Source organism: Paenibacillus sp. O199 (genome assembly GCF_001636635.1).
Lineage (GTDB): Bacteria > Bacillota > Bacilli > Paenibacillales > Paenibacillaceae > Paenibacillus > Paenibacillus marchantiae.
In genome coordinates this window covers 280,331-338,001 of the sequence record NZ_LGRP01000003.1, presented here as the reverse complement: position 1 = coordinate 338,001, position 57,671 = coordinate 280,331, and the positions used below count along the sequence as shown (strand labels likewise).

General features: G+C 37.5%; 34 protein-coding genes and 1 pseudogene (1 of these 35 cut by a window edge). 8 read left to right on the top strand and 27 right to left on the bottom strand.

Annotated features, from left to right (window positions below; translation table 11 throughout):
* The 3 genes from A6049_RS06515 to A6049_RS06505 form a co-directional block, all read left to right on the top strand.
* A protein-coding gene (locus A6049_RS06515; RefSeq protein ID WP_063563973.1) for a helix-turn-helix domain-containing protein crosses the window boundary here: on the top strand, positions 1 to 336 show its final stretch. 2,010 nt of this gene lie to the left of the window's left edge; only the last 336 of its 2,346 coding nucleotides appear in the window; its start codon lies off the left edge, out of view; its stop codon occupies positions 334 to 336.
* Between the two features lie 23 nt (positions 337 to 359).
* The gene (locus tag A6049_RS06510; RefSeq protein ID WP_063563853.1) at positions 360 to 2,009 is read left to right on the top strand and encodes an extracellular solute-binding protein; all 1,650 of its coding nucleotides are present in this window, start codon (positions 360 to 362) and stop codon (positions 2,007 to 2,009) included.
* A gap of 195 nt (positions 2,010 to 2,204) precedes the next feature.
* The gene (locus A6049_RS06505) at positions 2,205 to 4,871 is read left to right on the top strand and encodes a discoidin domain-containing protein (RefSeq protein ID WP_063563852.1); all 2,667 of its coding nucleotides are present in this window, start codon (positions 2,205 to 2,207) and stop codon (positions 4,869 to 4,871) included.
* Between the two features lie 533 nt (positions 4,872 to 5,404).
* Here the strand turns inward: A6049_RS06505 and xerS are convergent.
* The 9 genes from xerS to A6049_RS06460 all read right to left on the bottom strand — a co-directional run bounded on the left by xerS (position 5,405) and on the right by A6049_RS06460 (position 21,394).
* Positions 5,405 to 6,478: a tyrosine recombinase XerS gene (gene xerS, locus A6049_RS06500; RefSeq protein ID WP_095205993.1), complete on the bottom strand. Its 1,074-nt coding sequence runs from the start codon at positions 6,476 to 6,478 to the stop codon at positions 5,405 to 5,407.
* Positions 6,479 to 6,709: 231 nt separating this feature from the next.
* Positions 6,710 to 8,485, bottom strand: coding sequence for a DUF4209 domain-containing protein (locus A6049_RS06495; RefSeq protein WP_063563851.1), 1,776 nt, complete (start codon positions 8,483 to 8,485; stop codon positions 6,710 to 6,712).
* 376 nt (positions 8,486 to 8,861) lie between these two features.
* A complete protein-coding gene (locus A6049_RS06490) occupies positions 8,862 to 9,737 on the bottom strand; it encodes a hypothetical protein (RefSeq protein WP_063563850.1) in 876 nt (291 codons plus the stop codon).
* A gap of 526 nt (positions 9,738 to 10,263) precedes the next feature.
* Positions 10,264 to 11,178 (bottom strand): hypothetical protein, encoded by a 915-nt coding sequence (locus tag A6049_RS06485; protein ID WP_063563849.1) that lies wholly within the window; start codon positions 11,176 to 11,178, stop codon positions 10,264 to 10,266.
* A gap of 592 nt (positions 11,179 to 11,770) precedes the next feature.
* Complete coding sequence (locus A6049_RS06480; RefSeq protein WP_063563848.1) at positions 11,771 to 12,829, bottom strand: hypothetical protein; 1,059 nt, start codon at positions 12,827 to 12,829, stop codon at positions 11,771 to 11,773.
* Positions 12,830 to 12,858: 29 nt separating this feature from the next.
* Positions 12,859 to 16,398 carry a hypothetical protein gene (locus tag A6049_RS06475; protein ID WP_063563847.1) on the bottom strand — a complete coding sequence of 1,180 codons (3,540 nt, stop codon included), beginning with the start codon at positions 16,396 to 16,398 and terminating at the stop codon, positions 12,859 to 12,861.
* Between the two features lie 125 nt (positions 16,399 to 16,523).
* Positions 16,524 to 20,306: a hypothetical protein gene (locus A6049_RS06470; RefSeq protein ID WP_063563846.1), complete on the bottom strand. Its 3,783-nt coding sequence runs from the start codon at positions 20,304 to 20,306 to the stop codon at positions 16,524 to 16,526.
* A 21-nt stretch (positions 20,307 to 20,327) separates the two neighbouring features.
* The gene (locus A6049_RS06465; protein ID WP_063563845.1) at positions 20,328 to 21,023 is read right to left on the bottom strand and encodes a hypothetical protein; all 696 of its coding nucleotides are present in this window, start codon (positions 21,021 to 21,023) and stop codon (positions 20,328 to 20,330) included.
* A gap of 8 nt (positions 21,024 to 21,031) precedes the next feature.
* The gene (locus A6049_RS06460; RefSeq protein ID WP_063563844.1) at positions 21,032 to 21,394 is read right to left on the bottom strand and encodes a helix-turn-helix domain-containing protein; all 363 of its coding nucleotides are present in this window, start codon (positions 21,392 to 21,394) and stop codon (positions 21,032 to 21,034) included.
* Between the two features lie 141 nt (positions 21,395 to 21,535).
* Between A6049_RS06460 and A6049_RS06455 the strand changes: the two genes are divergently transcribed.
* Positions 21,536 to 22,534 carry a DGQHR domain-containing protein gene (locus A6049_RS06455; protein ID WP_063563843.1) on the top strand — a complete coding sequence of 333 codons (999 nt, stop codon included), beginning with the start codon at positions 21,536 to 21,538 and terminating at the stop codon, positions 22,532 to 22,534.
* Positions 22,535 to 22,536: 2 nt separating this feature from the next.
* On the opposite strand, the gene A6049_RS06450 is transcribed toward A6049_RS06455, so the two are convergent.
* The 4 genes from A6049_RS06450 to A6049_RS06435 are packed head-to-tail and all read right to left on the bottom strand — an operon-like array spanning position 22,537 to position 27,801.
* Complete coding sequence (locus A6049_RS06450) at positions 22,537 to 24,144, bottom strand: hypothetical protein (protein WP_063563842.1); 1,608 nt, start codon at positions 24,142 to 24,144, stop codon at positions 22,537 to 22,539.
* A 33-nt stretch (positions 24,145 to 24,177) separates the two neighbouring features.
* On the bottom strand, positions 24,178 to 25,161 hold the full coding sequence (locus tag A6049_RS06445) for an ATP-binding protein (protein WP_063563841.1): 984 nt from the start codon (positions 25,159 to 25,161) through the stop codon (positions 24,178 to 24,180).
* Positions 25,162 to 25,175: 14 nt separating this feature from the next.
* Positions 25,176 to 27,149, bottom strand: coding sequence for a hypothetical protein (locus tag A6049_RS06440; RefSeq protein ID WP_063563840.1), 1,974 nt, complete (start codon positions 27,147 to 27,149; stop codon positions 25,176 to 25,178).
* Positions 27,124 to 27,801 carry a hypothetical protein gene (locus A6049_RS06435; RefSeq protein WP_063563839.1) on the bottom strand — a complete coding sequence of 226 codons (678 nt, stop codon included), beginning with the start codon at positions 27,799 to 27,801 and terminating at the stop codon, positions 27,124 to 27,126. The genes A6049_RS06440 and A6049_RS06435 overlap by 26 nt, the downstream gene beginning before the upstream one ends.
* 475 nt (positions 27,802 to 28,276) lie before the next feature.
* Here A6049_RS06435 and A6049_RS06430 point away from each other — a divergent pair, with 475 nt between their 5' ends.
* Together A6049_RS06430 and A6049_RS06425 are read left to right on the top strand one after the other, a co-directional pair.
* Positions 28,277 to 32,440, top strand: coding sequence for a hypothetical protein (locus A6049_RS06430; RefSeq protein WP_063563838.1), 4,164 nt, complete (start codon positions 28,277 to 28,279; stop codon positions 32,438 to 32,440).
* 27 nt (positions 32,441 to 32,467) lie between these two features.
* Complete coding sequence (locus A6049_RS06425) at positions 32,468 to 36,190, top strand: hypothetical protein (protein WP_063563837.1); 3,723 nt, start codon at positions 32,468 to 32,470, stop codon at positions 36,188 to 36,190.
* Between the two features lie 1,406 nt (positions 36,191 to 37,596).
* On the opposite strand, the pseudogene A6049_RS33930 reads toward A6049_RS06425, so the two are convergent.
* From A6049_RS33930 to A6049_RS06410, 4 genes and pseudogenes are all read right to left on the bottom strand, one after another.
* Positions 37,597 to 37,779: pseudogene (locus A6049_RS33930) on the bottom strand (fructose-bisphosphatase class III); the annotation flags it as partial.
* A gap of 50 nt (positions 37,780 to 37,829) precedes the next feature.
* Entirely contained in the window at positions 37,830 to 38,165 is a 336-nt protein-coding gene (locus A6049_RS06420; RefSeq protein ID WP_063563836.1) for a hypothetical protein, read from the bottom strand.
* 15 nt (positions 38,166 to 38,180) lie between these two features.
* Positions 38,181 to 38,531 (bottom strand): hypothetical protein, encoded by a 351-nt coding sequence (locus A6049_RS06415; RefSeq protein WP_063563835.1) that lies wholly within the window; start codon positions 38,529 to 38,531, stop codon positions 38,181 to 38,183.
* A 622-nt stretch (positions 38,532 to 39,153) separates the two neighbouring features.
* Entirely contained in the window at positions 39,154 to 39,756 is a 603-nt protein-coding gene (locus A6049_RS06410; RefSeq protein ID WP_063563834.1) for a hypothetical protein, read from the bottom strand.
* Positions 39,757 to 41,658: 1,902 nt separating this feature from the next.
* On the opposite strand from A6049_RS06410, the gene A6049_RS06400 reads away from it, so the two are divergent.
* Positions 41,659 to 41,988 carry a HEAT repeat domain-containing protein gene (locus tag A6049_RS06400; protein WP_063563832.1) on the top strand — a complete coding sequence of 110 codons (330 nt, stop codon included), beginning with the start codon at positions 41,659 to 41,661 and terminating at the stop codon, positions 41,986 to 41,988.
* 348 nt (positions 41,989 to 42,336) lie between these two features.
* Here the strand turns inward: A6049_RS06400 and A6049_RS06395 are convergent, their stop codons facing one another.
* The 9 genes from A6049_RS06395 to A6049_RS06355 form a co-directional block, all read right to left on the bottom strand.
* On the bottom strand, positions 42,337 to 45,147 hold the full coding sequence (locus tag A6049_RS06395; RefSeq protein WP_063563831.1) for an amidohydrolase family protein: 2,811 nt from the start codon (positions 45,145 to 45,147) through the stop codon (positions 42,337 to 42,339).
* Positions 45,140 to 48,130, bottom strand: coding sequence for a hypothetical protein (locus A6049_RS06390; RefSeq protein ID WP_063563830.1), 2,991 nt, complete (start codon positions 48,128 to 48,130; stop codon positions 45,140 to 45,142). The genes A6049_RS06395 and A6049_RS06390 overlap by 8 nt, the downstream gene beginning before the upstream one ends.
* Positions 48,131 to 48,311: 181 nt before the next feature.
* The gene (locus tag A6049_RS06385) at positions 48,312 to 48,854 is read right to left on the bottom strand and encodes an SIR2 family protein (RefSeq protein ID WP_063563829.1); all 543 of its coding nucleotides are present in this window, start codon (positions 48,852 to 48,854) and stop codon (positions 48,312 to 48,314) included.
* A gap of 228 nt (positions 48,855 to 49,082) precedes the next feature.
* Positions 49,083 to 49,688 (bottom strand): hypothetical protein, encoded by a 606-nt coding sequence (locus tag A6049_RS06380; RefSeq protein WP_145921906.1) that lies wholly within the window; start codon positions 49,686 to 49,688, stop codon positions 49,083 to 49,085.
* 87 nt (positions 49,689 to 49,775) lie between these two features.
* Positions 49,776 to 50,033, bottom strand: coding sequence for a hypothetical protein (locus A6049_RS06375; protein ID WP_063563827.1), 258 nt, complete (start codon positions 50,031 to 50,033; stop codon positions 49,776 to 49,778).
* A 771-nt stretch (positions 50,034 to 50,804) separates the two neighbouring features.
* Entirely contained in the window at positions 50,805 to 51,905 is a 1,101-nt protein-coding gene (locus A6049_RS06370; protein WP_063563826.1) for an SAVED domain-containing protein, read from the bottom strand.
* On the bottom strand, positions 51,906 to 52,577 hold the full coding sequence (locus A6049_RS06365; protein WP_063563825.1) for a hypothetical protein: 672 nt from the start codon (positions 52,575 to 52,577) through the stop codon (positions 51,906 to 51,908).
* Positions 52,577 to 53,812, bottom strand: a complete 1,236-nt coding sequence (locus A6049_RS06360; RefSeq protein WP_063563824.1) for a nucleotidyltransferase domain-containing protein — start codon at positions 53,810 to 53,812, stop codon at positions 52,577 to 52,579. Before A6049_RS06360 ends, A6049_RS06365 begins: the two co-directional genes overlap by 1 nt.
* A gap of 1,013 nt (positions 53,813 to 54,825) precedes the next feature.
* Positions 54,826 to 55,026, bottom strand: coding sequence for a hypothetical protein (locus A6049_RS06355; RefSeq protein WP_063563823.1), 201 nt, complete (start codon positions 55,024 to 55,026; stop codon positions 54,826 to 54,828).
* Between the two features lie 685 nt (positions 55,027 to 55,711).
* Between A6049_RS06355 and A6049_RS06350 the strand changes: the two genes are divergently transcribed.
* On the top strand, positions 55,712 to 56,488 hold the full coding sequence (locus A6049_RS06350; RefSeq protein ID WP_063563822.1) for a hypothetical protein: 777 nt from the start codon (positions 55,712 to 55,714) through the stop codon (positions 56,486 to 56,488).
* Between the two features lie 615 nt (positions 56,489 to 57,103).
* Here A6049_RS06350 and A6049_RS34350 read toward each other — a convergent pair.
* Positions 57,104 to 57,235, bottom strand: coding sequence for a hypothetical protein (locus A6049_RS34350; protein WP_275078608.1), 132 nt, complete (start codon positions 57,233 to 57,235; stop codon positions 57,104 to 57,106).
* Positions 57,236 to 57,671: the final 436 nt, after the last annotated feature.

Below are 57,671 nucleotides of genomic sequence, written 5' to 3'. Positions count from 1 at the left end.
GAACGTGAGGATTCCCTGCGTCATCTCAGTACCCAAGTCACACAGTATATTGAGAGTAACTATACAGACGCGAATTTGAACGTCAACGCCATTGGTGAGCATTTTGAGCTGAAGGGCAGTTACTTGTCCAAACTCTTCAAGAATCAGACAGGTGAGGGTCTGCTGGACTGCATTCATAAGTGCCGTATCCGACAGGCTAAAGAAATGATTGAGCATAAACAGGAATCCATTACAGAAATATCCCGAATGGTCGGGTATAACGATGCAGCAACTTTCATCCGAGTGTTCAAGAAATACGAGGGTATTACGCCCGGTAAATATAAAGAAATCAGTTGATTGATTTGAAAGGAGACCGGAACATGAACGTAAAGAGAAAGTTGGCATTCATAACAAAGTTGACAGGATTCATCCTACTGCTTGGCATGCTGACTGCTTGCGATCAGAACGGGACAGATTCGGATGCCAAGCTGGATGAACGTTCCGGCTCATCAGAGTACCAGACCGTCTCAATTGCTTCACCCAATGACGCTGGAAAATTAACCTACTGGGCAGAATTGAATGGCAATGCAGCAAGCATTAAGTCCAGCTTCAATGAAGTTCCTTTTTTTCAGGAGTGGCAGCGGAGAACCGGAGTCAACCTTCAATTCATCCGGCCTCCCGCCAATCAGGCCAAAGAAGCGATTAATGTGCTGCTTACGTCCGGAGAACTGCCGGATATGATTGAATACGAGTGGAGCAATTATCCCGGTGGGCCGGAGAAAGCGATTAAAGATGGATATATCCTGCGATTAAACGATGTTATTGATCAATACGCACCTCATCTGAAGCAGTACCTGACCGAGCATCCAGACATTGATATGCAGATTCGCACAGCGAACGGAAGTTATTACGCGTTTCCTTTTATTCAGGGAGATGATAAGCTGCGAACCTATCAAGGGCCGATTATCCGAAAGGATTGGCTAGATGAGCTTGGACTTGATGTGCCAACCACGATTGACGAATGGCATACGATGCTTCAGGCATTTAAGGACAAAAAGGGAGCTGACGCCCCGCTTACTTTTCTAGGTGTTCCGAATCCGTTGTTTGGTATCGAAGGTGGAGGTTTTATTGGCGCTTTTGGCATTAAAAAGGGGTTCTACGTGGAAGATGGCCAAATTAAGTTTGGGGCACAAGAACCTGAATATAAGGCGTTTCTATCCTTATTTCGTGAATGGTATGCGGAGGGACTCATTGACAAGAATCTAGCTGCCGTCGATTCGGAGACTCAGGATACTAACATGACTACAGGACGCAGCGGCGCGAGTATCTGGAATGCAGGGGCGGGGATTGGTACATGGCTACCCATCTTGCAGGAGACGGATCCCCATGCAAAGCTTGTGCCAGCGCCATATCCTGTCATGAACCAAGGAGATCGCCCGAAATTTGGTCAACTTGCTCCCGCGATCGGTTCCAGTGGGGTCGCCATATCCAGCAACAGTCATCATGTAGAAGAAGCAGCACGGATGTTGGACTACGGGTATGGGCCTGAGGGACATTTGCTGTTCAACTTTGGTATTGAAGGTGTTAGTTTTAAGATGAAAGACGGGTACCCGACGTATACGGAAACTATTTTGAAAAACCCTGATAAGTGGTCGCCGGCGCAAGCGCTTGCGATGTACACCAGAGCGAGTTATTTCGGTCCATTTGTGCAGGATACGCGATATATGGAGCAATATTATATTTTGCCGGAACAGAAAGAGGCGGTGCAGTTATGGTCCAGTACGGATGCTGTTCTCCATCAGGTACCAACTCTGCCCAAAACCGAGAAAGAAAGCACGGAGATGTCAGTCATCATGCAGGAAGTGAACAAAGTGGTGGACGAGATGTCGCTTAAAATCATTTTTGGCATTGAGCCGTTGGATGCATTCGATACGTATGTCGAGCAAATCAAGTCATTACAGATTGATCGTGCGATTGAGATTCAACAACAGGCATTAGAGCGATATAATCGCGCTGTATCCTCTAAATAAACCCTTATATTGTATAAAATGGGCATTGAGGTGTCGTTTTTGTTGATGTAATTTCGTTCACTCGTGCTCTACAATCGGTTATGACATGCTGAGTTGGCATGCACATGACTCTTGCTTGAGCAGGATCGGAGGTGACTATAGGGTTTCTTGAAACCGCTCACATACTCTGAAATCCAAAAGGAGGAGAACGAAAGCATGCGTAGAAAGTGGCCTTTTTTATTGTTGGCATTTACGTTGACTGTTGGATTGTCTGTACCTGAAACCCAGGAGGTTCGAGCGTCAGAGGGTGACTCACAGCCATCTATTGATCGTATCGGTGAGAATCTGTCTCTGGGTACGGATGGCAGAAGCAGACTCTATCCAAACGATTGGTATCCAGGATTTAAAGATGAACAGGGAAGGTTTCTGCATGACTTTTCGTATGCCGGTTATCGGCGTGGGGAAACAGAACTACCTAAAACGCCTAAAAACAAACGTATCGACGTTACCAAATCACCTTATTTTGCCGATCCTTCAGGGAATCGAGATGCAACACATGCTATTCAAAAGGCAATTGATGCTGCTGTTGCGTTAGGTGGGGGTGTCGTGTATCTTCCCAAGGGTACATATCAGGTTAACCCTCAGGACGGCAAGGATTATTCACTAAACATCCCTGCAAGTCGTGTGGTCCTGAAAGGTGACGGGATGAACAAGACTCATATTTATAATGCACAGCAAAATATGAAAAACAAGGATATTATCCGGATCGGTAACGGAGATTGGAAGAAAACCGGAATTTCTACGAAACTTCGCAAGTCGGTTACTGATCCAACCGTCCTGCTACCCGTTGAGGACACAAGCGGGTTTGCGGTGAATGATTACGTGGTCATTTCATTCGAAACGACGCCGGGTTTCTTACGGGAACTTGGCATGCAAAACAAGTGGTCGTCACGTCTTGGTAAAGTAGAACCGTTATTCTATCGCCAAATCGTGGGCGTAGATCCGGAGAATAAAACGATCACGTTAGACATTCCGACACGTTATCCTATGAAGCTGCGCGATGATATCACAATTAGTCAGACCGCAGATCCGATTGTCGAAGTAGGTTTGGAGGATTTCTCGATTGCAAACATTCAAAATGCGAAGTCGGGGCTTGGTGAAGATGACTTCAAAGTCGTTGGGACTGCTGGTTATGAGGCCGATAATGCTAAAGCTGTCAATGTGATTGCAGTGGCCAACAGCTGGATTCGAAATATTAACACCTATAAACCAGCTGGCAATGCAGATTATCATCTGTTATCCAAGGGTATTATTCTGGATCGTACGAAGAACGTCACTGTGGATCATGTAACCATGCAGTACCCGCAGTATCGTGGAGCGAATGGAAATGGTTATTTATATCAATTTATTGGCAATGATAATCTCATTAAGAATAGTAAGGCAATAGGAGCTAGACATAGCTTCACATATGCCAACTTCTCTGCGAACGGGAATGTCCTGCAAGGTTCGTATTCTGAGAAACCTTCATTATTGACTGATTTCCATATGTATTTAAGCATGGCGAACCTGATCGACAACCTGGTAGTTAACGGGGACGGGATCTCTGCCATTACACGGGATTATGGATCATCCGAAACGAATCGTCATGGAGTGGTAACCACGGAAAGTGTGTTCTGGAATACGACCGGTCAGGCGGCACACCCTAGTAAATCCGGCGTTATTGTAGAATCAGAACAATTCGGGAATGGATATGTCATTGGAACCAAAGGAAAGGACACCGGCGTGAACGTCAACATTGTCGGTTCCATTCCGGATGCGAATACGCAGCCATTTGATATGGCGGAAGGCATTGGGGAGGGCGATCGTTTATCCCCGCAAAGTTTATACCAGGATCAGAGCAAGAAACGAATCAAAGATATTCATCTGGGGCTTCAATCCCTGTTGGTGAATGGCGAAGCTATAGGGGGTATGCAGTTCTTAAGAACGGATTACGTTCATACTTTGCCTTATGGCACAATCGAAACGCCGATCATCTCTGCAAAATCTTATGCCAAGGATGCAAAGGTTAAAATTAAGCAACCGCAAGGAACTACTGGAACTGGAGAGATCACTGTATCCTATCGGGGTCACATCCAGAACGTGCGAGTGAAGTTTAAGGTAGTTGATACACCCGTACTTCCAGAAAATATCTCCATAAGTCCCAATAAAACAGTACCCGGCTGGAGAGTCGCAGGGAATGCGATCAGCGCAGGCGGAAGCGGAGAATTATCCTCGTTTCTAACATTAGATAATGGTGAGATCGTAAACATTGCAGAATTGGATGTTCCTGTTACGTACACATCAAGTGATGATACGATTGGATATACAGAAGGAACTACTTTCCATGCGGTAAAAGCGGGAAAGGTCGACATCATCGTGAGCTGCGTCTTTAATGGCGTAACGGTCGAGGCACGGGAGAAATTTGAAGTCAAAGAGCCTATGGCCGAACCGGAAGGGCCGTTCGCTGTCGTAACCAAGGTGACGGCAAGTGCAGATGATGGCAATCTGCCGATTCATACGATCGATCGTGATCCAGACTCCAGATGGTCTGCAGATGGAAAGGGACACTACCTGCAGTTGGAGCTTGAGCAACAGACTCAAGTAGGGCAGGTAAGCATTCAATTCTATAATGGACATACGCGATCCAATTATTTCGATTTGGAGATATCAGCTGATGGTATTAATTACCAAAAAGCATTAAGTAATGTGGCCAGTCAAAAACAGGCGGCTTATGAAACATTTGAATTTGAACCGGTTCAGGCCAAATTCATTCGATTTGTCGGGCAAGGAAATGAATCTAATACCTGGAACAGCATAATTGAATTTTGGGTACACGAGAATTAAAAATGACGTAGGATAAAATCAAAGAAATTTAGAGAGTCAAATATAATATGCGCTCATTATAAAGCTGGAATGAGTGCATATTATATTTAAGATAACTGAGTTGTGTGATACGACAATTATAATATGCGGGATCACATATTTATCCATACGAATTTAAAAATATCTCGGGGGTTATAAAAAGAAAAAGCCACATTTATCCATGGGATGTAAGTGATGTAATGATTTGATAATGATGAGGTTCAATCCTATCTAGTAGTTTAATGTAATCTATTAAATGATGTACATTGACATAAAGTTCCCTACCAAAATGACATAAAGTTCCCTACTTTCGTGGAATTATGCCCTTTTGTCTTTACTTAACAGAGTAAATTTGGAACTTGATCTGTTCCTTCATTGATTTTTCCAGCCTGGTAGGCAACTTTATGATGTCATTCCCCAGTCCGGTAGGCAACTTTATGTCATTCTCCAGTCTGGTGGGTAACTTTATGTCAATTTTCCAGCCTGGTAGGCAACTTTATGTCACTCCCTCCTAATTATTTATCCATGTTGTTTACAGCGCTTCTCATTTGATCATCTGTTAAGTGCGTATAAATCATTGTAGTTTGTATTGAAGAATGTCCTAATTGATTCTTTAATTTTGGGACATCATTATTCTCAATATGATAACGTGTGGCAAATGAATGCCTCAAAGAATGAACCGTCAAAGCCGGCTTTCCAAAGGCTGTTGCATATTTCTCAACAAGTTTTTCTATAGAACGTTGTGTTAAACGTCTATTTTTACCTTTGCGTCCTACAGGTGCTGCAATAAACAAAAATCTTTCATTTTTTTCTGGGGTATATCTTGTTTCCCTTATCTGCAGGTAATTATCGATATCTAGAGATGCTTGGCTGCTAAAGTAAACATATTGCTCTTTTCCCCCTTTTCGGACTACTCTTACAGATAATTTCGTCAGATCTAAATCCTCAAGATTGATTCCGGAAACTTCTGATAATCTAAGTCCAGATCCTAAGATTAATGAAATTATTGCCGTATCTCGTTCACGATTAAACTGATGGAAATGCATGATACGTTTGTTTGTTTTGTTTAATTCGCCATAATCGTATGCTACAAACACTCTAAAAGCTTCAAAATCATTTTCTCTCAGTATTTTTCCTTCCATACGATTCGCGATCGTTTCCTGACTTTCTTTTACTGCATTTAAGTCCATTTTAGCCATAACATTTCGTTGTAGATAAGGCTTTAAATCAATTGTTTCGGCTTTATTCTGTAAGTAATCAAATAAGGACTTAAGAGAAGAAAGCTTACGGTTTATTGTTAGCTTATTATTCCCAAGTTGATACTCCAAAAAAGACAAAAAGCTTTCTGTTTCACGTATCGTTAATGTTTCTAGCGTAGATAATTCAATTTCTGTTCTTTTTTGAACTGTGGTAAAGTTCTCTGTAATCAGCCAATTAAAAAAGATTATATAATCGTGGCAGTAATTAAGAAGTGTTGAGGCAGAAAGCTTACGCTTCTTACTGTCAATAAATTCAGTAACATACCAAGGTAATTCACTCAACTTATCGTCAATTCGACCCATAAGGTGTAATTTAGCTTGTTTATCCAAAACAACCACCCCCAAATGAATATAACTTCTAAGTAATTATTCGTCAAATCATTATTTTACGTAATTAATAGAAATATTGCTCCATCTCAATTTTATTTGAATGGTCTTACCGCTGATTCTTCCACCCACGTAGCTGGTGTTTTTTTCGCATTTCACGGCTAAATCGATAATAAAAAGGAAAGATATTGTTATACCATATCTTCCCTAAATTATAGTTGTAATTTTGAAACATTAGTTACTTGTAATTCTATAATTGGACAGCCGTAGGAAGAGGTATATTAGAAGAACAGAATTGGATTTGTTGAACACATCATGAGTTACAATGCCATGAGCGACATCATTGCGCAAATTATCACCTCTGATGTCATTTAAAAACACATTTATAAATCGTATAAAATCTGGATCAAACCCTCGTAATTCCCCCAAAGTTTCAACAATATCTGGTAGCATACGTTCACGCATTTCATTATTTCGATAAGTGAAGGTAGGTAAACCACACTTACCCAGTATGTCTCTTAGAATACCCTCTACTTGGAATAGCAAAATATGTGTAGAACTGATGTAATCTTTATCAAGGAATCTTTGGATACCATGCATTAAAATAAATTTACGATCTTCTGTAATGAAGTTTGATTCGGTAAAACGTTCTTCAATCTTAGTCAAAAACCCAGCACGTTGAAATAGCTTGTCAAATATCAGTATAAGTACACTATGGGCTTCTAACTTATAGTGGCTGACGAATTGTTGGACTGCTTGATTTTCAATTTTCTCCTGAGGGTCAAATAGTTTTTTCACAGTGATATTACCTTTATTTATAGAGCATGGAGACTTATGTAGAATGGATAATTGTTTTGCTTGTTCTTCTGCTGCTTGTATAGAGTCTTCCCAACGCGGAATTATTTGTGGATCGGATATTAAATTCCCAATGCATTCCTCAAGATCTTCCTGGTCAGATAGCTGAAAATACTGATCTAGTCTCTCTTTCTGCATCTCGACTGTTGCAGAAACTGCCTGAAATTCATGAAGTCTCGCTTGCTCATTAGCCTCAGCTATCTTAAGCTTTAATTCCTCGACTTTTTCAGGGAAGTTGCCTAATTCCATGTATTTCTTAAGTGCTTCCTCATAGAAGTGTGAGGCCACGATATTACCGTTTGGGTAATGTTCTTTTTTCCATTTAGCCTCTTCTATATATGTTTCAGCAATCCGGGTTAATTCTGTCTCAACTTTTACTTCGCCACGTAACATCTTATTGATTTCAACGAGAATCTCCATATTTGCACGTTGTAATTGATAGGCATCGGGTTCAGATTTGTATACCGAGATAGAGTCTTCTAAGATGTTTAAATAATTGTCCAAGTTAAGCATATCGTGAATTTTACTTCCGTTACGGATTAAAATTCCAATGATCTCAAAAGGATAACGGAAAGACTTAGTTTGATGCATTAAGTCCAGGATGCTATGAGTTTTCTCTACCGCATTTTTGAGTTTTTCTTTATTATTAATACTTAGTGCTAGCTGAACCGCTCGTGCTAATGCATCTTTCGTTTCCCGGCCCCAACCTAGGGAATAAAATACATCACTGCAAGCAAGATATGCATCAATGGCAATTAGAGCAAGGGGGAATTTGCGTTTTCTTTCCCAAATGAAATCAGAATATCTGGCTTTTAATCTAGGGTTATCAGTTTCATTTGCACGAATTTCATAGTACTCGAAAAAGGCATCAGGAAAATCCCTATCAACATCAGGATATTTAATTTCGGAACCATCCTCGTTAACGCCACTAAACTTCTCCCTAAATTGTCTTTGAATGGATGCGTGTGTGGAGAGATCTGAAATTAATATCTCCATATGCATTTTTTCACTGCTCCCAACATTTCCGTCTGCATTAAACTTTTCGTAGGCTACCTTAAAGATCTCGCTCGGTCCATATCTAAAATCAGTAATATTTACTTCAGCAAGTTGGAGTAAGTCTTCTGTTGAGAGAATCTTTAATTTTTTCGAGTCCATATTAATTTTCCTTTCATAGAATTATTAATTATGCGTCCTTAATAGAATGAGTGTGGTTTGACAGACACTACCTTCTATGGGAATCTAAGTGGTACTGTTATTCTTCGTTACCTACTCCATTTTAGCCCATTTCAACACTCCACATTGCAAAACAAAAAAATTGTCTAACAAAGAGTTACCGAAATAATCATTGTAATAATGACTATAAATTGTTTTGATTCGCCCTGCCATTGATTTATGTTTTGGAATTCGGATTACCTGAGGAGACATAAACGATCCCTAGAAGTTTGCCTACTTGCCTTGCTGAGAATCCTTCGCCAAACAATTTTCATTTTCTCATTTTGTAGTCGTAGAATTCAGCCTATTGCGTCTTTGATTATGTGATATTGTTCTGATGATTGTTAATTCGATTAATTATTGTTGCTTCAGCATTTTCCCATTCTATCACTACAGAACTTCCCCAATTGAAATGTTCTTTAATTTTTTTCTCCATGGTATTGTCTAATCTTTTATCTATGATAAAAGTTCCCTCCATTGATTGTATCCTTTCATCCTTCTTGAAACAAAGCTCCCTTAATATCATTTGACCGATCTTCTCGTGCCAGCTAAAGAACTCATTAAATTCACCTGTATGAATATAGTGATTTGATGCCTTAATCATGATTCTAAGTAAATCCAGACTCACCGGACTAACCAATAATTCCTTGCGTTCCAGTTTCTTGTAGAATTCAATTAATCTAGGCATAGTAAGTTCTTCGTATTTTTTCGTAGATTTATTATATGCTTGTCTAATACCAATTGCCCTCTTCAGTTTCAATTCAATTATCTGTCTCATGAAAAATATAGAAGAACTCGGTTTCGCAAACTCTGATATTGTATACCCTCGAATTGTTTCTTCATACAACGGAAATAAATCTAATCCAGCCAAGATTTTTTTTCTTCTATTTCTTGTTCCATTTAAGAGATCATTTACATCAAAAATTAACTTATCTATAAAATTAATCTGAATCATAATATTTTCAGTTAAAAAATAATGTTCATCTAAAAATAACTCTAAATCGCTCATGCACTGTTCGAAACTCATGTTCCAAGCTGTCACATTATATCTCATAAATTCTGGATTTTCTGATTTTTTTTGCTTGAATATATCCTTAGCTATGCTCTCTAAATCCACTGTTTTATCAATAGATATACCTCTTGCCTCTATAGAACAAAGAATCTTATCTCCTCTCTCTCTAATATAATTTAACAACTCATTTTTCCCTTTATAATATTCAAATAAATATCTGTGAACGTTACTATTGTTACTTATTTGAAGCCATCCACCTTCTTCGAACCTCTTTTTTTAAAAATAGTAATTTAATTTCTAATAATTCTTCAAAATCTATTTTATTGCCTAGCGTCATTAGTTCCTTACTATTCATGTCCCCTAACCTCCAAGTTTTCCGATATTTTCATGTAATTACTTTTATTAAAAACCTTCACTGTAACCCTAATTTGGAAAAGGGTTCCTTAATCAATCCGTCCAATAACTCAAATCATCTGCTCGAGCCTGCGGTGGAGTCTTCGAAAGCTCGGGCTTCTTAGACTCTCGTTTCGAGCCTTGCACTATAACGATGTTGCTTATATCCGTTTTGCCACCCAATGATATGTAGTTTGACACCCTCTTCAATTGATAGTTAAATTTACATTCAGTTGCTTGAGGTACTTAGCCGTACCTATGAACAAATACTGTACGGAAAATATATCAGGGCTAAGAGCATGTGATGTTATCTGCCTTAAACAAGAGGTTTAGAAATAATTATATTTACTCCTTCTTGATCGGCATCAAAACTAACACCAAGAGCTTCCCACAGATCTAAAATAATTTTGGCTAGAGGTAATAAATCCCTCATACCTGTCCAGTCCGGATAACGAGTGTATAGGTACTCTAATTCATCGCTCAAACGAACAAGATAGGGAGTGAAATACTCCATTTGCATATGATCCAGATATTTTTGGAGTTTGAGTCCATGAACTTGCCCTAATAGATTGCCTGTAATATTTAGCAACAGATTGGACTCTTCTTGTATTTTGATAAATACATTATAGGAGTTGCCGTCCATGAAATATTCATCAATCGTTTCTCCCATGGTCTTTACTATAGATTGAGAAAGGTTTCGTACATCTTCGTTTCTTAGAGTTGAGGTTTCAGTGAATGAAGCAATAGCCAAACGATCTGCAATATATTCCATCCACATAATTTCTCCCAGCTTACAAGCAATGGTCAGAATGTCATCTCCACGAGTGACCTCAAATGACTCATAGGAATGAAACCTCATAGTATTATCATGAACATGCGCTAACTCGTGATGAAGTGTATGTATTGCTATGTCTTTAGCTTTTTCATTGAATAATGCCCAAAAAAGAATATCTGTTACGAAGATCGTATATTTCTGATGATTATTCTCAATGTAGCTGATAACCTTGGCTACAGCCGAACCAAATGAGGCCTCAGTGTACCCCTCTTGAATCGACTTTGACCGTTGGAATGAAATGAGATCCACTTTAAATGCACTGGTGTAAACAATTAATTCTAAATCCTTCATATCTAATCCTGATATAAGTTGAAAAACTAATTTTTGAATAGATTTTGTTGCAGCATCTTTTTGTACTTGATCAATGTCCTGTATTCTAAGTTCAATTTCAAACATTTCCCCACCACTTTTCCTTGTTTAATTTTTCAAAAGGAGAGTTAATTCGAATATTTAAAGCTATAGGTCAGTTGTCACACTTAATTTTACAATATTCAATCTATGAGTTACATTCCCAACTCTAAGCTTCCTTCTTCCTTCTATTTTTGTTTCTCCCAGTATGAGCACTCCATCCCTCATAAAGTTCCACTGTACTGCACTCCTTTGTTTGTTTAGGCACTGCAATCATTTTTATACAGGTAAATCTACAAATCTATCGTATGTCGCCTTACATCTGAATTACGGCTGTCAGAATCAACACAATGACAAAGAACTGATCCTTAATTAAAAAGGATAGTTTCTTTGTCATAGAAATTAAAGAAGCTTTACCTGTCTTTGCCAAGAAGTTGGCTTGATCCATTGTAGTTTCATTACGTTGCATCTTAGGTGTTTTCAATTTAAAGGACGAAAGTCTTTATAATAAAAGATAAGTATTCACCCGTATATAACTTGGATATCAAACGGTCTATAGAACTGATCAATCATCGGCCACTTAAATCCACGGACTTTCTGTTAAACCATGGAATTGAATACCCGGTAAGTTATTTTAAACTTAAAGTTTAAACGGCAAATCCTCCCCTTCATTTTCCGTAGCTGTAGATTCATTTTGTTCTTCATCCGGACGTCCAAGCCTTTTCATTAACGCATCATACTGCAATTTTATTTTTTTGTTATCTGGGAACAACAGCATTTCATTAAGCAACCTACCCTCCAACTTTTTATCTTCTGTCCAATATTCGTCCCATATTTTTTTAGAAGCCTCTACTGATTCTTGAGGAAGACTATTTGATATTATTCTATTACTAACTTCCATCGCATTATAATCATGTATAATATCCGGTATTACACATATTATTTCATCTGTAACTCTTTCCAAGACAAGAGATTGCTTATTAGAATAATAAAGTTTATATGGATATACAACTTCAAATACTGAGTTAAAATCATTAATTCTTGATTCCCAAGCTGATTCTTCCCAAAGGATAATAAAAAACATAGCTGAGCCGAACCTAATCTTCACAAGATCATGTTTATGTGGGATTCTCAAAGCGTCTTTATTTGGACTAATATACTTTGACCTTGTATACGGCAACCCATGAATCATTACTCTTGGATTATGAACAATATAAAGTGGTGTGTAATATGACCCGAATGACTGATTTTCTTCCCCCATGAGAGTAAGATCAACATGTAACCCACCAAATATCGAGACCTTCGGAATATTTTCTTGATTATTATGCAGGATAAATTTTAGGTACCTTTGGTACCACGATAAATCCAATTTGTTTTTCCTTGCACTGTTATACAATATTTTTAGTAGCCATCTCACCAAAAAATTGTAATCATAATTGATTGTTAACTTGGAATTCCTTTCAAATTTATCAAGAAAATTTTCTCGAATAAATGGATTTCCATAATCATCAAGAGCTCTTAAAAGCACACCATTGCAATTAGCGCATACATCATGAACTACCATTCCTTTGCTATCCTTGTACTCTTTTTCATTATCAATCGTTATATCTTGTTCAGGGAATATCTTGAGAATCCTATCTGGAATAACGTGTTCTCTTGTAAGTTTATCAAAATCCTCAAAACAAAACATGCATTGCATAAAGAAGCTCCCCTTTGTAATATTTTTATTCAATTATCAGTTTCAATGGTTTCTCTGTCTATAATCCGTTTTGCTTCTCGAGCATAAAATTCTGCAATACTTTTTAGAGTGACTGCAAACCGTTGAAATCCTGCATTTTCAGTATCTTCGGCTTTAAGCATATACTCATCTGAAAGTTTGAGTTCAGGTTGTGCAGTCGGATCTATCCAATGTGCACCTCGCGAGTTAAGTACCCCAGATCTAAATCCCGTACGAATAGGATCTGAATCCTTATCATTCAGTGCAGTAGCCACAGATTCATTTATCCATAGACCTCCTGCGTCGGGTGGAGAATGGACAAGAACGTGACCAACATTAATTAGTGCAACTTCCATGTGTCCTGAGTCTGAACAAATTTCTTTGACACGCTTAAGCCATTTTAAGAAGAATTCATCGTCAAAATCTCCATTTTTTCGACTGCCTGGGGGGATTCGCCAACCATGAAGTAATTTCCAAGCATTTGAAGCAATTGATTGCGATTCTTCATTTGACTCGACTAATGAATCAATCTTTTTAGAACGGTATATCTTTCGGATAAGCTCACAAAAAAACTCAGGCTCTTCTGAAATATGATACTCCAGTAGTTTGGGAGCAACTTTATTACCGCCTTGATTCAATAGTGGCAAATAGCCCCATTCAATGTGAAAAAGATCCTCGAACTTAATTTCAGGAGATTGATGTAGTATTTTAATTAGTCCTACTATCATACTTGGCTTTAAGACATAGCTTGGCTCAGATGAGGATAAACCTGCTTCCAGTGCTTGCAAGCATTGTTTGATATTCAAATTATGCTTCCGGTGTTGGACTACGTTAAGACAATAAATTGCAGCAAAAGGCCTTCCATATTCAATTAGTTTGTTTATTGCAAATGTCAAATCGCATTCTTTCTGATGGGGATTCACATCCGTTTTTGTCCAATATGCATACTCGTTTTCCATTAACCACTTGGCAGCACGATCCCAAGTCTCATTACTGAAAGGTAGATAACAAAGAAATTGATTGATTTTTTCTACACTCCAGTTTGCTTTGTATAGCTGGTTTACCCAAGACCAGCCATTTCTAGCATAACGAGACCAGATATAACCTCTCATCAAAGATATATGTTTTTCTTCTTTAGATTCTAAATAATTTGAGAATAAAATTTCATCATTGTTTTCACTTGATACCGCCCCAAGGCTTATACCTACGTAATAGGGAGATTCCACCCTATATGAAAATTCAATTACCCCATAAATGTCCGTCAATTCTAAGATTTGTACTATTGCTTGCTGACGCTTCACTTCAAGTTGTTTGCTGTTTTCTTCCCAATTCTCCAGATCATCATATAAATCAGGATCATATTCACCGAATAGTCTCTGATGTAAGAGTATTGGATTTTTAGGAATCATATTTGTTGTAACTTTTTCAAGAAGCTTTATCAGTTCATCATCTAAGGCCCATTCTGCTTCAGAGAAACTACGATGTTTTGAGATGAGATTCATAAGTTTATTCCATATAAAAAATCTTTCTTCTTCAGGCTGTTCAATAACTTTCTCGGAGGCCAATATTTCAAGTAGCAAATTAAATGAAGTACGTGGAAGTTCATCGATGTGATCAATAAGCTGATTTAACAATATTGTGTTCTTACTAGCAAGAGAGATGGCCAGATCAGAATAAAACTCTACCTGTTCCCAATATTCATTCTGGGAAGTTTCTTCTCTCCATTGCTCAGGTATACTGTCACGCCACAACGGCTTGTGAGACCCCATTGAAGTCTGATTCTGATTGGGAAGCAGGCTGATTAGTAATTCCCATGCAACATCGGGAAGCTCTTTAGTTAACGTTTTAACAGCAACCTTACGTTTTTGTATCGGTGCTACAGTCTGTGGTAGCCAAGGCAGTAAAATTGTTGTAAGTGAATTGGCTGGACGATTGGACCATGTACCACCAGGGTCAAGGCTAGCTAGTTCACCAAGGATTATGCATACCCTCACTAAATATTGTTCTTCCCAAGCTAAAGATTCAAGCGCCCACAACAATCCAGTCAAATAATTCCCACCTGTAACTCCACTACCCTCTTGTGAAAATAGTTCAACAAATGGGCAATATTCTGAGTGCAATGCTTGTTCAACCGTAAACAAGAACTCTTCTGGAGCAGCCTCTGCTAAAACTGGGAGTAATTTATTCAAGCTCCCCCAAAGCTTCCAGTCTGCTCCCTCAAATATTCCGCGGATAGCATGTATGGTTACCGTTTCAGGTAAACCCTCAGAACAATTAATTAAATCTTCTCTTCGGGTACCTAAGAGTGCTAAAGATTGGGCTAATCCATTTCTGATATATGAAGAGTATGTTAACTTTTTCCCATAAACTCCTGCTGCAAATCGTTCTTCTGAGGGAAGTTCAAAAGAAGGATCTGGTTCAGAGAGTACTGATATGATTAAACCTTTTAGATGGTTCAGATTCTGGTCAAAAATACGAGGACTTAGTATCGACCATAGATCAGTTCGATTTTTTGTTTTCCAAACCCCATTACTGAGTGAGAGAGGACTCTCATTTTGCAAAAGCATCTCTCTTGCTTGAAGTAGCCAATTTGGATGATCTTTCTCTAATAAACTATTTAAAATTCTCATGTCTGTTTCATTGTTTTCTTCCCACATCCCTATTAAGTTAATTAAAGCAAGTGTGGATACTTCATTAAAATTAAACCAATCAGCTTTTCTATTTTCAGACTTTATCAATAGCTTGTCAGGTATATGAGATACATTTGAAAGTTGAAATAGTTCTTTTAAATCATCTGGAAGCTTTTCAAATGTAATGGTTCCAGCATTCTGATTCCATGTTTGTACAATATCTACAATGCGAGGCCAAACCCAATGCGGATATTGTTTATCAAATTGTGCGATATGTGAATGCAAAAGTGATAACACAATTCCCTCTTCTTCTCCGAGATCATAAGCTAAAACATAAAAATGATTTAAGAATGAATAAAAATCATCATCTGAAATATCGGTGTTATTATTGGCCAACTTCAAATGGTGTCTCAGAACATCTAATTTGATTTTGCTTTTAGACGGACTAAAGTTAGATTGTGTTACGTTCCTTTTAAACTCCTCTAAGTCTTTGGTGTGTTTTGCCTGATTTAATATCCATCGAACATTATGTGAATCAGTAGCATTTAATGGACCAGTAATAAGAACAATAACATCCTTTTCTTTGGAAAAGATATTGGAATTATTAAAATCGTTCCAGGCAGCTTGCATTACTTCTGAGAGCATACTGTCTCCATAGGTAATTCCAATTTTATGTTTAATCTGTGCAAGCATCTTAGCTTTTCTCTTGGAAATAGGTTCTTCAACAATAATAATTAAGTCATCAGTATTAAATCCATCAATTCTACCTTGAAGCTTTATTCCGATTACCGGCCATTGCGGTAAACAAGGTACTATTCCCCCAGTAAGCATCAATGTAACAAAAGAAGCTTGGACATGAGCCTCAAAGTGTACTCCTCCGCCCCCGGTTGAAAATGGATTGCTCAGTTGCTTATCTTTCATAAAGATCAATCCTTATCAAAAAATATATCCCTACATTGAGATCTGAATTAGATCATTTAAAAAACTTGTTTTTTTCTAAGCATTAGAATGGTTATATCTTTGATATTCAACTGGGTATCTAATTGTCACTCAAAACGCTCATTTTGATTCTGTTCTTGAGCTTGCTCCCAATTACGAATCCGATTAATTTCTTTTTTTAGAATTGGCTCTTTATTCTTAGCCCACTTTACAACAAATGGATTCTCGTATTTCATTAAGCTTTCTAATAAGGGAAGACGTTTTAACATAACATCGGCCAGTGAGTCTGACCAATGATTTGGATGAAAAACATGCATTAATTGTTCTAGAATAACGTTCGGTTCAAAATAATTATCTATCAAATACTTTGCTAATGATGTCCATTCTATTTGCTGCGATGGCGATGTGTTTTGATAAGCATCAATGATGGATGCCATTAATGGGTATCGCTCTGTTTTCTTTACATCACACCAATTGATTATCAGCTCATCAGATATCAAATTTAGTGGGTTAAGGTTTAATTGTCCGCTAAAAATCTGAGCAATTCTATAATCCATTTCTTCTGTGTCCCTTACAAACACTTCTAAAAACTCAAGTGGTTGAACCTCTACCAAAGACAAAAAAACATGATCAAGATCAGAAAAAAACACATTATCTTCTGTTATTGAAGAATATAGCTTATTAGCAATACGTTTAGCGTTACGGGTAGATTCCACATCCGTAAAACAGATCTTGATTATTTCAGACACAAAATGATGATTCTCAAATGAACGTTGAGAAAAATCATAATTTAAAACCAATTCTTGCCCTAAACTGACAATGTCTTGGCTTAAGCCCTTGTCATCTCTGGAAATTCGCATATAAAATAATTCTACGGCTACAGCTACTCCATCTTCTTTTGAACTTATAAGACGTATTAATTCGAAGAACTTTTCATTATAGTCTATATCATGAGTTCGTATTAGAGCTAAACTTCCGAAAGACGAAATCGGTGCTTTTCCGAGTTGAAGAGACCTCTTCAGACGATCTAAACCATTAGTATCTATTACAACAGACTGAAGCAATGGGAAGACTTCTGAAAGCAATTCGTGATCAATTGCTTCATCCAAGATTTCTTCAGCGGAACTCTTATCAATTAAAGCAAGATAATATAAGAAGCCTTGTAAAAGAAGATACTGTCGGTTTGTGTAGTTAATTTCACTCAGCTTTTCTACCATGTGAGTCCAAAATTTCTTTGCATCACTGGTTTCTTGTGCCAACCCTTGTCCTAACTCATATATATTTCTGTTATAAGTACACATTAGATGTATTAACAAAGAGTCTATGGTATCTTCATGGTTACAAAGTTTACGCCCGAGCTCGTGTAATAGATTACTAACCTTAGCATGTGCATTTTCAGCATCTTCTAAATCGACTATCTCATAGTGGTTTCCCAGTCCAGGTAGAGTTAACAACATTACTTCATCATATAATGAATTGGGTTCTAACAACGTGTTTAACGAGTCAAGTCGTGTTGAAACTTCATCGGACATTTTATCAGAATCATACCTTTTAGTTTTTTTAACCGCATACCAAGCTTCATGCCAGGTTTCTTTAGCCAAAATTTGTTTTACAGCAGATTCTAACACCTCATAGACTTTTGCTCTAGTCCAGAGCCCTCTAAATTTGTTACATAAAACGCTTTTTATCTTATTTCCAATTAGCTTATCCGATATAGCAGTTGACACAGCATATTCAATAAACGTTTCATACCAAGTTTGAATTTCTTCTTTGGATTTTGGATAGTACCCGTAATCTCGAACGTGAGCACCGAAGTTAAAGCTATTGATAGCTGAAAAATTTGAGGTTTCTAGTGATGCATCTAAGAGGTATATTCCAAGTTCAACTTCATTATCAAGATCTGATTCTATGAGGCAGGATATGATCTTAAGCCTTTGCTCAACAGAAGCGTGCGTTCCTGAAAGATAGATATAGAAAAGAGATTTTAGTGTAGTACGAATTGAATTGTTGTTTTCGTTAACATTTTCTGTTAAAGCATAGTTACAGAGCAACCTAGTAGATCTTTCAAATAAGTCGCTATCATATGCTAGGGATCTCAATAAATTTGTGTAATAATAGAAATCAGAATTTTCACGAGAGAAAAATATCGATTCATTCGCTTGATCATTAATTTCCTCCATCCGTGAAAGCACTAACTGGGGATGGAGAGGAGCTACATTTCGAAGGATATTAAGAGCATCCTTATTGAGCTTTTGAAAATCCTCTAATAGACCACCGCTTGAAAGCCAATCTTTAGCTATCTCTCGAGCTAATTGACTATTGTGGAGATATCCAAGCCTTCTTGAAAACGATTGTAATAATCTCGGATTAGCATGATCTTCGAATGTACTTCTAATCAATTGTTTAGGAAGATTCTCCAGCGCATTTTGAGCCAGTTTGTTTGCTATGGCATGTGGTAATACAGCTCTCCAAGAGCTTCGTTGCTGTACGAGATCTCTCCTCTTTAGTTCCGCTATGTTCTGATAGAGTTCTAATACACTCATGCCAGATAACTCGGCTAGTAGTTTTATTTCGATACTGTTTGGGCCAACAGTCTCACTACTGAACGAGTATACAAGTGAACAGATTTCAGCTGCTTTGAGTAATTTTGAGTCTGAATTATTTCGTTGTATAAATAATCTATTAAACAATTCTGCATCCCTGAGATGAGAGATATTATCTCCTATACTGATAGTTCTAGCTATTGCAATGGCAACACGTGCATTTCCACCAGAAATTTTTGCTATCTGTCTTACCGTTACGCTATTTATGTGCTGAAATCTTCTACTGATTACTTTTTCAATCAGTTCAGTTGATGAAGGTTCTAATCGGAAAACCGCTGTTTGTTCAGGTTGATCATCTCTGACGTCGTACTCAATTGTGACTAAACTTATGTAATTATCATTCGCATATAACTTAGTTAAATGATTATGAAGATCAGGGGGACAATTATCTACGATCAGTATTCCTCTTTTTCTAAGTGTTTTAAGTCTTGCAGCAAAAGATCTAGGGTCGGGAATGGGAGCATCACCTAAGTCAGTATAAAAAGCCAAAGACTTCTTGAGAGCTTCTTCACCAATTCGTTTATCAAATAACGCTTGAACTAAGCGTGTTTTTCCTACTCCTGATAATCCGATTAGACGAACTGAAGAACCCGGTCGCCCTAATATTGTTCTCAATTCGTGAATACCTTGTAGCAGATCAGTACTCTCTGTAGAAACACTTGCAGAGTTAGACAGACGAAACGTACCATCGAGTAAATATTCTTCTTCTGTGCTCTCGGAATGGTTTGCCCAGTTACTGAACGCTTGCCATCCTTGTATTGGATGACCAATCTTGTCTCTAACCCATAGAACTATAGAAGGATGACTTCTCACCCAACTAGCAACCCGCTCACGATCATAAAAATCCACTTTCAATTGAGAAGCATTACTGTAATCCGATATGGCTTCCAGCATAGCTGATTTTCTACTTTTTAATGAAGAGTCTGAAATTGATCCCTGGCTACTGATTATTATGTAAGCACCGTTATTATCGGCCAAATCTTTTATCACTTGTCTTAGTAACTTGTTAGGACGCATTTCTAGTAGAATCTCACTCCGAGGCATATCAGGTTTCTTCACTTGAAATGCTGTATGTTGTCTGGGAATAAAGCCATCATTCATTAGTAAAGAATTTGCCTCAACGCGTACATCTATTCCACCATCTTTGGCATTTTGATTACCTCCCCAGGTCACACCTGCGGTCTGGAGTTGCATTGATGATAAGTCAGCTTCACAAAGTAGTCCAATTAAGGATCTCAAATCAGAATCATTAAGTTGAGAGATCTCATCACCCGTTATTTCAAGCATAATCATGCCCCCTATTTGTTGCTAACTTTCTATTGTAATTAGAATATCGTCCAAAATAGAAATCAGATTGTTACGTTGCCCTACTTTCTTATAAACAATAATTTCAGTGAATTCTTCGAAGAGGTTTTTTGAATATGTTATAGCTGTTACTATAAATATGGATATAGTTAAAACACCGAAGAATATAGTAAATTGCCCCTCGGTAGATTGATAGATATTCATTCCATAAATATGTTTCAGAAGATAATTTAAGTTTGGTGCAAGAACTGCTATTAATATACTTGGTGCAATAAGTGCCGGCATTTTGTCTTTACTATTGTCTGTCTTATATGAGTCCATCAAACGTTCAATTTTCCATTTTGAATAGAGGTTATGCTCTATTAGATATTCTGTAATAAGGTGAACCTGAACTTCATGAAAACCGTCGATCCACTTACCTTTTTCTGTTTTAACAGAAAACTCTCTATTAAGTATAATCCGAGATTTATTATTAAACTGTTTATGTATACAAACAAATAACACAAAGAAAACAGTCGCAGATATGATCGTAATCAAAGTCCAATTCTCGGTAAATAACAGTATTAGTGAAAAAATTGAGATTGGCACGGTTAAAATACATGTGATCATATATCCCCAAAATAAAAATGGCATATTCTTATAAATAAGCACACGTGCCCTCACTTTATTCGTGTAATAATCAAGTAATCTGTTTTTCATTTGATCCTCTATTTCTTTGAAGTTTTTAAATTATCGATTGTTTTGAGTATGTCATTCACAAAACTCTCAACTATCTTAATTTCTTCAATGTCTCTATTTACAAGAAGTTCGTTCATTCTATCTAGAATTTCGTGTGCTTCCTTGTTGAACGAATCATTGACATAATTACGAAATAGCTCTTCTGGTGTAATATTTAAAGCTTCGAGAAGTTTTTGCAAGGTATCTAATGATATGTTCCTCTCTCCTTTCTCAATCCCACCAATATAAGGCTGTGGAAGATCTACTTGTTCCCCTAAATTAGCTTGGGTCAATCCTTTTGATTTCCTCAAAGATTTTATTCGTTCGCCTACAAAAGCATTAATTTTTATCATAAGCACAATCACCTCTCTTTTAAGAGTAGGTGTACTTGTGCATGAAATAAATATACTTGTACTATATATTACCATTAGAAATTATATAATATAAGATATATATTTTACTGAGAAAAATATATATTTAAGGGAGTGAATCTAATGAGACAATTACCTCATCAAATAGTTATAGAAAATGTAGTACAAACAAAAATGAGGGGGAGAATCACTTATCAAAGCTCGTTTCCAACCTCCATTGCTATGAATCTAACTTATGTTAAGCCATTCAACGACCCCTCCGGGAAAGGATATCAACGGCCAGTAGATCCAAAGCGTGTTGATGAATTTGCATTATATCTTTCCAGAGGCGAAAACGCATTATTCACACCAATTTTATTGAATGCAGCTGGTATGTGGGAGTTTACAGCTTATGATTCTACTAGACCAATGTTCGGTAGGTTATTTTGTAAGAGTAAAGCATCTTTAATGGATGGACAGCATCGACTTGGTGGGATTAAACGTTATATCGAAGAAACTCAATCAGAACTTAATGTTCCTTTCATGGCATTTCATTTTTTAGATGACGATGAAGAAATTCAACTCTTCGATATTATTAATACAAAAGCCAAAGGAATTGGAACCTCTTTGAGCAAATTCCTGAAAAGAGAATCAGATGAATTAAGTTGGCAAGCTACTGAGCTATTAATATTAAAAGACAGTCCTTTCTATCACATTGGTAGCATCACGGGTAAACGCAGTAAAGGAAGGCATATTACTCTTCAAAATCTTTATCGCATGTTAAAATACTTTTTTAAAGACACTGAGACTACAAAACTATCAAAACATGAAAAGGTGGATCTTGTACTTGGATTTTTCAATATAATGCGTCAAGAATATCCTCATGAATGGATGAACTATAAAGAATATAAACTTACTCATATTGTATGTTTGGACGCGTTAGCAATGGCTGCATCCAAAGCGTTGTCTAACTGTAAGAAAGAAAACTCAACACAAATAGACCATCAAAAGTTTATCAAGTCAGTAAAGCGCCTGAAAAAGATTGACTGGTCTGTTAGTGGACCTTTCAAATATTTAAAAGGTATCTCTAGTTCAAAAACATTAGCTTCGGAGTTAATTGAAATTATGGAATTAGAGAACTAATCCTAAATGTGGCTTCTATCTCTATTTAACGCAAGTTGCATAGGATGAAATGATTCTTCGTTGGATGTTCTTCTCTTTGATCTTATTGTAGGATAAGGACATATCAATTCATTTTCAGAAAAAAAATGATTAAGGTTGTTTTGGTCCCAGAACTTCTGGACTTTATCGGAGAGCTTACCTGGAAAAGAAAAGGCCAATATTGTTTCCTTCAGAGTTAAATCTTTATTCTCAATTATCTTATCAACTGAATCGGTGAGATACAATTTGAAAAGATGTAAAAATAAATAACTATAGGTGTGTGAAATTAACCAACTGATATATGAGTAATTGCTTTTTTTTGTAGGAAATTTAGCTAAATAAGAATTCATAATGTCGAATATTGGGTCTTCGTCTAAATAACCTAAAAATGAAACATTCTCTGAACAAAAACTGGTTCGGCTATAAGGGATTGCGTCTACATCATAAAAATGTACAATCTTCATTATCTTTTGTTTCCACTTAACATATGCAGATGCATAAGGGCAGATAGGAATATCCATTCCTTCCTTTGTTTTTATAACGGAGGTATAACGTTTAATACAACTTTTATGCTTTTTCAAAATAGTTCTTCTTAAATGTTTCGCAACTGAACTAAACATTGAATTTCTTATAATTTGAAACTCGCTCATAACAATATTTTGATGATTTGAAAAAAAAGTGATATGATTTTTTGCTGTGTTAATGTTTTCGAATTCTCTGTTGTTTTTTCTAATGTATTTCCCTTTTAAGTACGGAATGTTATTTATCCTTTTAAGATGATCTGAGGTCTCCACGCTATAATGATCGGGAGTTGTATCCCTCTCGATGTAATTTAGATAAAACTTTAATAATTGGGGTGTCTCATTAATTGAGGTGTGAGGGTATAGATATACTGAGCTCAGGTTACTTTTCTGCAGCTGATTTAGACTTAGCCATTGTATAGCAAGTTTATCTGACAAATCGTTACTTCTGTACGCCTTCCAATGTGTATTAAGGGATACGCCCCTGTTGAATTTTTTGTGTTGATGACTACACATACACGTTAATGTTGATTCAAAATAAGTTTGATCTTTAAATAGTTCATATGGATATTTGGCTGAACAATTGGGACATTGATCATACAATGGTTTCTGATGAAAAGGACATTGTTGAAAAAGACCAAATTGATGCAATATACTATGGTAACCGTCAATTAGGCATTCACAACAAAAAGTTAAAGACTTTCTCCAATACCAATTTCCTGAGAAAATTTCCTGCATTTCTCTCATTCCGCCATCATTCAAAAATCCAGATATGTTTTTAATTACATCAGAATTATACTTTTTTAATGAGAATCCTAAAATGTTTATAAATCTATTATCATCAAAACTGGGCATTGAATACAAATTATGATTTCTTGCACCAACAATAGTCTTTTTTTTGATTGTCTCTGAAGTCCCAAACAAATGAAAATAGTCTCGTTTATTAAGTAAGTTAGTGAATTGAATTTTTTGAAAAATAGACCAGGGAGATTCAAACTCAGATATCCAATCTGTATTCCAAGTAATTGAACCATCTGGCTTTGATAAGTAAACCTTTAGTTCAGGAATCATTTTTAACCACCTTTTCAAATCGAACTGATATATCTAAATTAAGTCGTTGTATAGCTCATTTTCGATATAACCCGACTTACCTAATGAGTCTAACCAATGGCTAGACGTCAAATGGTCAACATTTTTACCTAAGACACCGTATTTTTTAAAAGCATATTCTATAGTAAGCGTTAAATATTGCATCGGTATCTCTAAAGGTTTAGTAATTCCTTTTTCTTTTCTAATATTGGATATAGTAGAAAATAGCTCCTCTGTGGATGATTCTAAACGAAATCCTTGCTCATATGCTTCCGGAAAGAAGAATCTAGTGTAGGACCAACCACTATTTGTAGGGTATTCAGATAAAGAGTCATAACCGACTAAACAGGTTTGTAGCTCATCTTTTGTTCTTACGCCTGAGAATTTGTACTCATGAACCATAAAGCGACCAACAATTTGTCCCATTTTTGAAGCAATAAAACCTGATCTAACATGCTTTAATTCTTCTTGGCCAACTAAGATAACTGTCATGCTAATTCCGAATTCTTTCAAATAATTATAAATATCCATTAAAATATTGTATTGAACTGGAACAAGACGCTGGGCATCATCAATAAATAGAATTAACCTTTTACTTCCTGAACTCTCGATTATCTCTTGAAGATATTTTTTTAATCTTTCAGCTTTCATAGTTTTTCTTCCTGAGAAAGGGATTCCGTGTCCAAACTGTACCAATAATTCTTCATAGAAAGTGGTTTCATTAATTCTTGAATTTTGCTCACATTTAAATTTTAGAATAGGAAGCTTCTCACCAAAATCTATTGGTAGTTCCTTTGTTAAGTAGTCGATAGCCCAAGTCTTACCTAATCTAGGTCTGCCATAGGCTATTCCGCCTGGTGCTCGGTTTTCAATCCATTGCTTAATATTTTTGTACATTCTTCTCACTTCTTTAGTGCCTATGAAGTAAATTCCAGTTTCGATGGGATGAGTCTTTGGGGGTACATATGGCCTGTTTATATCTGAAACATCGATATTCATCAGAAATCTTCCTTTCAAAAGTTGTAAGTTCGAAAAATTCTATCATCGTCATCGTCTTCTTCAATAAATAAATTGTTTACATCCCCTGTTGACTGGACATCTGGAGCAAAGAATTGCTCTTCTTCTTTTTCATGGTTGTTTGTAGATGCTAGTTCGACTTTGTTTAGTTCCCTTTGTAATTGTGCGATATGATTTCGTTCTCTCTTTCCAGTCTTAGCTTTAGATGCTTTATACTCATAGTAGATTTGAAATGGATCTTGATAAGTAGTAAAGAATATTTTCCTTTCATTCTTTAATTTATTTATAGCCTTCCTGGTTCGCAATGAATGAGGTGTTATCCCCCAAATGCCATATCCAGTAAGGTATCCAAACTCACTACCATCACTCAAAAATACTTTTACTGTTCGTATATCATCAACGTTTACTACGATTGTTAATTCTGTGCCGATCAGGTGAGGACTATTACCAAGAATATCGCTTTGATATCGAACTCCTTCATAATTGATGAATGGGCGTTTTCCTTTTGCTATGTCTCCACTCACTCTTCTTTTAGTTTGGATCATAAAAAAAATGGCGTCTTTTCTTTTTTCTGGTTCCAGGATTCTTGGTTCCATCCCTCTTTCAATTCGTTGTTTCATCAATTGAAGAGGAGAAAAGTTTCTAATCCCACTATGGGGAATACCATTATAATCAGATACTAGAATATGAGTTAGCTCCTCTAGTTCCGATAAAGAAATATCAAACTTTTTTGCTTGTTGTTCTGGATTTTTACGAAGAGGATCAGAAGGATTGCTTCCAGTGGTACTCACTAATTTATGGTATCCAAGCACTTCAAGGGAACGAAATAATCGTTCAATAATGCCTCTTACTTCTGGAGCTTCGACCGGACCAGGATTTAGAGTACAACGAACTACTTCATAAAGACGATCGGTTACGATATTTGATAAATTTGCTTTACCGTTGTCATAGCTGAATTCATCCCAAAGAGCCCATGCCGTTTCTGGAATTTCAGCCGAAGGTATACCACCTTTAGGATCATAATCGATACCAGGTATCGAAAATTTCCGTTTTTCATAAGGGGTTACTGTGTTGCGAATACAATGCAAAACATCGTCTTTGTTATATTCTTTATTTACACAGAGGTGATGACCTAATATAGCTCGAGTTGCCACATCAACTATTACAAGAAGCCATACCCGTTCAACAACTTCTGTAAATAAGTCTCCTTCAGGGGTTTTAAATGTGATAGTAAACATCGCATCAATCTTATGTCCATCAAACTGAACGCGTTGAAAAGGCCTTTTTAATATCAAGTCATGTGTTGGCGTTTTTCCCATCCGTGCTTGTCTAGCTGCTTCTTTTCCGTAACGTTTTACACCTTCTGAAAAATAATTACTCTCAAGTTTTTTAAAGAAACGATATAGTGACCGGTATCCTTTGTCATTGGTATTAAACGGATAGTCATGTATTCCTAGACCATTCTTTTCGCATAAATTTAGGAATAATCTATGAATCCCGTCAGTTGAGATTGTGGGCATCGTAGAATTTTTTCCTTTTCGTCTTAAATATGCTGAGGTGATCTTCTCCTTAATTTCTGGATGTTGTTCAAGGAGTTTGTTGAAGGCCCCACTGAATTTGGGCTGTTGCTGCTGTGGGAAAAAAGTTGTGGTTGCACTTCTATCATACTTTTTAGTTCTCTTATGAGGGATTAATGCTCTAAATCCCCATATTGCTTCAGTTAATGGGTCGAATTCTAAACATTTTTTTATAAATATGATTAATTCTTTTTTACTTACTCCTGTTTGCTCTGTAATTTTTTCTAATGTAACTTCTTCATGAAGCATGTATAGATTCACTGCAGCTTCTCGTTTTTTGAATATCTCTCTATCTTCAAGTTCAAGTTGCATAATATTAACAATTGGCCAATTTGAGATGTCTTTATGTTTCGGATCAATATTTATATTATCTAAGATACGTCTTCTCGACATTCAACTGCACCTCCGTCAATCCACAAAGTAAGTCCTGATCTTGATTAAAAGTGAGTATCCCATGAAGGATCAGTACAAATATAGAATTCCGAATCATCACAGGATGATATTCAGATTGAATGGATTTTTCTAAATCACGAACTGTCATAGGACCATTTAAAGCTGATCTATAAATCAGATCATACACTTCTGGTTTTATGTCAGAAAGTGGAGTGAAAAAAGGAATCAACGTTTTTTTATTTGCAATAATAGTGGAGTTGTGTCGTATATCTTCTTCGGTCAGAACACAATGTGTCTTGTTGTTCTCTGCGCACCATATTTTTTGAGCATACATTTCGTTAATTGCTTGTTCGCTTGAACGTTTGCTATCCGGATCTATTTCATAGGAGTAACGTATAAACACAAACTTTTCTTCACTTTCTGATTTAATCCACATATCAAAAACTGTTTCGACAACTTTACCTGCAATAGATACTTTTATTTTCAACGGTCTTTCACAGTAACTCATTACTGTATTATCGGATTCCGTCAGAACCCAATGATCATATTGAAGTGAATTGTATAGTTTAACCTCTCTATGAAGCCTTCTACTATATACATAAAATCTATTCCTACCCATTTCATTTTTTATCTTATTGATTGGTGAATACAAGCGCACAACCCTCCAAAAATTATATTTTTACTACAATATTTTATATTCAACCTCGTATTCTGTAATCCTTTGTCTATAAAGCACTTTTTTTGTCTAAATGTATATAAATTTAGAATTGTTCTCGTGTAAACAAATAATGAAATAATTTGATTACTTAACTTCTTTCCCGATACTGATAAATCTCACTTTTACTGCTTCATCAGTAAAATTACACTGAACTTGAGTTAAAAATAGTTCTTAGTAAAAAGGTTGTTTTGCGACACAATGCTTAAAATACACACACATACTTATTTAATTAAATTCTCAAAAATGCCAAGTATATCTATGCAGGAGGAGAGCAAAATAAGAAAAAAGTAGGAATTAGTTGCATACGTCATAAAAAATGATTTTGGTCAATTGATATGTATCTACAGGGGTTAGTTTTAATCTTTATCCGCATCAATTAATAAAAGAGATCATAAAGGAGGATTTATTAATGACAGTAGAACTGAATACTAGCCTTTTGGAACAACAGTGGTTTTCAGGGATTTCAGTCCCTCCCTCAATTCCGAAGCAAACTCCTGATGTGAGAATTGAGCCCAACCGGGTGATTTTTACACTAGGGGGGAAAGAACGATGGATAATTGATCCTGAACAGTTGGATGGCAATCCTACATTCAATGTTAATCAATCCAATGATCGCAACTCGATAATTATAAAACTTGAAGACGTTAATTTTCCTGGAACCAACCTCCCCGCTGATTTCACATGCGAAATTACTGATTTAGGAAAAGTAGAGCCAAAAATACGTTTGACTCTAATGTTAGGAGGCTTTAAAGGAGGCATAGTTCCGCTCGCAAAATGGTTATCTGGGGCAAAGGCTATAACTGGTCAAATTCAGTTTAACGAAAAAATTCCAGTTTGCTCACTTGGTGAATATTGGAATTTTTGTTTTCGTGGGTCCGCCAAATTAGAAGTTTTTCCGGGATGGATTTTTAAAGTAATCCGTGAACGAACATCATCATTTCAGGCTGTGTTGACAGAATTCAATTCTAGAAAAGTTAATGTTTCCTCAAATTCCCTGGTCTTTGGGATTCCTGCCTCAGGTGATGCAAGTCTTTTTGCATTAACACCTGTTCGTCGAACTATGTTCTCTTTACAACAAACTGACCATCCCTCTTGGTTGATTCCTTGGAAGATCAATCTCCCTAGAGGTTTGGAACTAGATTCTTTAGGTGTGCAAGTTCTCTATGAGGCATTGCACTTAGAAGCGACTTCCCTTGCATATGGAATCAAGGAACAAGCGTTTGTTGCTCAGACGGTTACAAACAGCACAAAATTAAAAGTACAGAATATACAATTACCTCTTCGAGAATTGAAATATGCGATGGGGTTCGAGATGAACAACATTCAATCAGCGCTATTAGGACGTTTCAGTGCAAAACCTGAGTGGCACACTCTAAGTGGAAGTAGTTTGCTCTTAGGAGATGGACCGGGCTCCAGTTTTACATTGATCGCCAGAAATAAACGTATTGAACATGCAATTGTTGCACCAGCACTATTATCTTTTGCAGCTCCTTTGTCAGATATAGTTGTAGAGGCTATTCCAACAAAACCATTTAATGTATTAGGAATTTATCCGATAGGAGATGGCCGACACCCTGGTTTTTCCAAAACGGAAGATCTAGGACTACCCGCACTGCAATTCGACCCCAAGCTCAAATCACCGATTTTGGTAATGTCGGATCTTTCTTTCTCGCTGCTTCGTTCTAAAGATCTTATGTCGCTCCGATTCGCTTTCATCAATATGGAATTTCGGTCTGGAGGTGGGGAATATGCGCATCTCAAAAAGGTATCAGCCGAGACACCTTCCTATATGATTGTTTATTTTTCGCCGCAACATATCTCTGAAGAAGCATTTGCCGAAAGAAACGGACCCTATCCGGAACCGCCAGTAAACGTACGTATGTCTGGCCCTAGCCGACTCGTATTCCGTCTTCCAGAAACAGTTAGTTCACTTCCATATACATTGGAGGCTCTTCTCAATTGGAGACATTATGAACAAAGTGTCGTGCCGACAGCGATGCCATCTTCTGTCTCCCCTAATACCCTAATTAATCACTTGACTGGATATAGCATAGATGAAACTAACCCATTGTTAATACCTGAGCTACCCGGTAAAGAAACGACACCACCGGCACCAGAATATACAGCGATTGAGGCACCATATCGTCTCATTCTATCACCAAACTGGTTTTCAGGTTGGGGTCATTCTTCGCATCCAATCACTATTGGAGGATTAACTGAGCTATGGCACACACGTCTCGGAGTTCGAACAATAGATGGTGTGGATGAACATGAGGCCTCCTTACGTACTGTCCGTGCAATTTGGCAGAAAGATGACAAAACCCAACCATTCACCACGTCGTTGAATACAGACCAACGTAACGCCATTATTAATAAATCTTCAAGCGAACCTCAAGCTGTTCAGGTCAATCATATGATCCTGTCCTCATTAGGTGCTTGGCTAGACCTACTTGGGAATTGGCCGGAAAAAGCAGGTGAACTTAGCAATTGGACTCACAAGTCTGCAATGGGACGAGATAATTTTGTCCAGACCATTTTTGAAGGGTACCTCTTTCCCTTTGGTCATCGTGCTGCCAAGATCAGAGTAACCGAGAGAAGATTCGAACCTTCTGCTAATCCGGATAAGATCGAAATGGTATCCTATCTTGTCTCATGGGAAATCGTTGTTGTCCGGGAGCCAAAACGTTCCTTTCCAGCACCTGGCATGCCCGATCAAGGGAGACAATTTCCATTTCGAAGTGTCGAATTAAAGACTCTTCGAACACCACACATTGATGTGAAAAATGTGGATGATCCATGGTTAACAGTACAAAATCAAGACATTCTATTTCATGCAATAGGTGAGGATCAAGAAGGTCGAACGATTGAGTTTACTACTCCTTTTGCTTTCGTAAGTAATTTCGACCCAAGTCGTATTCAAAATCTAATTAATGAGTTTAACCTTAAAGATACTAACGCAAATCGAAGAAACCGGGATATGAATGGACAAAAACTGGCATTCGCTTCATCCAATCAGCCTGGTGATACAGAATATGTGACGAACAAAATGATGTTTGGAGCTACAGAAACAGGTAAAAATCCAACTGGGAATAATGAACTCCCGGGATATTGTCCAGTATTAATAGCTGCTGATGTTACAATTCCAGCAATTGAGCAAGTTACAAACACAAATGCCAAAAAATTTGACAATACGAAGAATCTAATTGTAAATTACCACCAAACTTACCTTCAATCGAGTTTTGATCTAGATCAGAACCCCGGTGAAGTTTTTCTTACACTAAAAGACAAGGTGAAAAAAGGGTTTCCGGGAGACATGGCGGGCGGTATAGTCACACCGGATTTGAGCGTTAAAGGTCTATCGCGTACTTATGGGCCAGTTGTGACAGATCAAATTGGAAAATGTATAGATCCATGTACTGTTCTGGGCGAAGCTAAACTTCTTGGTGGTATTTTACTTAAAAAGATTGTATGTCAAATAGACATTTTCAAAAATCCTAACAGTATACCGAAGTTGACTACCCGAAAGATCTATCCTGAAGGAAGAGAAGATAGGAACGCTCTTCCAATAGCCATTGAGACCCGATATACGTTTGAACCACAACTGCAGTCTGACGGAAAAAAATTATTCGAGGTTACCAACAACTCCGCAATGAAAATCTCGGCTGTAATATATACAGATTTAGTAAACAATGAAGAATCAAAGTTTGACGTGTCTGGAGAAATAAGCAATTTCAAAGTTAACTTGATCGGTACGGACCAGACAACATATTTTTTAACACTCCATTTCAACAAACTAAATTTCCATGCTCAAAGCGGTAAAAAACCGGTGGTGACGCCGAAAATTGAAAATGTTGAATTCGGGGGCGCACTAAAATTTGTGAATTCTCTTCAAAGTTACTTGAAATCCGAGGGAGAAAACTTAGGGATTGCTGTCACTCCAAATGGGGCTATAGCTAGTTCCATAATAGCCATTCCTGACATCTCTTTAGGGATGTTGTCACTTCAGAACATCACGTTTATTAGTCAATTTCTTCTTCCTTTCGATGATTCTCCGGCAACCTTTTACTTTGCTTTTGCATCACGTGAGAACCCATTTTTGCTCACGGTCGGAACCTTTGGTGGAGGCGGATTTTTCGGGATTATGTTATCACTAGATGAAAAAAATCCAGTAAAAATGCTTGAAGCGTCCTTGGAATTCGGCGGTAATCATGCGATTGACTTGGGGGCTGCCAGCGGCAGTTTATATTTAATGGCAGGTATATACTATCGAATGGAGATCGATGAGCAAAGTCAACGAACCTGTCAGCTCACAGGTTACGTTCGTTGTGGCGGAGCACTACGGGTTCTTGGGCTAATTACGATTTCAGCTGAGTTCTATCTTAGTCTAAATTATCGAGATTCTGGCAATGCTTGGGGACAGGCATCATTAACAGTAAAAGTTCACTTAGTACTCCATTCGAAAACCGTGAAACTTACAGCAGAGAAGCAATTTTCGGGTTCAAACCAAGCTAATCTTATTTCAGACATGATTTCGAAAAAAGATTGGATTGAATATTGTCAAGCTTTTTCATGAATAAACAGAAGAATAAGGGGTTTTTTTATGCTTAAACAGGATGTTATGTGGACCGCGTTACCAAATGGTTTGAAAAATAATCGATTATGTCTATCCGTCTTAGTTTCGCCAAGATTGATGGCACAACATCAAGACAGAATTCTGGAGCTTCATCAATTCCCTGACTTTCTTGACTGGCCGTCTATAAAGCCTCATTTTTCAGTTAGTTTTGCAAACGGACCTACGTTAAATGCGACTGTTGTTGTTGCCCCTCCTCCGAGAGGGACAGATCCGTCAGAGTTGTGGAAAGCGTTATTCTTATCGAAAACAACTGTGCAGCCCTATGTATTCAATCCCGAAGAGTTCCATTTGAGGAAGATCCGTTCGTTTCCAGTTAATAAACTTGTTTCTTTGATCAAGGACATATATAGCGAAGTGGGTTTAAATACACCAACAGAGCTTCCTCACCCAGACCGAATTTCATTACCTCAATTGGAACCTTCGGAAGAAGTAGGCGAAGCTATTGAAGATTTACTTTGTGAAAATGGTGCTATTGGAGATGAATCAGCAATTCCGGAACTGTCTACTCTACCGACATGGCAAGGGGAAATGTACCAATTTAACAAATTTTATTCAAAAAATGATCCACAAAAACGCATAGAGCCTCAGGTGCCTCAGCTCGATTTTCACCAGATAATCTCCAGTCTAGGAGATTATCCATATCTGATGCGCCTCCTTGGTCTGGTAATCGATTTAGAAGTTGATTTTGATCCAGGAATTCCTCTCAACGGAAGCTTATCCATAGTACCCACTTGGCCATCAACGAGCATGAACACAGACAGCTGCCCTCAGACACTCTATTCACTTGATCCTACGGCTAAAACCTTCTTTGCAGCATCAGAGAAGTCATCAAAAATAAAGGAAGGATACTTAGAAATCCATGACCCTAACGCCGGCACAAATCAACAGCCCTACTCAGTTATACAAGTGGATGCCGACGGCACTGCATTCAAATTTAAGGATTTCGTACGTAATATTAGAGAACTAGAGAATGACTCTAAAGATTCTATAAAGGGCGCGCTTCCATCTTTAAGATCTAATGGATTATCCCTGGTATATGGAGGGCAAGCATGGGATCTCTTACTACTGCTTAAAACAAGTGTCACGCAACATAGCAACATCGAAACCGGAGGAGGCATGTTATCTGCAGAGCATTTAGTACGTGGATATCGTGTAGATGTGTGGGATGAGGATTCTAATAAATGGTATTCCCTGTGCCAACGAATAGGAACCTATAATTTCACAAATATTCAACATATATTAAAAATGGTGAAGGATGAAGGGTTTATTTCCCCTATAATAACAACCGGAACAGATGAAACACCAAAGCAAGACCTTCATATGCATCAGTCACTCTTTACTTGGACAGGTTGGAGTTTGGTCACGCCAAGGCCAGGTAAGATTATCGACGCACCAGTGAATCAAAGTATGGTTAATGATATTCATTTAGAGACCTCTTTCACTCCGGCTAATCGCTCGCTCCCAAAGCTACGTTTCGGAAAGAGGTATAGTCTCCGGATCAGGGTGGTGGATTTGGCTGGAAATAGTCGTAAATTGGAAGAGAATTCTTCTTCTCTAAGTACTACACAGACCGAAGAGGTCTTCTATAGCCGTTACGAACCGGTAGAATCCCCCCTTGTAAACTTTGTAAATCCTACAAAGATAGATAAGTCGGTGTATCAAATGGTCATAAAAAGCGATACCCCAACCTCGGTCCGAAAATTTGACCCACCAGTTATATCTCAAATCTTGGCTGAACAACATGCATATTTCGATACACCATCAGGTCAACTTAATCCTGGGGCTTATGATGATTTTGCAAACGGGAATGTTTTATCAGACCCATTTTCACGGGGAGCAGCTTTTTACGGGTTACCTGGGATGAAACAAGATGAGATCAAGAAGATTTCCTTTTTTCATCACGGTAAAATTAGACCGTTTGATATCAAACTAGAAAAAAATGAACATGGAACTGTACCTACTATGCCTATATGGAATGAGCATGATCGAATTTTACATGTGTATTTGCCAAAAGCAGAATCAGTCACGGTTCAGCTGAGTTCTTATTTAAATGAAGGTGACGCTAATGTAATGGGAATCTATAGAGATCTTAAAGCTAAGGGTACTAGTATTGATCACCCTATAACGGATCAATTAAGAGATCTTGCTTTAGAGGGGCGACTTTGGATGCTAACCCCATCACGAGAAATAACGCTCGTTCATGCTGTTCGACAACCCTTGCTCGCACCAGCCTTCAAGCACTTTAAAATAAATCGAAACAAAGGGGAAACTTATGCTGTCTTAACAGATTCCATTGGTGTCTGTGGTAAATCAACAGCAAAACTTGATATTCAAGCTAAATGGGATGAACCCATAGATGCGTTAACTGAAGCCAAGTACAAAGTGTTATCTCACAAGGCGCATGTATGTGAAATCAAAGTAGACCCGTCGATGACGAATGCTAATCTTGATTACAGTTATGAATTTAGCGACACCAAGTTTCGAAAGATAACATTCACTGCAAATGCGACTAGCCGGTTTAGTGAATACTTTCAAGAAGAAGTTCTAGCAAGCCAGATCGATTTTTTCTCTGTTTTACAGCTGAATAGGCCTATTGTTGAAGACTCCGAAATCGTGACAAGCACAGAAATCAACAACATCTGTTTCAAGCGGGGGAAGGATTATTTCATCAACTACGAAAAGGGCACCCTTACGCGAACCAACTATGGTGCTATTCGAGAAGGTGAAAAAGTTAGCGTGCGGTATTCGTATCTTCCTGAATCAGTTACACGACAAGCAGATTATCCTGTAGTTATAGATATTTGTAATTCAGCCCCTCCGGCTTCACCGAAAATACTACATTCCATTCCTACATTTGAATGGGATCCAAAAAAAGACAGCGTTCTTCGGAAGGGCGGCAGATTACGAATTTATTTGGACAGACCGTGGTTCTCATCTGGCGATGGAGAAATGCTTGGTGTAGTTATCTTCCCTGCAGGAACCAAACTTCCAGAGAATGTTGCACCGTATGTAACAAATTGGGGCAAAGATAGTATTCGAATTGACGACGGGATACTTCCTCCCCTACCCCAAACAAGTCATTTTACTCGAGCTGTTAAGTGTTCTCCAGTAGAACTTCAAGAATTGCCAGGCACCATAGTTGAAGTTGCAGGTCATGATGTAAAATATGAGGATGCTCGAAAGCTCTGGTGTTGTGATTTGGATATCGATAGCGGTGATGCGTATTATCCGTTTATTCGATTGGCTCTGGCGCGCTATCAACCAATGTCTGTGGCCGGTGCGCATCTTTCACGAGTGGTGTTAATGGATTTTATTCAGTTACCCCCCAATCGACTTTTTTCGATTCAAAAAGACCCAGACAATTTACAAAAGCTAAACGTCAGCTTAACAGGTCCAGGTTATCTGTCCGGTACTTCTGGAGCATTAGGAGGGGAAGTCGAGGTACAGCTTGAAATCAAGAAAGACGAGAGTTGGTTGCCGATTCCCAATGCCACTTTCTCCTTGTCAACTACTAAAGCAAATCCATCTTCTTGGACGGGACATGTTACCTTGCCTAATGAATGTGAGGAATACCGATTGATCATAAAGGAATACGAACGTTATAAGACTGATGAAGATCCTCCTAACGACAGTGAACGACGTCTCGTCTTTGCTGCTGAGCTAAAATATAAAAATGGACGACCGTGTTAAATTATGTTTTCAGCCTTAGATTAAATAAGGCAGTCTTTTGAAAAGACTGCCTCTTTTTAAACACTAACATAGCAACAATGTTATTTTTTTTGAACGCCATGTGTTGCTAACATGTTTCTTCCTTATCAAGATTAATTTCAAAATCTGTTTTTGAACTGGCGATTTTAAGTTCAGCGGAAGTGAAATGTCGTTCATAATGAACTTTTGTAGTCCATCTAGTACCTAATTGAAATCAAAGAGCCCCAAAAACCACGTTCTTGTCGTAGATGACGCAGTCAACCGACTGCGCGAATCAATTTTTAATGTCGTATTTTGGGGTAACCACCATAATAATCATCCAAAATGCTCACTGAAATGATGATTTACTTCTACACCCAGCAGGTTTACCCTTCTTGTCAAAGCGCCTAGTTCTGAATCTTCGTATGACTAACTTTGGCATATAATTTAAGTTACAAACCCGAAACAGCGTTTCTATATAACTTTTTTCAACATTCCATATTTTTATTGAATTCTCTTGCTCCTGCATCTGCAGAATAACTTCCCCCCTAATCTAATGATATGTCAATCATTTTGGCTGCACGTGCAAGCCAGCATACTTCTTCAACTTGCTTCAGAATGATAGTTAAAACTTCTTCAGCTGGTTATAATCCATTATTAGGGTAATCCCACCTCCAAATGTAGGTCTAAGGCAAGGGGGGCAAGTCAATTCCACGGCTTTGCATGTTCATCAATGATACCAAAACGAGTCTTCATCGTGGCTAAGTTTGCGTTGGCTAGATTTCCGAAAGTGTATATATCCACACAGGCTAAGTTCTATTTCATCCTCCTTCCAATAACCCAACTCACATACAGGATGATGCCAGATTTCGGGAACGTTTCATAGGTTACTTTATCAATAAACTCAGTTGTTATTGCTAGAATATCCAAACAGGTCTCACCGTAGCCCCTATGCGAGATTTCCTGGAAACCTATTAACTCTATGAAAGTATTAGATTAAATTCTGGATTATCAGAGTTCCTATGACCCAGATGATCTAATGAGAATATGTATATCCATTATTCATCTCAGCAAAAGGAATTGATCTCTAACTTCTTTTCTTCTCCAAAACAGTTGGGAACTTCATGTCAAATTCCAGCCTGGTAGGGAACTTTATGTCACTAAAAATTGACAAGAAGTTCCCTATCAAAAATTAAAAAACCCTTGTTTTATAAGGAGTTTCTTGCTGGCGACATCATGTTTGATTCCCTATCTATGCTCTACAGGATATACGCCCAAATAATAGTCTACATGTTATAAACTTAGTAACCATAATATCCATTTATGTTTTTTGATCTTGAGATTTGTTCTGTCTAGCTCATAAAAAATGATCCTTGAGACTGTGCAGCATCGAAAATTTCCTGTAATATCTTTTTTCCTACATTTGTTTCTCTAACCTTTTCAAACTTTGTCATCTCTCTTTGGTAAAAGAGAGATGAATTATATTCTCCTGTCCAAACATACCATACCATATCAGTGGCCAGATCATCCGTCTCCTCAGGACGATGAAACGTTTGGCGTATGAATTTTTCAAAGACATCGAGTAGTTCTCGTCAAGAATAAGTCTTTTCTCCAATAGCGCTGATGATGGTTGGGGCTAATTTCAACTTTCTGTCTGAACTAATCCTATATCTTCTTCCTCCAAAGCATAAATAGTTACATCTATATTTTCTTTCGAGTTATTAAAAAGAGTAACATTCCACTCTAAAGTTAAAGGGAGATCAGGATTTGGGCCACCTTCATAAAAAACTGGCGATTTCTCCACTATACCTACTGGAGCTATCTTTTCACACTCCCAAAAAATATCTCTAATTCTTACTCGATTATTATTTCTATTATCGGCTGTAACTTTATGTTTTATTTGTCCATTTTTAGGGATCGTTGTCATTATTTTTTTATTTAGCTCTAAGTGCTTTTTCCAATACAAATGTGATTCCATTGATAATCACCCCTCTTAAATTTCAACTTCGATGGTCCCGGCTTTGTGTAATACTTGGACATAAAGATCGAACGTAATTGGATTAGTTGAATGATTAAAAAAAACAACCTCCCAAGTTTTAAAGTCCCACTTATTTCCTGATAATTTCTTAGGCATCTTCTGACATATGCTTAGTGCTTTATTATTAGGATCACTGGTGATAACCCAAAAAATATCTTCAATCATTGCCCCTTTTTCCGTAACTTCTACTGGTACAGGTTCTGGCTTACCAGGATCACAAATTATATTCGATGCAACTAACTCAACTCGGTTATCGTTGATCCAATAGGGCATTTTTTTGACAGTGAGAACTTCTGCGGTGGACATTAAGCTTACCTCCCTAATAATTTTTTACAATCTTAATTTCAACTATCTAAACAGGATTTATTCATGGCTTATTTTGTATACGAAGACAATCGCGACAGCTATTTAAGATGAATGAACTTGGGTTATCCCACTACTATCGCTAAAGCTATTGCTTTCGCAATTGAGCAACCAAATGACGTGGATGTAGTTGAAATAGTGGTCCGCCCCACACCATAAGGATAGAAAAAACATAAGAGCTCACAAGATTTGTTGTGAGCTGAAATGGTGAACAGTTCACGCTTGCACGAAAGTAAATCGACAGCTGCCTCGTTTCCATTTAGGTCAGCATACAGCACATTTGTTCAAAGAAAAAAATATTAAGCATACCTCGCCTTTAAGGATGCACAACTCAATAAAGCATCACTTGTGACATGTTTCCCTGTTCAGTCTCATCCTTGAGTTAAAGTACCAAAGGTGGCCGTTTGAGCCTTAATATTCAGATAGACTAAAATTAGACGATAATAAAATCCTGCAATAATACCATGTTCTTAAATAACGAAGAGCCAAATACAGGCCGGCATTCTGCCTCTTTCGGGGTAGGTGTAGATACTGCAGATAAGTTAACCTATTGATTCTATTTCGATTAAATTGGTGGAGGGTCAGTTGGCCTGCGGCCCTCATACATTAGATGCAGTGGCCTACCTGATATCATAACAGTTGTAATAGGTAATGATAAATTGTCAACTGGGAAAGTTCCTGTTTCCCTTAAATAGACATAATAAACATAAGTATCTTCGTTGTTAGCTCTTTTCATATATCTGTAGTATAGTGCTATCTTTCCGTCATGCTCAATCAAAGCTGAAAAAGGATGAAATGAGGTTAAGTCCCGAATTGCCGTAGCGACGTTGGGTGTGGGCTCTAAGAGTAGCTTTTCAATTCCTTGTTCATCTGTATCTACTGGTCCCAACGCTCGCTCCGTGAAACAAGCATGAAATTGTTTATTATTAATTTCAATAGTTGATATGGGTAAAAAGTTTTTGTTAGATGGAGCCATACCTGTTTCTAGTAGAAAAATATCATATTGCCTGTTCTCGTCACCGTTATTCTTCGCATAATTAAAGAATACTGAAATGTTGCCTTCTTCAACTAAAGCAGAAAAAGGATTTATCCAGTTATAGGCATCAATCGCGGTCATTTGATCAGGAGTTGGAAGCAAAATAGCTTTAGTTATCCCTAGTTCAATCATAGTCAGCCTCGTTTCTTTTTTTATTAGCTCTAAAATGAAATTTAATACTATTGTCCCAATGCTTATATGAGTTTATACGCTTGATGATTTTTCCATTTTATCCCACGATTCAAAATTTTAATGGATCTAGACCCAGATAGGAACGTATTCTAATCTAGGTGTAGAATGGAATATTGGTTGAATATGAGTTTTGATGACATGGCGTGTAGGGTAAGGGACTAAATGTTTTAATAACTTTGTATAATGATCTTTACTAAATTCCTGAATCATATTTCAAATAACAGGATTGTCAATCAACCTTTAAGGGTTGCTTTTAAGTAGTGCTTATCAAGTTATTTTATCCTCCAATCGTTATCAACATTATTTTCTGTTCTTCTCAGTAGCCGCTTTGTGCATCCACTCTCCACGACGGTCCCAGCCCTGACTCTGCCTCGGCGGATTATGGCGTACCATTCGCTCAAAATCGATCGGATTGAATCGTTATTCAGGCTTAGCCTCTGAGCTCTTGCCTCCCACAAAATAAGAGCAACGACTCCTGTCACCGTCAGAGCGGCCATACTTGTACCCACATGCCGATGACCCCGATCCAAGTACGCGAAGACGTAGCGAGTTATACAGTTGCAAATTAGGCTTATCGAGGAAGTATATATCCTTTGATTCCCCTACGTTGATTGACAACCCATTTAGATCCGATCTCGGTTCTTGCTGAGCGGAAATGACCTTTTGCTGATCCAGCCCAAATTTTATCTCGTATGAAATGGTTGTATTAGTCATCTTTCTAGCCTACCGATCAATTGGCTCTCCTCATCGCCAATCCAATTGTCCCCATTAGGATCCAACATCATAATGGGCGGTAGGGCGGCTTTGTTCGTTGTACTATACTCAAGGCTAACTAATAAAACAGCTTCATCTGTCGAAGGTTTGATAATCATTATCACGTCAGTTATTTAGCAGCAGTGATATTTTCTCCAGAAAAAGTCATGACATTTCCATCGGACTCAATTAATATCGCTATAGACCAAAAGGTATTATTGTGAGTTGCATCTATTATTCATTTGTACATGACTGATCGGGCAGTAGCTACATCAAAGTTTAACAATAAGTAACACAGTACTCATACAAATACCCTTTCGCAGCGACTTACACGTTGACTGTTGAATAAGATTGCAGCCATTTATCATATTAGCACCGATAGCCCCTTCGCCAACGAGAACAAGGGAGCTGATTCATGCCGATGGAACAAATCGAAGTCAGCCTGTATATGACAGGCGAATCCTAGCCATTTAAGACCCTTCAACTAAGTTTCTCGGATTTCGGAATACTTTTCGACATCATAAAAAAAGAAGGATTGAATCGGGACTATAACGATCGATCCGAGAGGGACAAGCTAGTTCTGAAGGAATCGGATTTCAAGCTAGTTGAGAAAGCAAATCTAATCAATGTTTTTGAAACGGTGCTGACCTTTAGGCTTAAAGATACGTAACATACTTACGACAAGGAGGAGGCATGTAATGAGCGAAGAAATAATACGTATAATTGGAGGATTTGGAGGTGGGTAGATGCGTGATGGGAAGTGTGACGAACGAGCAGGAGCTTCTATTTAATAATAGAAACTCTGTCGGTTCTAGAGAATTAGTAGTTTACTTAGTAAGGTTCACGATTCCTCCTTTAAATGGATGTGCTGCATATCCTGCCAATCGCCCAGGAGCTGTCATTACCCGGGTAGCTAGCCGCTAGACCCTAGCGCATGAGATCGGACATGTGCTTTCTTCAGAAGTTGATACTATGATTCAAAGTGAGTATACAATAGTCTGATTTATGTGAAGTTAATAATACAATTAGGAGGTTAGTTTATGATGGAGCGAATACTTAAACTTCTCGACCGGGAAGAACCTGATTACGATGAAGTGTCTAGGCTTGGATCAGATGCTGTTCCATTTTTACTGGAAAGGAAATCCCAGACTTGCTCCTCGGGCAGTTTATGCTTCCAGTCTCATTCAAAATGAGCAATCCATGGACGTTATACGCGAAGGAACAAGGAGTTCCATTCCTGAGATAAGGGTCGCAGCTGCGGCAGGTTTACGAAATATAAAGGAGCATGATGCGAGTGACTTTGTGGATCGGCTTCTTCAAGATGATGAGGTACAAGTGAGAAAAGTAACACTTAATTCAATTTTGAGTGGGATAGATATGGCAGACGGTGTGCAACCGATGTTGAAATCACAATCTTAAATCAATCTTACAATCTATGCTTCAAAACAAATCTATTGAACATGTCCGTAATCTAGCTCAACAGGCACATGATCAACTAACACATTAAACAAAAACTGCTTTTGCTGCTTTTTAGTTAATCAGCACACAAATTCGAAAAATTTAAAAAAAGGCTGTAGGATGATATCTCTCTTCATAACGTAGCCCCTCGTTCGCCCTATTCTTCTCCTCCTGAATCGTTTCTCCATACCAAAACTTAAAGGCCCGAGGCTGCGCCAATAGGATGGCTGCCTCGGGCCTATTCGATCAACTTTTCAGTGTATACAAAAACTCAAACAAATATTAAATAAGGATAGCTAGCGTCTCGTATTAAACGGGAGATGCGTATGTTTGCAAAGCGGCAATTGTCACATCAAGAATTTGTAGATACTGCTTGCGACTGCGAGCTCCTCGGATAAAGGAAGTGTCCATCCCTGCTCTTCGTAAACTCTCAATCCAGTCAAGAGCCGCATCACGTCCCATCCCTTGTTGAAGCATGCCATAATAGATATAAACGAGTTCGTTACTAACATTGGTATTAAAGACCATCGGATCATCAGAGTTTACATTCACAAGAACATTGGTTAGCTCTATATTCCCTGCAGATTGCAGTTTAAAGAGTTGATTACCAAATACTGAATCAATTTCTCCGATCGCTTCATTTGATGAAGGATTAACCTCAATTACAATTCCGCTAGTGGAAACCTTCTGGATTAGATAAATCTGCATGTCACTCATCATTATCTGTTCAATTTCATTAGCCATGACATAAATGGGTTCTTCCATTTTTCGTAATGTTGCTTCCTGATGATAAGCTACATATAACTTATCTTGGAGTTTCATTGTACGATCGTATTCTTGCTCATCACCTGATTTTTCTTTCAGTTGTTGAAGTTTCATTACTTCTTTTGTGCGTCGTTTGAATCTACGTTCATAAACGGAATACAATACGGGAATACGTAAATCACCCGCAGAAACAACTTCTCCAAACAATTCTGCAGCAATCCGGTCAATTGTTCGCTCTAAATAAACCAACGTTTCTGTCTGTAGCTTAGGGGTATAACTGTATACTCCCCAGATCCAGAGCAAATTGTCCAAGTACTCACCACGAGGCAGGATAACCAACGGATTATGCCTTACCCAGTCGGGTATGTGAACTCCCAGTGCTATACCATGACCAATTCGATCTCCTGCATGCAGCTTACAGTAACGAATAACCTCATCGATACGACGAAGACCTGAAATTAGATGTCGGAAGTCCTCTCCTGCATGAAATGTAAAGAACAAGCTTTGTCGAGGTAAAATATTCCCTTCCGGATCGACGATCCGGAGTGCATCATATTTACTATCACGTGCTTCTTCAAAGACTGGGGCGAACACCTGCACAGGTGTGTTATTTTCCAGACTTGCAGCATCTAGTCCGACAATAAAGTTTGTAGCCATTGGCACTACTTTACGTAGTTCCTGCAAATGCTGTATTTGTTTGATGTACATTTCTTGCAAATTGCCGAAGTGCAGTGATTTCAGCGTATGATTCCGCTCTTCATCATAAAGCCACAAATCTTTATTCGAGTTATCCGGCTGTTTGATGAGATGATAGACAATACCGAGCATTGGAAATTCAACTTGAGGATCGTCCTCAACCCCGTAATCTTCACGAATTACATCACGATATGAACTTAAGATTTCAAGCAAAGTTTTCTTATTGGTATTCAACTTATTTTTGATAGAGATTCGTAGCTCTACTTTTTTTAAATAACGATTTTGGAATAACGTTCGCAGCATCGTTTTATAATAGTCCCCGTTTTTAACAATGCCATCTGTGGCTCGATCAAAATATCCTCGGAAGAAATCGAGTCCATACATGACTGTCGGCTGGGTGACTTGTTGGTAAAATTCATTTTTGATCGACAAGTAGATGTAAAATGTACGAAAAAATTGTTCAAAATTTTCTACATACGCAGGTGATTGCTGGAATAGATGCTTATAAAGCAAAGCGAGATGCAAAAAAATGTTTTCACCGTACGTGTTAACACCGCGATGATTAGGAAAAATATTAAAGATAAAGTCTAGATCTTCAGGTTCCTCGACATCGGTAAAAGCGAGTCTGATTCGATCAATAGCGCTAATCAAATCTTCGGCTGGGAGAAACGCACAGTCCCGATCCCTAAGTAGATTCATTAATATCTGTAACGTCTCTGGATCTTCCTCAGCAAAGTTATTTCTTAGCCATTTAAAGAGCGGATCATGTTCATAGGCAAAAAATTCAGCCTGGTATGCATCTGAATGATTTTTAAAGACCTGATCTTTTAGATATAGTGTCATGATATAGCGAAGAAGTCTTGCTGTCAAAATGTATGATTCCACTTGCTGTGAAGCAGCAAGATGGTTGGGTTGAAATTTTTTGAGATACCCTGCCTCAATGCGTCCGTTCATCACAGCCTGCCATAGAATAGAGAAGTTGAACGCTGCCGAAGCATGGATATGGTTTTCTGCCACTCCTCTTCGCAAGATGTCATCCAGGGCTGCATCCGCCAAATTGATATGTTGATAGAACTCATGAAGCTGTATGGGATCGTATAGCCCATTTTTTATAAAGTGTAGTATGATTATTATATCAAGTGGAATAAACCTACTTATTGCATGGAAAAAGTGGACCTTATCCTGCCCCTTATAATGCTCCATGAAATCAATAAACTTCCACTGTTTGTCATGATTCACATCATTCTTCCAATATTTGAACACGACGTCTCCATCACGATAAGAGATTAGTGAATCCCCAAACTCCTCTAATATTTGAAAATAATGAAGATACAATTTCTTCTCTATAGGAATTGAACTTCTAAAAGAGTCATAACGAAACCCTGCTCGCTTGGCTTCATCGTCGTTACAAAGCATTGGATAGAACTTTTGCATTAGGAGATAAATTTCATCCATACTTTTAGGGCGCGCTTTTCGCAGGATTTCATTTTGAATTTGTATTTGAAGATGCTTCTGTGCTTTTCGACGAGCTTCCTTTCCCACTTCACTTTTCTCATCTATATAGCCTAAAGCCGCTAGAATCTCATGCTGACCAATGAAGCGGATATTCTGGAAAGGGAAAAGTGAAATGTTAATAAGAAGAGTTATTTTGTCAATCATGTTCTATATCTCCTGATAAATCCCAATCTTGTACCATTTCACTTTCCGCATAAAAAAATGTTTGTTCGCTTAATTTTTTTTTCTCATTTTCAGAGAGTTGGTCACTATCTAAATCTTTTAATTCAAGGTTATAACCTTGAATATCTGCTATCGTCCTCAACTGTAATTGATTGTGTGATTCATTTAGCTTTAATTGAATAAATTTCTTTGATTTCTCATATTCGTCCATCTGTGTCTCGCTATGATTGGCTCCAACGTACTTAGCATATTGTTGAATTGTAGCTTTTTCCAACTCAGAAAAAGCACTGATTGTAAACATTGAAGCATTTCTTAGCATAGGTAGGAAAAGCGAAGCTTCTTTCCTACCATAGTAAACCCTAGTGTTTTGAGACAATTTTTCTATTTCATCCATAACATACCAATATAAATCAAAAGTTGGGTCTTCAGTACTTGAAATAACTCGTAACGCTACTTTGGCTTGATCATAACGAGTATAGCTTACTCCAGAATATTCCTTCAGAAAATTATTTCTTTCATTTGGGTCTAGTTTATTCAAATTAACGGGTACATCATTTTTAGTGAATTTCAATAAAATGTCTCTCGCAAAACTTTTCATCCTATTCTCTATTGTCGAATATACTGCATCTGGCACTTTAGATAAGTCCCTTAAGTTCTCGCTTTCGGTGTTAATAATGCTTAAAGTGTGCCCAATATGCTTGGATTTTTCATCAAATTTATAGTCTATAGTACCCTCGTTCTTAATGAAAATGATAGAGTTTAAGAATAATGCCCTCATAGCTTGTAACTTCGTATATTCAATCCACTTTTTCGCATCACTTTCTGCATTATTTTTTGTTCTCTCGAGAACAATGTCCCATTCTTCCATCATTATCTTAAATTGCCGTTCTGTTGTCACGACTTCTGCTGTTTTTGCACACAATGATTCTAGGAGGTTGAGGCTAAAGTTCGCCAATACACTCTTATCATTATCCTGATTGTAATAAGCTTGATGGTAGAGTTCGTCAAAAAAAGAGAAAGTAGTGTTATCTGCATTTTGTCTCGTCGATTGAGTCGATTGACTTTGCTGTCTCATTCTATCTTCTTGAAGTAAAAGTTCATGAATTGTGTTAATTACAAATTCGTCCTGATTTTGAGCATCTTCGGAATCCCACCTATTTTTATAATATAACTCTAAATCTGTATTTGAAATTAATTCAGTCAACAGAGCAGAAATTTCAGGTTTTGCCAAGACGGCGATTGTCTCCACGAGGAAGAATAAACGATATTCTGAATATTGGTTTCTATTAAGATACTTTTCTGTAATTGTATAATCATTCAATTTTCTCAATTCTTCCGGTACAGCCAATAAATCATGCATTACTCTTTTTCGCCAGCTTAAGTAGCTTGCTTGAACATGCAGAACGTCAGGAAGTATGCTACTAACAATCTCACCGATTACATATAAAGCAATCCTTAAATCTTTAAGTTCTCTTTCTAATTCAATTTTTTCGGTCAATTCTTCTAATACTTCATATTGAATTGAAGAGCTTTTCGCATCGCTCCCCCATAGCAAAAATTTTTCATAAACAAACTCTTGATGAGGTAGGAGTTTAGTATTGGATAAGATCAAAGTATCAATAAATGCCTTAACTAATTGAAAATGTTTCTCTATCTCGTTCGACTTTTCATCTTGGTATGCTTTCAACAGTTGATTAAGGTGATAATAAGCATTAACTATTCCCCGAGGCCGTTCATCGAAAATTAAATAGCTACTCTTTATCGCCTTACTAGTTACTTTATTTTCTCTGTCGTCCCATCCTTTATAGCTAAATATAGACCATTCCCCCATAAGCTTAACTAGCTGGTCTAAGAGTGTCTCTTCGCCGAAAGCAAAATTTGGAATTGTCTTCTCGTTCCATTTCACCAGTTGATGACGTCTGGCTGGTGGTATGATCTTTTTCAGATATTCATGAGCCAGGCCAGTCTTTCGTTTAAGAATTGTGAAAATTTCAATATTATCTCCAATCTCACTACTCCTTCTCTCTAACAATTTCAATGAGTCATAGGCATTTAACCCAAGCTCTTGAAGCGGTTCATCCTGCAATAATGCCAGAGTCAATGATTCTGTCAAAATTTCATAATCTCCAGACAGAACTGTAATGATATTTGGATGATTGGTATATTGCAAAAGGGCATCCATCAATTCCCTAGTTTTAGAAGTTTTTAAGTCAATATCGTCGATAAAGATATAAATGAGCGGAACTCCAGATGTGCCATCTCCCTTTAAAGTGTCATTATGATGACTTTGCTCTTGAGAACTTAATGATCTTTTTAAATCAACAATCGTATCTATCAGTAACATTAGTTTTTTCTTAAACTCGATATCAGGAATTAATAAGCGTTCTGATTTGCGGATATGAGTGGCGAAATCAGCGTAGTTCTGTCCCAGTATGTCACGATATTGGCTCTCGGTGTACAAATGATATTCTATTGTCTCATCAATGATTTGTTTAAGCGGGTTATTTGGCTTCAGAGTATGGTTATTGAAATATGTATTAAGTTTCTCAGGCACTTCTGATTCATTCTTCAAAATTTGTAGAAGCTTTTTACCCTCTTCACATAACAATCCGACAATGGAACCGATAATCTTTGTGTTCTCCCCAAAGTTATCTGGCTCGATAAGTGGGAGCAATATGTTACTCTTGTCTGCGGACAACTTATCTCGGAGCGTATAGAGTGCAGATGATTTCCCAGTACCTCTCGGTCCAAAAATCCCCACCGTATTGTTGAAATCTTGCTTATTTAATTCAGTCCTCTGTTTTTGACGTTTATCAGGGTATTGGGCAGCAGATGCTCGAACATCATTTAATTGTTCTAGTAAAAGATCATAAGTCGGCATAATCTTATAAATCTGGTCTCCAAGTGCTCTTGCCCCGATAATTACTTCGTCTTGCTTCTCTGATGTATTTGCTTGTGAACTCATGATCTAATCTTTCCTTCCGTGTTTAATTTGATTTTATATTCCGCAAGATAAATTCAGCTTCCCGGTCCGTTCAACTAGCGTCTCCAAAAAAGAAATCGTTCCTTCTCGTGGATCCGGGTTACTGGAAATAATAGGTGATATGACGCGAGACTTTAAGATAGCCTCCTGAATTGGATTTGGGCTAGTCAAAATCCAATTCAGGAGGACGGGCAGTAGAGGAGTTAAAGGATTTCCATGTCTGATTTAGCTTATAGAGCAGTACTCGAATGTTGAAGTCGTTCAGACTGTAGCCAAGGAACAATATCGATTCCCCTAATATTTCGGAACGGAATTTAATATCCAAAGGAGAAGCGAAGTCCAAACGGTCAAAGAAACTTGACTCAGTAAGAACTATGCTTGATTCATCTTTTGTCTCCATATCACCATGAAACTTAATAATTTGAGTATTACATCCGCTGCTAGAGGCAATATCTTGTACATCCGCAATTTTGTGATAATGAATACTCGGGGCATATTCTTCAAAAGCCATTTCTAGACCATTATCATAATTTGTAATGTCTCTAACATCTCCGGCTTGATCTATAGGAGATGGTGAAGTTACTAATATTTGATAATCACCGGGTATTTCGTTATACCAATCGCTGCTAAACATTCCGTTCTGAATAATAACTGTGTTTTGAGTAGTAAATCCATTTGAGTTTGAAATTTCTAAAAATAATTTCATGTTTGAAGGTAAATTAGTAGCCCCATAGAATATAGGTCCTTTTTTGAATCACATTTTTCGGTAATGAATAAACCCACCTGAATATTCTCTTTCGTTTGTTCCTCTTCTTTATTATGTGAAAACCAATTCATTAGAAACTATTTCCTGAGAGTTGCAGCCCACTACTGATAACCAACTTCTTCATGTGTAATCTCCCTTTATGTACTAATTCTAATTTGTAATATCTGTTCAAGCTAAAATAAAGTCTAGTCTCTTTCTCTTTATGATTGTTTCTGATGAATCAATTCTGTTATGAAGGTGGTTATGCAAGAGGGGGAGCACTTTATAGTAAACCATCAAACGATCATCTAAACCTCCATACCGATGCCACGTTTTGCGGTTTTGGATACTACACTCAATTACTAATCTTTCTCCAACATGCGAAGGCTCGATTTTTAAAGAAAATTTTAAAGTTGTTTCCCCATCAGCAACTTTATCTTGGACAGACCACCATAGACTATAATCGTCTTCCGAGAATGAAGGATCGACTTCCACTTCAAGCGTAAGTATATCCCCAGGATAAAGGAGTTTTTCTTCATTATTATTAAAAGCAAAATGAGCTCCAACATCGTTTCTTGAAGCGTTAATTTCCGGCTCATATTTTATGGTACCTATTGAATCCATATACTGAATAATTGACGGGACATTATACATTTTTTCTTTCCCCACTTTTGTATAATAATTTTTTATAGAATCTATAATATCGTGCGAATAGCAAATGGACTGCTCCGCCTGACGAGTAGATATGTGATTAGCGTGCGCAAGGTGGTTACGAGAATCTACAATTCTGTCCACTATTGCCCGTCCCATTTCAACTCCAACGGGAAAAACTTCAACTAAGGCTTCTCTAAATTTGGGATATAGCTCGGGATGAAACAATATTTACTTAGCGTTATCTAGATCTAGTGCATCAATATCTCGAGGAAATCTGTCAGGTTCCATCTCTCTACGCATTCTTACTTTTTCACGGACTGTCTTTTTAACTATGTAGTCACCACTGCTTTTCTGAAAATAAATGTAGCTCTCCCCGTACTCACTCCGCATTTGAGAATCAATCAATCTTCTTATCCACATTTCGAGAGATTCTACGGTTGTTCGGCTAAGCTCTCTAATTTCTACGTTAGTCATTTTTCTAAACATGATTTCTCCTCTCAATTAAACGTTCTTTTCAGATAGTATGTTATTGAGTTTAGCAGTATGCGTCTACAACCATATCAATTTATTATGTAATTATCGTCGTGAAGATTGAAAAATAAAGAAAACGGGGGATGAACAAACTTGGTCAAAAAGTGTATAACTCTCTCTCAATATCAAGTTGAGGCGCTCCTAAAAAGTCATCAACGGTAATATTTGCTTGATTATTCTACATTTTCAACCCACGTTAAATAGTTTTGTCTTGCCAATATGCTAATTTAGTCTAGTCTATCAGACCCATAAGATTTTTTCCATATTTCTCTTAGTTTTATAGATGAGAAAAGCGATGACTTCAGGTTAATTAGTCATCATTATTAAGAACATCTGGAATAGCTGAATTAACAGAAGAATGTCTATTTTATTTATGCCTATTTGTTAAATAATACAATCGGTAAAAAATGCTATCACTTTAGTTACAGCATTTTTAAATTCGTCGTAATGAAAGCAACGGCAGTCTAAGACTTGATAAAAAAGTCTTAGACTGCCGTTGTTGTAATTTGAACTAACGTTTCCCGTTAACGTAGCCTCTCGCCTTTTATAAGGTTATGATACTCATACCCTCTGCAATCATAAGTTCTCCTGCAGCAGTAGTTTTAAGACTAACGGATTTAATTCGCTCGAGGTCCTCTCTTGTAAGCGGTAAGAGAAAAGAGCAATAACCCCTGTGATGGACGTTCTCCTTAGGGTGAACTCGGTAGAGCTTCTGGGGCTTGAATGCTAGACAGTTAGAGCGAATTGATGTCGTGGCAATTCACGGAATCTATAATGGTAAAGATGTATATACGGTAAAGTGTTCTTATTTATACAACGTCCTAATTCAACAGCTAAACCAGCGGGTCCTGCATAAAAAAGATGGATGTCATTATAACGATTTTTTTCATGTAATTTCTCCACGTTTGATTTAAATAACTTAACTACCTGTGACACATGCTCTCTATACAACACTAAATCTACGCTTGGCTGTGCAACTGAAATATTTAATAAGTCAAAATCGTTCACAACCGCCTTAACATCTTCTAGATGAATTGGATAGCTTACCGAGATCATACATGTCAAAGTTTTGGCTTGAACATTGGTATATGAAACTTTGAGGTCAAGATCAGGTAACACGCCCATTAAGTGATGCGGAGCGGCTGAAACCCATACTTGACTATATCGATCATACTGATAAACTGTCACTGGAACGGTATCAGATATCAATGTACCTAAATGGATTAATAATGGAATTGGAGAAAGTGGAAAAATCTCAGCTCGAACACCATTATATGCTTTGTATGAATCAATAAATATCTTGTGTATTCCTTCGTTATCTACTTTACCTTTCTCCCAACCTTTTTGGGAAAAATCCATAAACTGTTCTTGGTATGAAATACATTCCACTAGAACACTATCAATTTGTTGAGGAAGTATAATCTGATCTATGGGACCATGCATGGTTTTATGAATTAGTGCAATCGATTTATTATTGATATTCAATCTTGACATTACAAATTCTTCATGATTTTTCTTTATCTCAAACAGCTTTTCAGCTGGATATATATCTTTTTGTGTATCGACCAATTTATGATGTTCACTACATAGAAAAACCAAATTATTAGAGCTGTCAACATTGGTTTCATCGATTCCATACATTTTCCCTTGCTCTCGACGAGGCCCCTTCTCCCCATGACCGATTACATGAGCCTTTTCACCAATATTAGTCTTTGTCCCTAGTTCTTCTAGAATTAATTGTTTCTTGCAAATTGCACACATACCGCCTGATCTCAGCCATAAATCCAAATTTTCTCCTGCTGATAATGGCTTTCTTGAATTAGCCAATTAAATTACTCTCCCCTCTCCGTTAGCCTTTACATAATCCCAGCAGCAATTCAGATCATGTATAAATTCGGAAGCCCCTTGATATTTATACAATTCAATGAACATGGATCCATGACAATCTCTTACCCTAAATTTACTTCCACAAGGACATGGCAAATGCCCACGAATTTTATTAAAGGACAAGCGGTATAAAATCTCTAGAACCCTACCATCAGAATCAACCTGGAAAAGCTCCTTGTAATATTTGAAAATTCCTTTAGCACCGTGCTCTAACTCTCCGTAAGGAAATTCATGATTGTTAGCCTTGTAGTAGGAAAAAGCATACAAGTATGGAACGACCAACTCTTTTATAAAACCCAGTAAAGTGGGGGCTTTCGAAAATGAAATTCTTAAAGCCAGTGGTGCACCTAGGCATAACGATCCATCGTTAAATCTATGAAACGAGGCAGGAATCCTCCCTCCCAATTCTTTTACAATTGGGAGAGATTGCGGGTAAGTTGTCAACAATTCAATTTCAATTAAAAATGATTCTTTAACTTCCTCTCCCATAAATTCAGCCCGAAATTCAAGTGTGCCTCGAATGAAGTATCTGTGGTCAGCAGGAATCAATACAAGATCAGGAAACCACTCCTGAACTTCTTTATACTGGTCCCATACCATTTGTGCATTCATTATGATTCGCCCCAAGGCTTGTTAGGTGATACAATATGCACCATAGGTGTAGAAGACATGGCCGCGCTCGTCGGTAAACCTAATGCTCTCGCTGCATTGAGTGAAACTTGTCCAAAGCTTGACTCAAATGATTTCACGATTTTCCCAACATCACTTGTCGAAATAATCTTTACAATATCTTCCTTAACCCACGAGGCCCATTGAAAAAAGGCTTTTGCCTTCTGGTGGTCGTTCTCATGCCATCGGTCTGCAAAATTCTCATCAGGATTAACTGGGTTGGGTATTGACCAAGTCCCGTCAGCATTACGTTTAATTAAGGTTTTCCCATAAAGAGACTTGTTAGTGCCATAATCAGGTTTTAAGAAAGCTGACAGTTCATCGAGCTCATTCACGATATTACGTAGAGCTAAAAATACATTTGGCTCACCATTATAGAGTCTGGCAGCCAAAGTTGTAATTATCATTGAGATTGGTTTATCTAATGCCCAAGGATGATTTGTAAAACGTACATCCCGGTGACGTTTTAATATCTGGATCGCTCGCTGCAAAGGAGTCTTAATAAGCGCGTCCGGAACTTCGTCAATACTTGCATATATGTCCCTATTATTTTCAAAAAGGCTGCGCTGTTGCAATGATTTTGCAGATTCAAAGACAGTTTTATTAATATCATCAAACCAATCACCATAACCACGGGGATTGCTAGAAGACCACTTATAAGTACAGTCCTTATTCTTATGAGTAATTGCAATTGCCTTCTCGGCTATTCTAGAGTCAATAAGACTCGTTCTCAATGGGGCATCCTCGGGAGTAGCGGGCAGAACATCAAGATGAAATCCTACTCCATCCTCTTCTGCATAAAGCAAGGTCCAACAACGTCGCCCCTCTTCATCCAGCATCTTTTTATACTTCTCATGCTCTGCAATTCGTGTTCCTACGACTTCCTTTAATTTTTGTGGAGTAATGCTTTTTTTCGTAATCTTAAATTCACTTACTAAATCGATATCATAATCAGCATCTTTTCCATTTCGTATTGGTCTTGTAACAGTCCCGAGTCTGAATGAACCTTGTGGGTAAAAATGAATATCCTCCACACCTTCAAACCCGCCCTCAGCAATCCAGCTACTAACGGCAGTATATCTGTCGACAGCTTGCTTATATTTAGTAGGGGAAATGTCCAGTCGCGATGCGATACCCTCTAATAAAGAAGATACTTTTGATTCCAGTTCAATAGTCATAACAAGTTCATCCTTCTTTCATTATTTTTTTGAAAATAAGAGGGATATCCGTCGCTCATGACGTATACATATAAGTAAGGTTCCACAGTTATACATATGTAATTGTGTAGTTCGCACTACACCGATACCTTCTTTTTAGGTGAGAATGCCTCTTCTCACAATTTGATTGCTGAAAACAAGCGGAGTGTGCCACCACTTACGCTTTTTTTTTATTTAGCGCATCTACTACAATCTCCCCATGTCTAACCATCGTTAGCACTCATAACGGACTATAGAAGATTACTGACACAAATATCAATATAAATTATCTATGAATAACTCAATTAACAACAGGGTGAATGTATGGCGAGCCGACTTTTCTACCCAATATTCGCTGTAACTTATTGGAACTTTTACCCTATTTATCAAATCGTTCGAAATATCAGCACATTGCATCAGTTGGTGCGGAAGGTCACGTGGCCCGAGACGAACTTCTTGTCGTCACGACGGTTCTCCATCCTATCTATATCGGTAAGTTTTTTAAGGCTATTCTTGGCGATGGCTCTTTCTTAAATATCACGTTGTTTGTCACCGTCAACTGTTCAAATTATTTACGGAGATAACCCTGTGCATTTCTTAAAACAAAAACCACTAACCTCATATAGTTAGCGGCTCCTACAAGAGGACATACATGATGTCTACTCCATTCATAGGGAATGATCGTATCTTGATTAAGAAATCATAAGCTTCGCCCCAATTAGTTCTTACTCTTTTTGGACTATGCAGTTAAGGACTTACTGGTATTACTGTACTTAGGGCTTTGCAGTACTTTAGAGGCAAGACTAGACATCTTGTCACCAGATAATTTGTTTTCACCTCTTTGGTGCGATAACTTAATCACTTCATTTCGAATTAGGCATCATTTCCAATTTTATAATAAATCAATATGTTGTGCTTGTCAAGCTGATGTTCGCATTTGTTCGCCACTATATATTGATTTTACCAAATAATTAATAAAAGGCGATTAGTTTGCATCAATAAATCTTATTATCAATCAATGTATTTGTGCTAAGTAATTTTTCAGACAGACCAATACACTCTACATACGGTGCATCGAAGGAAACGCTCTCTTGGGCAATTCTAACAAATTCTTCGCCAAACTGTTCTAAGATTGGAGCAGTTAGGTTTGTTTCCAATAGCGGGATAGGTTGTTCAATTGTTTTGCGAAAAGCCATAGAATATAATTTACCACCTCCATGGATTCGTCCAATAACCAAATCAGAATTTTATCTGGACCTGTATAAGAATCGTAACGACACCTATGATTTAGTTTAGCAGCCGAATTGTACCGAACTTCCTGTCGATCAATTTGCTGGGCTAATGATAAAATTAGCTTGGCATTTATAGCGAAGCTTTCCCAATCACCCACATTATACCTAGCAAATGCGTGTATTGAATCAAAATAAAATGAACCCATCCAACCGGATGAGTCTTAACAATATTTTTGCTGTTTAACAGAATTTAATTATTACTCAAGTAGTAGGGTGGCTTAGTGGCTTCAATTATATTTTGAACAGAAAACTTGAGTATTTCATTAATATGTCTATTCATTTCATTATTCAGTTCAGCATATATCTTACTATTATGTCTTCCAAAAATTGTTTTAATAAAACGACGGAAGTGTTTAAAGACTGATATTCGCTGAAATAAGTAATTCTCTTCAATAGAAGAAGATGTGTTTTTAACTTCTACCTTGTATCTAGACAACACCATCCAGTGAGATCCATTATAGTACCTCATTACTTTCACTGCTGTCGAATATATTCTGAGATTTGTTTATAACAGCTCTAACTTCATATATATCCAAAAATTATTAAATTATGTGCTGTTTTTACCGATAAATACAATGGGGGGGTGCTAATGAGCAAATATGTAAGGAATACGAAGAGTGTTGGTAGAGGGGCAAGGTCAACAAATTCTAAAGAGCTTAGCCATTCAGTGAATGACCAAAAGATAAAAATGAGGTTATATGAGATATGTTTTAAGGAAAATACTCGAAAAAAGACGATAATGGATAAACGTTCTATTGTTTTGGAATGGATCGCTGTAATCGCTTTTAGTCTACTCATAATGTTAGTTTTTGTAACCATGCTTATTCTTCAAGATGCCGAAGCTCCTGGATTTTATGGTCCGACATTTGCTGTTTTATTGTTAATAGGTTTTTTTTCTATGATCGGTTCAGTGGATTCTTCAAATCGTTATATTGAAAAAAAACATAATGATCTTTCATTCCTAGTATCTAATCTCTCAATAAACTTCAATACACAGATACTCTTCTCAATTCATTGTGAAGCAGTAGACGATTTTTTAAAAAAGGAAGGTAAGAGGGATAAAGACCAACTTGATTATTTGATAAACTTCTTTACGGACAAGAGTGAAAGCTACAGAAAAACAAGATGGTTACCTTTCGCAATTGTCTCAGCGTTTGTATTCCCGTTCTGGAATACGTATGTCAGCAAAATTACAGACTGGACTGATATCACGAGTGTCTTCTTAAATCTTTTACTTGCTTTAACTTTATCAATAATTGTATTTATTTTCAGAAAAAATATAGAAACCTTAATTTTATCTAAATCAAAAAATTATCTGCATATTGCCAGTATTCTGCGTACAATAAAGACATTCCCATCAAAATGAGTAGTTAGATCGATTGCCTGCCGTTATTAAAACTAAATATCCAATTAACCTCACTGACTTGCTGTTTGTGATCATGAAACCCCGTTCATCCTCATTCCGAGAGTGACGGGGTTCTCATTTTATTGCTTATCTATTAAACTTTCTTCCACAAATATTGGCCGGCAACTACCGATATCACCCTCATTTATTTTTTTTCAATTTGTTTATGTTATTGATGATACTCTCTATCAGATTACCTTCTCTTACTAGAATAGTGATTTTCACCGAACTTAACTGTTTAAATGTTGATAAACATTATCCATATGTAATTGTTGATTAGGCAATGAAAGGATATTTAGTGATTTATTTGACTCTTACATAATATCTAAATAATCACTTAATAAATCAAATAAATTTTGGATCTATACAAAACGCAGTGCTTGAAACTAACGAATGTGTATGCTTTAATCCATAAACATAGAAAAACATCTGTACATTCCGTAAGATGGTTGTGCGACCAATCCAACTTGAGGGAATGACAGATGCACAACCAGTATACTGATATATTGCTTGATTTACCAGAGGTACGCGTAGTAAAAGTGCTGGAAATGGATGCACAAACCATTCATATGGAAGTCACACCGGCAGACTACACCCAAGCGTGCCCGCTCTGCCTTTCGACACACGCGGCGATTCGTTAAGCAAGTAACCGGGTTCGTAAAATTCGCCATCGGAGTATGTGCAGTAAACGGCTGTATCTTCTGGCACCTGCGATCCGCCTGTTTTGCAACACCTGTCAGGCTGGTTTTGTTTGGCACTATGCCTTTGTTGGCCCGAGCATTCCATATCTTTATTGAATCCTCCTGCTCCTGCATCTGCAGAATAATTTTTCCCTAATCTAATGATATGTCAATCATTTTGGCTGCACGTGCACGCCAGCATACTTCTTCAACTTGCTCCAGAATGACAGTTAAAACTTCTTCAGCATGGTTATAATCCATTATAAGGGTAATCCCACCTCCAAATGTTGTAGGTCTATGGCAAGGGGGACAAGTCAATTCCACGGCTTTGCATGTTCATCAATGATACCAAAACGAGTCTTCATCGTGGCTAAGTTTGCGTTCGCTAGATTTCCGAAAGTGTATATATCCATACGGGCTAAGTTCCATTTCATCCTCCTTCCAATAACCCAACATTCACATTT

Coding starts and splice junctions, on each gene's coding strand:
- A6049_RS06510 (WP_063563853.1), top strand. CDS start 360: ATGAACGTAAAGAGAAAGTTGGCATTCATAACAAAGTTGACAGGATTC.
- A6049_RS06505 (WP_063563852.1), top strand. CDS start 2,205: ATGCGTAGAAAGTGGCCTTTTTTATTGTTGGCATTTACGTTGACTGTT.
- A6049_RS06495 (WP_063563851.1), bottom strand. CDS start 8,485: ATGGACTCGAAAAAATTAAAGATTCTCTCAACAGAAGACTTACTCCAA.
- A6049_RS06485 (WP_063563849.1), bottom strand. CDS start 11,178: ATGTTTGAAATTGAACTTAGAATACAGGACATTGATCAAGTACAAAAA.
- A6049_RS06480 (WP_063563848.1), bottom strand. CDS start 12,829: ATGCAATGCATGTTTTGTTTTGAGGATTTTGATAAACTTACAAGAGAA.
- A6049_RS06475 (WP_063563847.1), bottom strand. CDS start 16,398: ATGAAAGATAAGCAACTGAGCAATCCATTTTCAACCGGGGGCGGAGGA.
- A6049_RS06470 (WP_063563846.1), bottom strand. CDS start 20,306: ATGCTTGAAATAACGGGTGATGAGATCTCTCAACTTAATGATTCTGAT.
- A6049_RS06465 (WP_063563845.1), bottom strand. CDS start 21,023: ATGAAAAACAGATTACTTGATTATTACACGAATAAAGTGAGGGCACGT.
- A6049_RS06460 (WP_063563844.1), bottom strand. CDS start 21,394: ATGATAAAAATTAATGCTTTTGTAGGCGAACGAATAAAATCTTTGAGG.
- A6049_RS06455 (WP_063563843.1), top strand. CDS start 21,536: ATGAGACAATTACCTCATCAAATAGTTATAGAAAATGTAGTACAAACA.
- A6049_RS06450 (WP_063563842.1), bottom strand. CDS start 24,144: ATGATTCCTGAACTAAAGGTTTACTTATCAAAGCCAGATGGTTCAATT.
- A6049_RS06445 (WP_063563841.1), bottom strand. CDS start 25,161: ATGAATATCGATGTTTCAGATATAAACAGGCCATATGTACCCCCAAAG.
- A6049_RS06440 (WP_063563840.1), bottom strand. CDS start 27,149: ATGTCGAGAAGACGTATCTTAGATAATATAAATATTGATCCGAAACAT.
- A6049_RS06430 (WP_063563838.1), top strand. CDS start 28,277: ATGACAGTAGAACTGAATACTAGCCTTTTGGAACAACAGTGGTTTTCA.
- A6049_RS06425 (WP_063563837.1), top strand. CDS start 32,468: ATGCTTAAACAGGATGTTATGTGGACCGCGTTACCAAATGGTTTGAAA.
- A6049_RS06420 (WP_063563836.1), bottom strand. CDS start 38,165: ATGGAATCACATTTGTATTGGAAAAAGCACTTAGAGCTAAATAAAAAA.
- A6049_RS06415 (WP_063563835.1), bottom strand. CDS start 38,531: ATGTCCACCGCAGAAGTTCTCACTGTCAAAAAAATGCCCTATTGGATC.
- A6049_RS06410 (WP_063563834.1), bottom strand. CDS start 39,756: ATGATTGAACTAGGGATAACTAAAGCTATTTTGCTTCCAACTCCTGAT.
- A6049_RS06400 (WP_063563832.1), top strand. CDS start 41,659: ATGAAGTGTCTAGGCTTGGATCAGATGCTGTTCCATTTTTACTGGAAA.
- A6049_RS06395 (WP_063563831.1), bottom strand. CDS start 45,147: ATGATTGACAAAATAACTCTTCTTATTAACATTTCACTTTTCCCTTTC.
- A6049_RS06390 (WP_063563830.1), bottom strand. CDS start 48,130: ATGAGTTCACAAGCAAATACATCAGAGAAGCAAGACGAAGTAATTATC.
- A6049_RS06385 (WP_063563829.1), bottom strand. CDS start 48,854: ATGAAATTATTTTTAGAAATTTCAAACTCAAATGGATTTACTACTCAA.
- A6049_RS06375 (WP_063563827.1), bottom strand. CDS start 50,033: ATGTTTAGAAAAATGACTAACGTAGAAATTAGAGAGCTTAGCCGAACA.
- A6049_RS06365 (WP_063563825.1), bottom strand. CDS start 52,577: ATGAATGCACAAATGGTATGGGACCAGTATAAAGAAGTTCAGGAGTGG.
- A6049_RS06360 (WP_063563824.1), bottom strand. CDS start 53,812: ATGACTATTGAACTGGAATCAAAAGTATCTTCTTTATTAGAGGGTATC.
- A6049_RS06355 (WP_063563823.1), bottom strand. CDS start 55,026: ATGGCTTTTCGCAAAACAATTGAACAACCTATCCCGCTATTGGAAACA.
- A6049_RS06350 (WP_063563822.1), top strand. CDS start 55,712: ATGAGCAAATATGTAAGGAATACGAAGAGTGTTGGTAGAGGGGCAAGG.